At 61.5% G+C, this 55,457-nt stretch carries 59 protein-coding genes, 3 tRNA genes and 1 pseudogene (2 of these 63 only partly in view); 43 read left to right on the top strand and 20 right to left on the bottom strand.

What is annotated here, in order from left to right; translation table 11 throughout:
* Positions 1-1,607, top strand: the 3' portion of a protein-coding gene (locus H597_RS0120775) for a xanthine dehydrogenase family protein molybdopterin-binding subunit (protein WP_028103817.1). Its footprint begins 661 nt before the window's first position; 1,607 of the gene's 2,268 nt are visible here — the last part of the coding sequence; the start codon falls outside the window, past its left edge; its stop codon occupies positions 1,605-1,607.
* Here H597_RS0120775 and H597_RS0120770 read toward each other — a convergent pair.
* The gene (locus tag H597_RS0120770) at positions 1,593-2,015 is read right to left on the bottom strand and encodes a thioredoxin family protein (RefSeq protein ID WP_028103816.1); all 423 of its coding nucleotides are present in this window, start codon (positions 2,013-2,015) and stop codon (positions 1,593-1,595) included. The genes H597_RS0120775 and H597_RS0120770 overlap by 15 nt on opposite strands.
* Before the next feature lie 40 nt (positions 2,016-2,055).
* On the opposite strand from H597_RS0120770, the gene tsaB reads away from it, so the two are divergent.
* Genes tsaB through H597_RS0120750 form a run of 4 tightly spaced genes read left to right on the top strand, consistent with a single transcriptional unit; the run spans position 2,056 to position 5,315 of the window.
* Positions 2,056-2,754, top strand: a complete 699-nt coding sequence (tsaB, locus tag H597_RS0120765) for a tRNA (adenosine(37)-N6)-threonylcarbamoyltransferase complex dimerization subunit type 1 TsaB (RefSeq protein WP_028103815.1) — start codon at positions 2,056-2,058, stop codon at positions 2,752-2,754.
* Positions 2,754-3,224: a ribosomal protein S18-alanine N-acetyltransferase gene (rimI, locus tag H597_RS0120760; RefSeq protein WP_028103814.1), complete on the top strand. Its 471-nt coding sequence runs from the start codon at positions 2,754-2,756 to the stop codon at positions 3,222-3,224. Before tsaB ends, rimI begins: the two co-directional genes overlap by 1 nt.
* Positions 3,221-4,354 carry a uracil-DNA glycosylase family protein gene (locus H597_RS0120755; protein ID WP_028103813.1) on the top strand — a complete coding sequence of 378 codons (1,134 nt, stop codon included), beginning with the start codon at positions 3,221-3,223 and terminating at the stop codon, positions 4,352-4,354. The genes rimI and H597_RS0120755 overlap by 4 nt, the downstream gene beginning before the upstream one ends.
* Complete coding sequence (locus H597_RS0120750; RefSeq protein WP_028103812.1) at positions 4,338-5,315, top strand: DUF1853 family protein; 978 nt, start codon at positions 4,338-4,340, stop codon at positions 5,313-5,315. Before H597_RS0120755 ends, H597_RS0120750 begins: the two co-directional genes overlap by 17 nt.
* Here H597_RS0120750 and lplT (H597_RS0120745) read toward each other — a convergent pair.
* Both lplT (H597_RS0120745) and lplT (H597_RS0120740) read right to left on the bottom strand, forming a co-directional pair.
* A complete protein-coding gene (gene lplT, locus H597_RS0120745) occupies positions 5,312-6,574 on the bottom strand; it encodes a lysophospholipid transporter LplT (RefSeq protein ID WP_028103811.1) in 1,263 nt (420 codons plus the stop codon). The genes H597_RS0120750 and lplT (H597_RS0120745) overlap by 4 nt on opposite strands.
* A 4-nt stretch (positions 6,575-6,578) precedes the next feature.
* Positions 6,579-7,841, bottom strand: coding sequence for a lysophospholipid transporter LplT (gene lplT, locus H597_RS0120740; protein WP_028103810.1), 1,263 nt, complete (start codon positions 7,839-7,841; stop codon positions 6,579-6,581).
* A 127-nt stretch (positions 7,842-7,968) separates the two neighbouring features.
* Here lplT (H597_RS0120740) and alr point away from each other — a divergent pair, with 127 nt between their 5' ends.
* From alr to fliD, 4 genes are all read left to right on the top strand, one after another.
* Positions 7,969-9,057 (top strand): alanine racemase, encoded by a 1,089-nt coding sequence (gene alr, locus H597_RS0120735; RefSeq protein ID WP_028103809.1) that lies wholly within the window; start codon positions 7,969-7,971, stop codon positions 9,055-9,057.
* A gap of 2 nt (positions 9,058-9,059) precedes the next feature.
* Complete coding sequence (gene radA / locus H597_RS0120730) at positions 9,060-10,436, top strand: DNA repair protein RadA (RefSeq protein ID WP_028103808.1); 1,377 nt, start codon at positions 9,060-9,062, stop codon at positions 10,434-10,436.
* 65 nt (positions 10,437-10,501) lie between these two features.
* Positions 10,502-10,822 carry a PilZ domain-containing protein gene (locus H597_RS0120725; protein ID WP_051293967.1) on the top strand — a complete coding sequence of 107 codons (321 nt, stop codon included), beginning with the start codon at positions 10,502-10,504 and terminating at the stop codon, positions 10,820-10,822.
* Between the two features lie 9 nt (positions 10,823-10,831).
* Positions 10,832-12,142 (top strand): flagellar filament capping protein FliD, encoded by a 1,311-nt coding sequence (fliD, locus tag H597_RS0120720; RefSeq protein ID WP_051293966.1) that lies wholly within the window; start codon positions 10,832-10,834, stop codon positions 12,140-12,142.
* Positions 12,143-12,432: 290 nt separating this feature from the next.
* Here the strand turns inward: fliD and sixA are convergent, their stop codons facing one another.
* Both sixA and ppk1 read right to left on the bottom strand, forming a co-directional pair.
* Positions 12,433-12,900 (bottom strand): phosphohistidine phosphatase SixA, encoded by a 468-nt coding sequence (gene sixA / locus H597_RS0120710; protein WP_028103805.1) that lies wholly within the window; start codon positions 12,898-12,900, stop codon positions 12,433-12,435.
* Positions 12,901-12,921: 21 nt separating this feature from the next.
* Positions 12,922-15,006 (bottom strand): annotated as a pseudogene (gene ppk1, locus H597_RS0120705) (polyphosphate kinase 1); the annotation flags it as partial.
* A 155-nt stretch (positions 15,007-15,161) separates the two neighbouring features.
* Between ppk1 and pstS the strand changes: the two are divergent.
* The 9 genes from pstS to H597_RS0120660 all read left to right on the top strand — a co-directional run bounded on the left by pstS (position 15,162) and on the right by H597_RS0120660 (position 23,273).
* Positions 15,162-16,205 (top strand): phosphate ABC transporter substrate-binding protein PstS, encoded by a 1,044-nt coding sequence (pstS, locus tag H597_RS0120700; protein WP_028103803.1) that lies wholly within the window; start codon positions 15,162-15,164, stop codon positions 16,203-16,205.
* Between the two features lie 181 nt (positions 16,206-16,386).
* Entirely contained in the window at positions 16,387-17,352 is a 966-nt protein-coding gene (gene pstC, locus H597_RS0120695; protein WP_028103802.1) for a phosphate ABC transporter permease subunit PstC, read from the top strand.
* A complete protein-coding gene (gene pstA, locus H597_RS0120690) occupies positions 17,352-18,209 on the top strand; it encodes a phosphate ABC transporter permease PstA (RefSeq protein WP_035374830.1) in 858 nt (285 codons plus the stop codon). The genes pstC and pstA overlap by 1 nt, the downstream gene beginning before the upstream one ends.
* A gap of 12 nt (positions 18,210-18,221) precedes the next feature.
* Positions 18,222-18,986 carry a phosphate ABC transporter ATP-binding protein PstB gene (gene pstB, locus H597_RS0120685; RefSeq protein ID WP_051293965.1) on the top strand — a complete coding sequence of 255 codons (765 nt, stop codon included), beginning with the start codon at positions 18,222-18,224 and terminating at the stop codon, positions 18,984-18,986.
* A gap of 31 nt (positions 18,987-19,017) precedes the next feature.
* A complete protein-coding gene (gene phoU, locus H597_RS0120680) occupies positions 19,018-19,716 on the top strand; it encodes a phosphate signaling complex protein PhoU (protein ID WP_028103799.1) in 699 nt (232 codons plus the stop codon).
* Positions 19,717-19,719: 3 nt separating this feature from the next.
* Positions 19,720-20,412 (top strand): phosphate regulon transcriptional regulator PhoB, encoded by a 693-nt coding sequence (phoB, locus tag H597_RS0120675; protein ID WP_028103798.1) that lies wholly within the window; start codon positions 19,720-19,722, stop codon positions 20,410-20,412.
* The gene (gene phoR, locus H597_RS0120670) at positions 20,409-21,722 is read left to right on the top strand and encodes a phosphate regulon sensor histidine kinase PhoR (protein WP_028103797.1); all 1,314 of its coding nucleotides are present in this window, start codon (positions 20,409-20,411) and stop codon (positions 21,720-21,722) included. Before phoB ends, phoR begins: the two co-directional genes overlap by 4 nt.
* A 143-nt stretch (positions 21,723-21,865) precedes the next feature.
* Positions 21,866-22,849, top strand: coding sequence for a patatin-like phospholipase family protein (locus H597_RS0120665; RefSeq protein ID WP_028103796.1), 984 nt, complete (start codon positions 21,866-21,868; stop codon positions 22,847-22,849).
* 19 nt (positions 22,850-22,868) lie between these two features.
* Positions 22,869-23,273: a GlcG/HbpS family heme-binding protein gene (locus tag H597_RS0120660; protein ID WP_028103795.1), complete on the top strand. Its 405-nt coding sequence runs from the start codon at positions 22,869-22,871 to the stop codon at positions 23,271-23,273.
* A 31-nt stretch (positions 23,274-23,304) separates the two neighbouring features.
* Here the strand turns inward: H597_RS0120660 and H597_RS0120655 are convergent, their stop codons facing one another.
* Positions 23,305-26,955 (bottom strand): transglutaminase family protein, encoded by a 3,651-nt coding sequence (locus H597_RS0120655; RefSeq protein WP_028103794.1) that lies wholly within the window; start codon positions 26,953-26,955, stop codon positions 23,305-23,307.
* A gap of 121 nt (positions 26,956-27,076) precedes the next feature.
* On the opposite strand from H597_RS0120655, the gene H597_RS0120650 reads away from it, so the two are divergent.
* The 7 genes from H597_RS0120650 (at position 27,077) to H597_RS0120620 (ending at position 34,630) form a co-directional block, all read left to right on the top strand.
* Positions 27,077-27,748 carry a substrate-binding periplasmic protein gene (locus tag H597_RS0120650; protein WP_028103793.1) on the top strand — a complete coding sequence of 224 codons (672 nt, stop codon included), beginning with the start codon at positions 27,077-27,079 and terminating at the stop codon, positions 27,746-27,748.
* 4 nt (positions 27,749-27,752) lie between these two features.
* Positions 27,753-28,430 carry a substrate-binding periplasmic protein gene (locus tag H597_RS0120645; protein WP_028103792.1) on the top strand — a complete coding sequence of 226 codons (678 nt, stop codon included), beginning with the start codon at positions 27,753-27,755 and terminating at the stop codon, positions 28,428-28,430.
* Positions 28,427-29,080 (top strand): substrate-binding periplasmic protein, encoded by a 654-nt coding sequence (locus tag H597_RS0120640; RefSeq protein WP_028103791.1) that lies wholly within the window; start codon positions 28,427-28,429, stop codon positions 29,078-29,080. The genes H597_RS0120645 and H597_RS0120640 overlap by 4 nt, the downstream gene beginning before the upstream one ends.
* A gap of 180 nt (positions 29,081-29,260) precedes the next feature.
* Positions 29,261-30,424, top strand: coding sequence for a glutamine-hydrolyzing carbamoyl-phosphate synthase small subunit (carA, locus tag H597_RS0120635; protein ID WP_083941210.1), 1,164 nt, complete (start codon positions 29,261-29,263; stop codon positions 30,422-30,424).
* Entirely contained in the window at positions 30,425-33,643 is a 3,219-nt protein-coding gene (gene carB, locus H597_RS0120630; protein ID WP_028103789.1) for a carbamoyl-phosphate synthase large subunit, read from the top strand.
* Positions 33,644-33,740: 97 nt separating this feature from the next.
* Positions 33,741-34,217: a transcription elongation factor GreA gene (gene greA / locus H597_RS0120625; RefSeq protein WP_028103788.1), complete on the top strand. Its 477-nt coding sequence runs from the start codon at positions 33,741-33,743 to the stop codon at positions 34,215-34,217.
* Entirely contained in the window at positions 34,217-34,630 is a 414-nt protein-coding gene (locus H597_RS0120620) for a DUF4149 domain-containing protein (RefSeq protein ID WP_028103787.1), read from the top strand. Before greA ends, H597_RS0120620 begins: the two co-directional genes overlap by 1 nt.
* A gap of 100 nt (positions 34,631-34,730) precedes the next feature.
* On the opposite strand, the gene yhbY is transcribed toward H597_RS0120620, so the two are convergent.
* A complete protein-coding gene (gene yhbY, locus H597_RS0120615) occupies positions 34,731-35,192 on the bottom strand; it encodes a ribosome assembly RNA-binding protein YhbY (RefSeq protein WP_028103786.1) in 462 nt (153 codons plus the stop codon).
* Between the two features lie 44 nt (positions 35,193-35,236).
* Here yhbY and H597_RS0120610 point away from each other — a divergent pair, with 44 nt between their 5' ends.
* From H597_RS0120610 to H597_RS0120585, 6 genes are all read left to right on the top strand, one after another.
* On the top strand, positions 35,237-35,884 hold the full coding sequence (locus tag H597_RS0120610; protein ID WP_028103785.1) for an RlmE family RNA methyltransferase: 648 nt from the start codon (positions 35,237-35,239) through the stop codon (positions 35,882-35,884).
* A gap of 155 nt (positions 35,885-36,039) precedes the next feature.
* Positions 36,040-37,926, top strand: coding sequence for an ATP-dependent zinc metalloprotease FtsH (gene ftsH / locus H597_RS0120605; protein WP_028103784.1), 1,887 nt, complete (start codon positions 36,040-36,042; stop codon positions 37,924-37,926).
* Positions 37,927-38,118: 192 nt separating this feature from the next.
* On the top strand, positions 38,119-38,943 hold the full coding sequence (gene folP / locus H597_RS0120600; RefSeq protein WP_028103783.1) for a dihydropteroate synthase: 825 nt from the start codon (positions 38,119-38,121) through the stop codon (positions 38,941-38,943).
* A gap of 19 nt (positions 38,944-38,962) precedes the next feature.
* Positions 38,963-40,315 (top strand): phosphoglucosamine mutase, encoded by a 1,353-nt coding sequence (gene glmM / locus H597_RS0120595; protein ID WP_028103782.1) that lies wholly within the window; start codon positions 38,963-38,965, stop codon positions 40,313-40,315.
* A 54-nt stretch (positions 40,316-40,369) separates the two neighbouring features.
* Positions 40,370-40,446 (top strand) — tRNA-Pro (locus H597_RS0120590).
* A 77-nt stretch (positions 40,447-40,523) separates the two neighbouring features.
* Positions 40,524-40,600: transfer RNA gene (locus H597_RS0120585), tRNA-Arg, on the top strand.
* 50 nt (positions 40,601-40,650) lie between these two features.
* Here H597_RS0120585 and H597_RS31845 read toward each other — a convergent pair.
* The 6 genes from H597_RS31845 to H597_RS0120555 form a co-directional block, all read right to left on the bottom strand.
* Positions 40,651-40,902 carry a hypothetical protein gene (locus H597_RS31845; protein WP_051293964.1) on the bottom strand — a complete coding sequence of 84 codons (252 nt, stop codon included), beginning with the start codon at positions 40,900-40,902 and terminating at the stop codon, positions 40,651-40,653.
* A complete protein-coding gene (locus tag H597_RS31840) occupies positions 40,899-41,129 on the bottom strand; it encodes a hypothetical protein (protein ID WP_154668203.1) in 231 nt (76 codons plus the stop codon). The genes H597_RS31845 and H597_RS31840 overlap by 4 nt, the downstream gene beginning before the upstream one ends.
* Complete coding sequence (locus H597_RS0120575) at positions 41,126-41,362, bottom strand: hypothetical protein (RefSeq protein ID WP_028103781.1); 237 nt, start codon at positions 41,360-41,362, stop codon at positions 41,126-41,128. The genes H597_RS31840 and H597_RS0120575 overlap by 4 nt, the downstream gene beginning before the upstream one ends.
* Complete coding sequence (locus H597_RS35005; protein ID WP_154668202.1) at positions 41,359-41,742, bottom strand: hypothetical protein; 384 nt, start codon at positions 41,740-41,742, stop codon at positions 41,359-41,361. The genes H597_RS0120575 and H597_RS35005 overlap by 4 nt, the downstream gene beginning before the upstream one ends.
* 570 nt (positions 41,743-42,312) lie before the next feature.
* Positions 42,313-42,549, bottom strand: a complete 237-nt coding sequence (locus tag H597_RS0120560) for a hypothetical protein (protein ID WP_154668201.1) — start codon at positions 42,547-42,549, stop codon at positions 42,313-42,315.
* A gap of 60 nt (positions 42,550-42,609) precedes the next feature.
* On the bottom strand, positions 42,610-43,095 hold the full coding sequence (locus H597_RS0120555) for a hypothetical protein (RefSeq protein ID WP_028103777.1): 486 nt from the start codon (positions 43,093-43,095) through the stop codon (positions 42,610-42,612).
* Positions 43,096-43,312: 217 nt separating this feature from the next.
* Between H597_RS0120555 and H597_RS35000 the strand changes: the two genes are divergently transcribed.
* Positions 43,313-43,618 carry a hypothetical protein gene (locus tag H597_RS35000; RefSeq protein WP_154668200.1) on the top strand — a complete coding sequence of 102 codons (306 nt, stop codon included), beginning with the start codon at positions 43,313-43,315 and terminating at the stop codon, positions 43,616-43,618.
* Positions 43,619-43,643: 25 nt separating this feature from the next.
* On the opposite strand, the gene H597_RS0120545 is transcribed toward H597_RS35000, so the two are convergent.
* The 4 genes from H597_RS0120545 to H597_RS0120530 all read right to left on the bottom strand — a co-directional run bounded on the left by H597_RS0120545 (position 43,644) and on the right by H597_RS0120530 (position 45,134).
* Positions 43,644-43,735, bottom strand: a tRNA-Leu gene (locus tag H597_RS0120545).
* Positions 43,718-43,888, bottom strand: coding sequence for a hypothetical protein (locus H597_RS34995; RefSeq protein WP_154668199.1), 171 nt, complete (start codon positions 43,886-43,888; stop codon positions 43,718-43,720). Before H597_RS34995 ends, H597_RS0120545 begins: the two co-directional genes overlap by 18 nt.
* Positions 43,889-44,144: 256 nt before the next feature.
* Positions 44,145-44,675 (bottom strand): hypothetical protein, encoded by a 531-nt coding sequence (locus H597_RS0120535; protein WP_028103776.1) that lies wholly within the window; start codon positions 44,673-44,675, stop codon positions 44,145-44,147.
* A gap of 135 nt (positions 44,676-44,810) precedes the next feature.
* Positions 44,811-45,134 (bottom strand): hypothetical protein, encoded by a 324-nt coding sequence (locus H597_RS0120530; RefSeq protein ID WP_154668198.1) that lies wholly within the window; start codon positions 45,132-45,134, stop codon positions 44,811-44,813.
* Here H597_RS0120530 and H597_RS31830 point away from each other — a divergent pair.
* The 8 genes from H597_RS31830 (at position 45,133) to H597_RS0120490 (ending at position 51,440) form a co-directional block, all read left to right on the top strand.
* Positions 45,133-45,783 carry an ImmA/IrrE family metallo-endopeptidase gene (locus H597_RS31830; RefSeq protein ID WP_051293963.1) on the top strand — a complete coding sequence of 217 codons (651 nt, stop codon included), beginning with the start codon at positions 45,133-45,135 and terminating at the stop codon, positions 45,781-45,783. The two genes, H597_RS0120530 and H597_RS31830, sit on opposite strands and share 2 nt — an antisense overlap.
* A gap of 198 nt (positions 45,784-45,981) precedes the next feature.
* Entirely contained in the window at positions 45,982-46,404 is a 423-nt protein-coding gene (locus H597_RS34285) for a zinc-ribbon domain containing protein (protein WP_083941209.1), read from the top strand.
* Between the two features lie 539 nt (positions 46,405-46,943).
* The gene (locus H597_RS31825) at positions 46,944-47,261 is read left to right on the top strand and encodes a hypothetical protein (protein WP_035374818.1); all 318 of its coding nucleotides are present in this window, start codon (positions 46,944-46,946) and stop codon (positions 47,259-47,261) included.
* A gap of 639 nt (positions 47,262-47,900) precedes the next feature.
* Positions 47,901-48,248: a hypothetical protein gene (locus H597_RS34990; RefSeq protein WP_154668197.1), complete on the top strand. Its 348-nt coding sequence runs from the start codon at positions 47,901-47,903 to the stop codon at positions 48,246-48,248.
* Between the two features lie 26 nt (positions 48,249-48,274).
* A complete protein-coding gene (locus H597_RS0120510; protein ID WP_035374817.1) occupies positions 48,275-49,459 on the top strand; it encodes a DesA family fatty acid desaturase in 1,185 nt (394 codons plus the stop codon).
* Positions 49,460-49,464: 5 nt separating this feature from the next.
* Complete coding sequence (locus tag H597_RS0120505; RefSeq protein ID WP_028103770.1) at positions 49,465-49,722, top strand: hypothetical protein; 258 nt, start codon at positions 49,465-49,467, stop codon at positions 49,720-49,722.
* A gap of 109 nt (positions 49,723-49,831) precedes the next feature.
* Complete coding sequence (locus H597_RS35985; protein ID WP_229632222.1) at positions 49,832-50,359, top strand: hypothetical protein; 528 nt, start codon at positions 49,832-49,834, stop codon at positions 50,357-50,359.
* On the top strand, positions 50,352-51,440 hold the full coding sequence (locus H597_RS0120490; RefSeq protein WP_229632221.1) for a GGDEF domain-containing protein: 1,089 nt from the start codon (positions 50,352-50,354) through the stop codon (positions 51,438-51,440). The genes H597_RS35985 and H597_RS0120490 overlap by 8 nt, the downstream gene beginning before the upstream one ends.
* Positions 51,441-51,869: 429 nt before the next feature.
* On the opposite strand, the gene H597_RS0120480 is transcribed toward H597_RS0120490, so the two are convergent.
* Positions 51,870-52,601, bottom strand: coding sequence for a siderophore-interacting protein (locus H597_RS0120480; protein ID WP_028103766.1), 732 nt, complete (start codon positions 52,599-52,601; stop codon positions 51,870-51,872).
* Between the two features lie 50 nt (positions 52,602-52,651).
* Between H597_RS0120480 and H597_RS0120475 the strand changes: the two genes are divergently transcribed.
* The gene (locus H597_RS0120475; RefSeq protein ID WP_051293962.1) at positions 52,652-53,116 is read left to right on the top strand and encodes a MarR family winged helix-turn-helix transcriptional regulator; all 465 of its coding nucleotides are present in this window, start codon (positions 52,652-52,654) and stop codon (positions 53,114-53,116) included.
* Between the two features lie 146 nt (positions 53,117-53,262).
* On the opposite strand, the gene H597_RS0120470 is transcribed toward H597_RS0120475, so the two are convergent.
* Entirely contained in the window at positions 53,263-54,144 is an 882-nt protein-coding gene (locus H597_RS0120470; RefSeq protein ID WP_028103764.1) for a DUF7305 domain-containing protein, read from the bottom strand.
* A 139-nt stretch (positions 54,145-54,283) separates the two neighbouring features.
* On the bottom strand, positions 54,284-54,979 hold the full coding sequence (locus tag H597_RS0120465; RefSeq protein WP_028103763.1) for an SOS response-associated peptidase: 696 nt from the start codon (positions 54,977-54,979) through the stop codon (positions 54,284-54,286).
* 54 nt (positions 54,980-55,033) lie between these two features.
* On the opposite strand from H597_RS0120465, the gene H597_RS31815 reads away from it, so the two are divergent.
* Both H597_RS31815 and H597_RS0120455 read left to right on the top strand, forming a co-directional pair.
* Complete coding sequence (locus H597_RS31815; protein ID WP_035374813.1) at positions 55,034-55,273, top strand: hypothetical protein; 240 nt, start codon at positions 55,034-55,036, stop codon at positions 55,271-55,273.
* A gap of 12 nt (positions 55,274-55,285) precedes the next feature.
* Positions 55,286-55,457, top strand: partial view of an SGNH/GDSL hydrolase family protein gene (locus H597_RS0120455; RefSeq protein WP_028103762.1) — the beginning only. The gene runs 566 nt beyond the window's last position; 172 of the gene's 738 nt are visible here — the first part of the coding sequence; it begins with the start codon at positions 55,286-55,288; its stop codon lies off the right edge, out of view.

Below are 55,457 nucleotides of genomic sequence, written 5' to 3'. Positions count from 1 at the left end.
AGGATCCGCACAGTTTCCGCCTGATCGGCACCGCAGTGCCGCGCCGCGATTCGCGCATCAAGTCCGAAGGGGCGGCCATGTACGGCATCGACGCGCGCCCGGAGGGCATGGTGTATGCGGCGGTGCGCATGTCGCCCGTGGTGGGCGGCAAAATCGCCGGCATCATGCCGGCGCAGGTGGCGACGATGCCGGGCGTGCTGGCGGTGGTCGATTTTTCCAATGTCATTGAAGAGAATTACGGCGCAGGGGCCGGCGTTGCCGTGGTCGCGCGCAGCTACTGGCAAGCCAAGCAGGCCGCCGCCGCGCTGCCGGTCCGCTGGGACGAGGGCGCCAACGCCAAGCTGTCGAGCGAGGCGATCTACCAGTCGCTGTCCAGCGCCCTGGAGTCCACCGGCGGCGACAATTATCACCGGCGCGGCGACATGGCCCTGGCGGCCGGCGCGCTGCGCACCATCAAGTCGGTGTACCGGGTGCCCTACCTGGCGCATGCCTGCATGGAGCCGATCAATTGCACGGCCCAGGTCAAGGACGGCAAGGTGACGGTCTGGGTCGGCACGCAGGCGCCGACCTTCGCGCGCAACGCCGCGGCACGGGTGGCCGGGGTGGGCGAATCGGATGTGGTTCTGCACGAATGCCTGCTGGGCGGCGGTTTCGGCCGCCGCCTGGAGGCGGACATGGTGGCGCAGGCGGTGGCGATCGCCCGCGAAGCGAAGGGCTTGCCGGTGCAGGTGATCTGGACCCGCGAGGACGATACCACGCATGATGTGTATCGTCCGGCGGCGATGGCGCGCATGACGGCCGGCCTGGATGCGGCCGGGAATGTCGTCTCCTGGGATGCCAAGACGGCAGGGGGCGCGCTGACGCACCAGTTCACCAGGCGCAACCTGCGCATGCCCGGCGCCGGGCCGGACCGCTCCACCGCCGAAGGCGTGTACGACATGCAGTACGAGATTCCCAACCAGCAGATCAACCACGTGGTGGTGGACAGCGCCATCCCGCTGGGGAACTGGCGCTCGGTGGGGCACTCGCAGAACGCCTTCTTCAAGGAGAGCTTCGTCGACGAGATGGCCAATGCCGCGGGCAAGGATCCAGTGGAGTTCCGCCGCACCATGCTATTGAACCATCCGCGCCACCTGGCGGTGTTGAACGCCGCCGTCGCCAAGGCCGGCAAGGCGCCGGCAGGGCGTGCGCACGGGGTGGCGCTGCACCAGTCGTTCGGCACCATCGTTGCGCAAGTGGCGGAAGTGTCGCTGCAGGACAAGCAGATCCGCGTGCACCGCGTCGTATGCGCCATCGACTGCGGCATTGCCGTCAATCCGAACATCATCGCGCAGCAGGTGGAGTCGGGCGTGGTGTACGGCCTGTCGGCGGCCCTGGGCGGGGAGATCAGCATCAAGGATGGCAAGGTCGTGCAAAGCAATTTCGCCGACTATCCGGTGCTGCGCATGAATGAGGTACCGCAGGTGGAAACGGTGATCATGCTGAGTGCCGAGCCGCCGGAAGGCGTCGGGGAACCGGCCACCCCGGCGATCGCTCCGGCCGTGGCCAATGCGGTGTTTGCATTGACCGGCCAGCGCCTGCGCAGCTTGCCGCTACGCCTGGCCTAGCAGGGCGCGCAGGTTGCATTCCTGCTGCCATTGACGGCGCTCCTGGGTGGAAGCGGCCTGGCGCGCCAGTTCTTCATCGGAGAGTTCGGCCTGGGCCTCGACCAGGCGATGCGCCACGTTCGGATCGGGCAGCATGGTGCCGAAGAAGGCCACATGCGCGTGGCGCTGGATCAGCAGGGTGGGGAAGTTTTCGACATCGAGGTCGCCGACCAGGTCGGCGTGGTCTTCGATATCGACCCACAGGAAGTATTTGTCCGGATGGCGGCTCGCAAGTTCTTCGAAGACCGCCCGGTAGGATGCGCAAGTGCCGCACCAGGCGGCGCACAGGCAGGCCACGACCAGGTGATCCTGCGCCAGCGCGGCGGCCACTTCGGCGCGGTTGTCGGCATGTAGGGTAGTACTGTGCATGGGGTGCTATTGTACATGGCCACAGGTTAAAATACCGGCCATGGCTACTATTCTTGCAATCGAAACATCCTCCGAAATGGCTTCCTGCGCCCTGCTGCGCGGGGAGCGCGTGTATTTTCGCGAATCGTCCGGCGTGCGCACCCATTCCCAGGCCGTGCTGCCCATGATCCAGGAATTGCTCGCGGAGGCGGGCATTGTTCTGCGCGATTGCGACGCCATTGCCTATGGCGCGGGTCCCGGTTCCTTTACCGGTGTGCGCACCGCCTGCGGCATTGCGCAGGGTCTCGGTTTCGGCGCCGGCTTGCCGCTGCTGCCCGTGGTGACCCTCGATGCCATGGCCCTGGCCTGCCTTGCGCGCCACGGTTCCGATGAGGTCCTGGCGGTGCTCGACGCTCGCATGAACGAAGTTTACTGGGCCCAGTACCGCTTTGACGGCGGCCAGCCGGTCGCCGTGCTGCCGCCGGCGCTTGCCGCGCCGGGCGATGTGGCCCCCGCGGGCCCGGTGCGCGCCTGCGGCAACGGTATTGCCGCTTACGCCGAGGCTTTCGCCGGCAAGGAATTCGCGGATGGCGCCGACGGCGCGATCATGCCGCACGCGGTCCAGGTGGCGCAGCTGGGCCGGGCCGCTTTCGCTGCCGGCCATGCCGTGCCCGCCGCCCAGGCGCAGCCGCTCTACCTGCGCAACAAGGTCGCCTATACCAAGGCTGAACGGGAAGTGATGAAGGCGGCGCAGGCATGATGCATCAGTTATGGGATCTGGCTCGGCTGATTTACGAGCCGATGCAGGAAGCCGACCTCGACGAGGTGGTGGCGGTGGAGCAGCAGGTTTATCCCTACCCTTGGAGCCGCGTCAATTTTGCCGATTCTCTGTCGCAGGGCTATCACGCCTGGGTCCTGCGCGCGCAGGACCGCCAGCTGATGGGGTATTTCCTGGTGATGGGAATCGTCGACGAGGCGCATTTGCTGAATGTGGCCGTGGCGCGCAACTGGCAGGGCCGGGGCGTGGGACGCCTGCTGGTGAACCAGGCTGTCGCCTTGTCGCGCGGGCTTGGCATGGAGTCCATCCTGCTGGAAGTGCGGCCGTCCAATGTACGGGCGCTGGAAATCTACCAGCGCTTCGGCTTTTCCGAGATCGGCCGCCGCAAAGGCTACTATCCCGCCGCCGACTCTACCCGCGAGGACGCCATCGTGATGCGTTTTGGACTATGAGCGATCGCCGCTCCGCAGTTTTCCTTGAAGAGATGGGCGTAGGGCCGCAGTGGCGCCTGCGCAGCCGCGCCGTGGTTGCCGACGCTGCTGCGCTCGACCTTGCTGCGCTTGACGTTGCACCGGCCGCCGAGCCGGAGCCGGCGCCGCCGCTGCCCGTCGCTGCCGCCGCAGCGCACGCCCCTGCAGCCCTGCCGGAGGCGCCCGCATTAGCGCCGCAAGCGCCATCGCCTGTTGCGCCACGCCCCGCCTCGGCGCCTCAAGCCGGCGCGGAAGCTGCACGCGAAACGCTTCCCGAGGCGCCAGCCGCGCCGGCGCGCGTGCCCGGGACGCCGAGCATTGCGTCGACCGGCGAAGATATGTCCTGGTTTGACGACGCGCCGACGCCCGAATACAAGCCGCAGCGCAAGAAAGTGGCGCCAGCGCCGGAACCGGTACTGGCTGCGCCGCCAGGCCGAAGCGCAAACGTGCCGCCGCCAGCGATGGCCGACGACGCGCCGGCGGACGAGCCGCCAAGCTGGTTCGACGACGAGCAGCCCGCTGCTGCGCGCCGTGCGGAGCCGCGCGCAGGCCGCGCCACCGATGAAGAAATCGCCCACATGGATTGGCCTGCCCTGCAAGCGGCGGTAGCAAGCTGCACGCGTTGCGCGCGCTGCGCAACCCGCCAGCAGGCCGTTCCGGGCCGGGGCGATGAGCAAGCTACCTGGATCGCCCTCGACGCCGCGCCAGGATCGGAGGAAGACAGCGCGGGCTACCAATTCGCCGGCGATAGCGGCTACCTGCTCGACAATATGCTGAAAGCCGTCGGCCAGACGACGGACCAGGGCGCCTACCTCACCAGCCTGGTGAAGTGCCACAGCCCGAACGCAGCCAGTCCGGAAGAACTACAAGCCTGCCGGCCATACCTGCAGCGCGAGCTGGAACTGACGCAGGCCAAGGTGATCGTCGCGTTCGGCCACGCCGCGGGCAAAGGCTTGCTGGGCGGCGCGGCGCGCGGCCGCATCATGCTGCACGGCAGCGTGCCGGTGGTGGCCACCTACCATCCGTCCGACTTGCTGAAAAAGCCGGAAGAGAAGGTCAAGGCATGGCAGGACTTGTGCCTGGCCAAAGCCGCCCATGCCGGCCGACGCTAGTTCATTCCATCGAAAGTGGGGCCACCTCGCGCGGCCCCATGTCCGCGCGCTGGCCTGGCTGCTGGATTCGCCCGATCTGCTGGACCCGCACAGCCCGCACTGGCAGGGCAGGATCGCCACACTGGGCCCGGTATCGCCCGCTGTCGCCAACTGGCTGGCCGATCTTGATGCGGATCCGTCGCCGCTCGATGCGGCGCTCGGCAACCGCTTTTACTCGCGCCTTGGCCTGTACGCCGAAAAACTGATGGCCTTCTATTTCGCCGCGCATGGCACGCTCGCCGCGCACGGCCTGCAAGTCCGCGACGGCAGGAACGGCACCATCGGCGAATTCGACTTCCTGCTGCGCGAGGAGGGCCGCGAAGGCTTGCGCCATATCGAATTCGCGACCAAGTTCTACCTGTTGGACGGCGATCCGGATACCGGCAACTACAACCGTTTGGTCGGCCCGAACCTGGCCGACACCCTGGGACTGAAGATGCGCAAGATCTTCCAGTCCCAGTTGCAATTGTCCCGGCATCCGGCCGCGCAGCAGCTAGTGCCCGCGCCGGTGGTCTCGGCGCAGGCGCTGGTCAAGGGCTGGCTGTTCTACCACGCCGCCGAAGCCGCACCGCGCATCGAAGGCATTTCGCCCGATCACTGTCGCGGCCATTGGCGCACCGTGGGCGAGCAAGCCGGGGCGAGCGACGAGCAGTTCATCGTCATGCCGCGCCTGCAGTGGCTCGCGCCGCTGCGCACGCCGGTCGAACGCAAGGAGGATGCGCCGACGCCCGCGCCGCTCGCGCGCCAGGCCTTGCTGGACGTGCTGGCGGAAAAATTCGCCACCGATCCGAACCCGGTGATGGTGGCAACGGTGCGGGAGGAAGGCGGCTGGCTGGAAGAAGTGGAACGCGGCTTTGTCGTGCCGGATGACTGGCGCGCCCGGGCCCAGGCGCGCCGCCGTGACGGGGACTTGCCCGCCTAGTGCTTATGCTCGCCGATCAGCGCGAGTGAATCCTGGACGCGCTGGTTGGCCGCATGCAGCGCCATAATGGCCAGCATGGAGCCCGCCAGGAACAGGCCGAACAGCACGATGATGGTGTTCAGGCCCAGGCCCAGTTTCACCATGAGCGCATACACGGCCAACATGGTCAGGATGGACAGGTTCTCATTGAAGTTCTGCACCGCGATCGAATGGCCGGCACTCATCAGCACGTGGCCCCGGTGCTGCAGCAGTGCATTCATCGGCACCACGAAGAATCCCGACAGGCCGCCTACCACCAGCAGCAGCACGTAAGCGATGCGCAAGTCGTGCACGAAGATCATCGACATCACAATCACACCCATTGCAATGCCGAGCGGTATCACGGACAAGGCTTTGCGCAAGGTGATGAAGCGCGCGGACAGTACGGCGCCCAGCGCCACGCCCACCACCACGATGGCGACCGTGCTGGTGGCCTTGTTCAGCGGCATGCCCAGCGATTGCTTGGCCCATTCCAGCACGATGAACTGCAAGGTGGCGCCGGCGCCCCAGAACAGGGTGGTCACCGCCAGGGAAATCTGGCCGAGCTTGTCGCGCCACAGGACGGTGCAGCAGTCCGCGAAGTCGCGTACCAGCAGGAAGGGGTTGCGCTCCTGTTTTTCGTAGACATAGCCGGTGTCTGGGATGCGCAGGTTGAATACTGTCGCCAGCAGGTAGATCACGCCGACGCATGCCAGGGCGATCTCTGCGACCGAATTCAGGCCGGTGTCGATACCACGCAGGTCAAAGGCGAGCAGGGCGGCCGACACCGGGCCGCCAATCAGGGCGCCGCCCAGGGCGGTGCCCAGGATGATGGAACTGACGGTCAGGCCTTCGATCCAGCCGTTGGCGGCGACCAGTTTTTCAGGCGGCAGCAATTCGGTGAGGATGCCGTATTTGGCCGGCGAGTAGATCGCGGCGCCCAGCCCGGCGACAGCGTAGGCGGCCAGCGGGTGCACGTCATAGAAGAACAGGGCGCAGCCAAAGATCTTGATCATGTTCCCGATCAGCATGACCTTGCCCTTGGGCAGGGCGTCCGCAAAAGCGCCGACGAAGGCCGCCAGCAGCACGTAGAACAGAACGAAGGTCTCCTTCAGCATCGGCGTCATCCAGGCCGGCGACTTCATGATGCCCAGCATGTAGATCGCGACGATCAGCAGCGCGGAGTCCGCCAGCGACGAGAAGAACTGCGCCGCCATAATGGTGTAAAAGCCTCGTTTCATGCTCTCAGTGCTTATGCTCGCCGATCAGGCTAAGTGAGTCGTGCTGGCGCTGGTTGGCGGCATGCAGGCGCATGATGCCCAGCATGGAGCCCGCAACGAAGAGGCCAAACAGCACGATGATGGTGTTCAGGCCCAGGTGCAGCTTGACCATCAGCGAATACACCGCCAGCATGGTCAGGATCGACAGGTTTTCGTTGAAATTCTGGACTGCGATGGAGTGGCCGGCGCTCATGAGCACGTGGCCGCGGTGCTGCAGCAAGGCGTTCATCGGCACCACGAAGAAGCCCGATAGCAGGCCGACCACCAGCAGCAGCGGATAGGCCAGGCGCACATCGTGGACAAAGATCATGCCCGTGACGATCACGCCCATCGCCACGCCCAGCGGCACGACGGACAGCGATTTGCGCAGGGAGATGAAGCGCGCCGACATGCCGGCGCCGATTGCCACGCCCACCGCCACGATGGCGATGGTGCTGGTTGCCTTGTCCAGCGCCATGCCCAGCGATTGCTTGGCCCATTCCAGTACGATGAATTGCAAGGTGGCGCCGGCGCCCCAGAACAGGGTGGTGACGGCCAGCGAAATCTGGCCCAGTTTGTCGCGCCAGAGCGTGCTGCAGCAGCCGGCGAATTCGCTGATCAGGCGCAGCGGATTGCGCTCCTGGTGCTCGTACACATAACCGGTGTCGGGAATGCGCAGGTTGAACAGCGCCGCCAGCAGGTAGGTGACGCCGACCACGGCCAGGGCGATTTTGCCGGTGGTATCGAGCCCGGTTTCGATGCCGGGGATGTCCAATTTGAGCAATGCCGCTGCAACCGGGCCGCCGATCAGGGCGCCCCCCATGGCGATGCCGAAGATGATGGAGCTGACAGTCAAGCCTTCGATCCAGCCATTGGCCACCACCAGTTTTTCCGCCGGCAGCAGTTCGGTCAGGATGCCGTACTTGGCGGGCGAATACACGGCGGCGCCAAAGCCGACGACAGCATAGGCGGCCAGCGGGTGCACGTGGTAGAAAATCAGCGCGCAACCGAAGATCTTGATCAGGTTGGAAATAAACATGACCCGGCCCTTGGGCAAGGCGTCGGCAAAGGCGCCCACAAATGCTGCCAACAGCACGTAAAACAGCACAAAAGTCAGCTTTAGCAATGGGGTAACCCATGCCGGAGCTTGCATGGTCACCAGCAGGTCGATCGCCACGATAAGCAGAGCATTGTCTGCCAGCGACGAAAAGAACTGCGCAGCCATGATGGTATAGAAACCACGATTCATTCAAGGATGCCAGATTATTATCTCGGGATGCTTTATACCATGGAAAGTAAGGTTTCCCAAGGTTTGAGCCTGCACTCTGCCGTCACAAAAGGTAAAATGCCGCATTCTTTTTTTGCCGGTTTTTGACATGCCAAGGCCAATCATTGCCCATATCCATCTCGCTGCGATGCAGCATAACCTGGAACGTGCCAAAGCCTGCGCACCGGGTGCCCAAGCCTGGGCTGTGGTCAAGGCTAATGCCTACGGCCACGGTTTGGCGCGCGGCATGCGCGGCTTCGCGGCAGCCGACGGCCTGGCGCTGATCGAGCCGGACAACGCGGTGCGCCTGCGCGAGCTGGGCTGGACCAAGCCGATCCTGCTTTTAGAGGGATGGTTCGATTCCGCCGACCTGCTGGCAATGGCGCAACACGATATCGAAGGCGCCGTGCATTGCGTCGAACAGCTGGAAATGCTGGAACGTACGCCGCTGGCCCGTCCGGTCAATGTGCACCTGAAGATGAATACCGGCATGAACCGCCTCGGTTTCAAACCTGCCGACTACGCCGCCGCCCATGCCCGCCTGCGCGCCATCGCGCATGTCGGCACGATTACCTTGATGACCCACTTCGCCAACGCCGATGAACTGCACCATCCGTGCATGCCGCTGGCCGAGCAGGTGCGCCGCTTCAATGCCGCCGCGGCCGGCCTGCCGGGAGCGCGCAGCCTGTGCAACTCGGCCGGCGTGCTGCATATGCCGGAGCTGGGCGCTGCGCTGGCGACGGACTGGATCCGCCCCGGCATCATGCTGTATGGCGGCACCCCGGGCGGCAAGACGGCCGAGGAATTCGGCCTGAAGCCGACCATGACCTTGTCCAGCGAATTGATCGGTGTGCAGGAAATCGGCCCCGGCGATTATGTCGGCTACGGCAGCCGCTTCAAGGCCGAACAGGCCATGCGCATCGGCGTGGTGGCCTGCGGCTATGCCGATGGCTATCCGCGCCACGCGCCGCTCGACACCCCGGTCCTGGTGGACGGCGTGCGCACCCGCCTGGTGGGCCGTGTATCGATGGACATGCTGACCGTCGACCTTGGCAATGTGCCGAACGCCCGCGTCGGCAGCAAGGTCGTGCTGTGGGGCGAGGGCATGCCGATCGACGATGTGGCGGCGGCGGCCGGCACCATCGGCTATGAATTGATGTGCGCGGTGGCGCCGCGTGTGCGCATGGCCGAGGCTTGAGCATGGCCAAGGCGAAAACCAATTACACCTGCAGCGAATGCGGGGGCGTCAGCAGCAAGTGGACCGGCCAGTGCTCGTCCTGCCAGCAGTGGAACACCATGGTGGAAACCGTGATCGAAGCCGCCGGCGGCAACCGCTTCTCGCAAGCCCAGCACCAGTCGCTGGCGCAGACCGCGCCCGTGCTGTCGCTGCAGGACATCGAAGCGCTGGACGTGCCGCGCTTCGGCACCGGCATCGAGGAATTCGACCGCGTGCTGGGCGGTGGCCTGGTGGCGGGCGGCGTGGTGCTGATCGGCGGCGACCCCGGCATCGGCAAGTCGACCCTGTTGCTGCAGGCGCTGGCCAATATGTCCAAGGTCAAGAGCGTGTTGTATGTCAGCGGCGAGGAATCGGGCGCCCAGATCGCGCTGCGCGCCAAGCGCCTGGCGGTCGATGCCAAGGATCTCAAGCTGCAGGCGGAAATCCAGCTCGAAAAAATCCTCGGCACCCTGGCCGATCTGAAGCCGCAGGTGGCGGTGATCGATTCGATCCAGACCGTGTATTCGGATGCGCTGGCATCCGCCCCGGGGTCGGTGGCCCAGGTGCGCGAATGCGCGGCCCAGCTGACCCGCGTCGCCAAGACGAGCGGCACCACCATCATCCTGGTCGGCCACGTGACCAAGGAGGGCGCGCTGGCGGGCCCGCGCGTGCTGGAACACATCGTCGACTGCGTGCTGTATTTCGAAGGCGACAACCATTCCAGCTTCCGCCTGGTGCGCGCGATCAAGAACCGCTTCGGCGCGGTCAATGAACTGGGCGTGTTCGCCATGACGGAAAAGGGCTTGAAGGGCGTGTCGAATCCTTCGGCCTTATTCCTGTCTTCCCATGAAAACCAGGTGCCGGGTTCCTGCGTCATGGTGACCCAGGAGGGTACGCGCCCGCTGCTGGTCGAAGTGCAGGCCCTGGTCGACACCAGCCATCTGCCCAACGCCCGCCGCCTGTCCGTCGGCCTGGAACAGAATCGCCTTGCCATGCTGCTGGCGGTGCTGCACCGCCATGCCGGCATCGCGGCCTTCGACCAGGATGTGTTCATCAACGCCGTGGGTGGGGTGAAGATTACCGAGCCGGCGGCGGACCTTGCGGTTTTGATGGCGATCAACTCATCGATGCGTAACAAGGCCTTGCCGAACGGCTTTGTGGTATTTGGTGAAGTGGGGTTGGCGGGCGAAATCCGGCCGGCGCCGCGCGGCCAGGAACGCTTGCGCGAAGCGGCCAAGCTGGGCTTCTCGATCGCCATGATTCCGAAAGCGAATGCACCGAAGCAAGCCATCGAAGGCATGACAATTATCGCGGTGGAGCGCATCGATGATGCATTTAACCGCTTGCGCGAGCTTCAGTAATATAGATTTTTACGAAATATTAGCTACAATACCAGCCTTGATCTCACACCCTACCGGACAAGAAATTGTTATTAGATTCAAGGCAAGGAGCGCGCAAGATCCTGCGCGTGCGGGCAATGATTGTGTTGGATGGCGGCGCTCCGATGGCGGCGCGTACGTTCGACCTCGGCTTGGCGGGCATTTCCCTCACTTCCGAAAATAAAGTGGAGGTGGGCGCCACCGGCCAGGTCGTGTTTGAAATGCTGGTCGATGGCAAGCCGCAGATCGTCAACACGCGCGGCAAAGTCAACAATTGCATCTTCAGCGGCAATGAATTCAAGATCGGCTTCGTCTTCTTGCCGCTCGATAACGAAGCGGCCGCAGCAATTACCAGATTCATGCGCTAATATTAGTGTATGGACTATGTGAGCAGCCTGCTAAGCACGATGTACGGAAACTCGCTGGCATTGGGAAATGCCAGCGTGGTTGGCAGCCCGTCGACCGATGTGCTGGCGCGGGTGGAGCAGGCGCTGGCGCCGCAGCGCGGTGCCGCCGCCAAGCTCAATGCAAGTTTCACGGCCAGCCAGGCGCGCTTTTCCGGCCTGGGGCAATTGCAGTCGGCGCTGGCGGTTTTCCAGGATGTGGCGGAAAGCCTTGCGGGCAGCGGGCTCAGCACGAGCGCCAGCAGTTCCGCGAAAAACGTTCTGGGGGCGGTATCCGGTCCCAAAGCCGAAGTCGGCACGCACGACATCCGCGTCAGCCAACTGGCCCAGCAGCAAATTCTCATCAGCCCCGAGGCCGATAGCGCCAATACCCCGCTGGGCACCGGTTCGCCGACGGTAATTCGCATCGGCAGCGGCAATACCAGCAAGTCCATCACCATCGATAGCCGCAACAATAGCTTGCAGGGCATTGCCGACGCACTCAAGGACGCGGGCTTCGATGCCAGCCTGGTACGCTCGAGCACCGGCACCGCACTGCAATTGCGCAGTGCCAGCGGCGAGGCCAGCAAGCTCAACATCACAGTGGCGGGCGACGCCACCATCCGCAGCCTGGTCGGCGGCCTGGAGCAAACGCAGGCGGCACAGGACGCAATCCTGACCGTGGATGGCAAGTCCATCCGTAGCGCCGGCAATAAGCTGGAGTCGGCCATTCAAGGGGTGACGCTCAATCTGGCCGCCACCGGCAATACCACCGTCACCGTCGCGCGCGACAGCAGCCAGATTGCGAAGAACGTGGACGCCTTCGTCAAAGGCTTCAATGCCTTGCAGGACCGCTTCGACAGCCTGGGCAAGGGGGCGCTGAAAGGGAACACGGCGCTGAACCAGGTGCGCAGCCAGCTTGACCAACTGGTGCGTTCGGCCGGCGGCAGCAGCGAAGCGCTCGCCAGCGCGGGTCTGAGTGTCGATAGCAATGGCCGGCTCAAGCTCGACAGCGAGAAACTGAATGCGGCAATCAGCGCCGATCCTGCCGCGGTGACAAAGCTGTTCACCAACGAGGGCAGGGGACTGGCCGACTCGCTCGGCAGCCGCCTGGATAGCCTGGCCGGCCAGCGTAGCGTGGTGGCATCTGCGTTGAAGCAGGCCGACCGCGAAGTGGAAGGGCTGCAAAGCCGCCGCTCGTCGATGGCGCAAATGCTGACGGTGCAGGCGCAAGCCCTGGTGCGCCTCTATACGCAGGACGCGCAGTTGGGCGGCCCGACCTCCCTGCTTGACCTGCTGGCCTGATCCTTAAAAAATTGAAGGCTCCGTCGGCAGGTTCGATGCGAACCTGTCGCGGAGCCTCGCTTCTGCAGAAGCGCCTTGCTACTCGTGGTAGCGATCGACCAGCTTATGATGTCCGCCGCGATACTCGGCAATAATTTCATACACGATCAGCGCGATCATGCAGCCGAATATGCCCATGGTGAACAGTGCCCACATATCAAATCAGCCAGCGTTGCCGAAGGCTGCTCCCTAGAGTTGATACAATTAAACTCTAGCAGGCAGTGATGCAATTACAAGGCCAACCGGGCGATCTATTTCATAACGAGGTCAGGCTGCATCACTGCCTTCAAATACAGGCTGGACGGGTCGCCGGGCTCGCGCTGCACAAACCACCAGGCCGCGCCTTTTTTCATCTCCCAATCGCCATCGTCGCCCATCATCAGGAGGGCGGCCGCCTGGCCCAGCGTGGGCTGGTGGCCCACCACCAGCACGGCTTCTTTCGATGACGGCCAGTTGGCCGCTTTCAGGATATCGTTGGCATCGGCGCCCGGCGCCAGGTCCGGGTGCACCTTGTATTTGCGGCCCAGTCCCGCCACCGTCTGCACGGTGCGCGTGGCAGGGCTGACCAGGATGCGGCAATTCTCCGGCAGCACCGAGTCGAGCCATTGGCCCATGCGGCGCGCCTGTTTATGCCCTTTGGAGGTCAGGCTGCGTTCCATATCGTCCAGGCCGGGGTGGCCGGGTTCGGCTTCTGCGTGGCGCCACAAGATCAGGTCCATGATTCCTCCCGTGTCCAGGCTTCAATCCGCTGGCACGTCGGCCGGCGTGCCGAGCGACTCCATCAGGTGCTGCTGGGCGCTGAAGAGCTTTTGCTTGCCGCGCGGTTTGCGGCGGTGATAGTGCCCTTGCGTATCCAGCTCCCAGGCGTTGGAGTTGTCCTTCAGGTAAGGCGTCAAACCCTCTGCGACGACGCGCCGTTTGAGTGCCCGGTCCAGGATGGGGAAGGCGACTTCAATGCGGCGCAGCAGATTGCGGTTCATCCAGTCCGCGCTGGCGAGCATGACGTCATGCGCCAGGTCGTTGCGGAAGTAATAGATGCGGCTATGTTCCAGGAAGCGGCCAATGATCGAGCGCACGCGGATATTGTCGGACAAGCCTGGCACGCCCGGCTTCAGCATGCAGGCGCCCCGTACGATCAGGTCGATCTTGACCCCGTCTTTTGATGCCGCATACAGGGCGCGGATCACCGGTTCATCGGTCAGTGCATTGATTTTAGCGATAATCCGCCCCGGACGCCCGCTTTTCGCAATTTTTGCCTCGTTCTTAATGGCTTTGATGACCTGGTCCTGCAAGGCAAACGGCGCCAGCCACAGGTGCTGCATGTGCTGCGGCTTGGTCAGGCTGGTCAGGTGCATGAACACTTCATTGACATCGCGGCCGATTGCCGGCGCGCAGGTCAGCAAGCCGAAGTCGGTATAGAACTTGGTCGTGGCCGGATGATAGTTGCCGGTGCCCAGGTGGGCGTAGTAGCCCAGGCCGCCCTCATCGCGGCGGATCACCAGGGCGATCTTGGCATGGGTCTTCAGGCCGACCACGCCGTACACCACCTGGGCGCCGGCCTGTTCCAGCTTGTCGGCCCAGTTGATATTGGCTTCCTCGTCGAAACGCGCCATCAGCTCCACCACCACGGTGACTTCCTTGCCGCTGCGGGCCGCTGCAATCAGCGCTTCCATCAGGTCGGAGTTCATGCCGGTGCGGTACACGGTCTGCTTGATCGCCACCACGGCCGGGTCGAGCGCGGCGCTGCGGATGAAATCGATCACCGTCTGGAAGCTCTGGAAGGGATGGTGCAGCAGGATGTCATGCTTGCGCAGGGTGGCGAAGATGTCGTTGTTGACGGTCTTGGCCTGCACGCCGGCCACGAAGGGCGGGAAGCGCAGCTCGGGACGGCGTGCCTGCTCCACGATTTCGTTCAACCGCACCATGTTGACCGGCCCGTCCACGCGGTACAGGCGGCTTTGGTCCAGGTTGAACTGGTCCAGCAGAAATTGGGACAGCTCCGGCGGGCAATTCTTCGCCACTTCGAGCCGCACCGAGCGGCCGTAGGCGCGTCCCTGCAGCTCGCCCTTCAGGGCCTGGCGCAGGTTCTTCACTTCATCTTCATCCACCCACAGGTCAGAATCGCGGGTAACCCGGAACTGGGAATAAGCCATGACGTCGCGCCCGGCGAACAATTCGGAAATATGGGCGTGGATGACGGAAGACAGCAGTACAAAGGAAACACCGTCTTTGGACAGGCTGTCCGGCAGCCGGATCACGCGCGGCAGCACGCGCGGCGCCTTGACGATGGCGATTGCCGTGCCGCGGCCGAAGGCATCCTTGCCGCTCAGGGCCACGATGAAATTAAGGCTCTTGTTGACGACTTGGGGGAAGGGGTGGGCCGGGTCGAGGCCGATCGGCGTCAGCAGCGGCCGTACTTCGCGGTCGAAATATTCCTTCACCCAGGCGCGCTGCGCTTCGTTGCGCTCGCTGTGCCGCACGATGCGGATGCCCTGGGCTTGCAACTCAGGCAATACCATCCGGTTGAATATTTCATACTGGGTGCGCACCAGTTCATGACATTCATTGCTGACCCGTTCCAGCGTTGCCGCCAGCACAGGGTTGCTTTCCAGGTCGCCGTCCATGCTGGCGGCGGCCAGCAGGCTAGCGACTCTGACTTCAAAGAATTCATCGAGGTTGCTGCTGACGATGCACAGGTAGCGCAGCCTTTCGAGGACGGGGATTTGGGAATCTTCCGCCTGCGCCATGACGCGGCGGTTGAACGCCAGCTGGGACAGCTCGCGGTCGAGGAAGGAAACGTGGGACTTCGTCATGCTTGTCATCTTAGCATTATTTTTAGAGGCTTAATTTAGTGTAATTGGGAAATATGACAAGTTTGTGACCTTGTTTTAAACAAAATTTTGACGTGTCATAAAGCTGTCATATTGGCGTCATAGACTGCGCAGCATTCACACCCCAACCCCTGAAAAGGACCTTTGATATGCGTATGAAACAGTTGTTGACCTCCTTCGTCGTTGGCGCTTCGGCGGCGATGACCTTCTCGACCGCTTTCGCAGCGGACATGACCGGTGCAGGCGCAACTTTCCCTTATCCGATCTATGCCAAGTGGGCTGAAGCCTACAAAGCATCCACCGGCAACGGCCTGAACTACCAGTCGGTCGGTTCCGGCGCCGGCATCAAGCAGATCAAAGCCAAGACCGTGGACTTCGGCGCCTCCGACATGCCGCTGAAAGCGGAAGAACTGGATGCCGACGGCCTGATGCAGTTCCCGGCCATCATGGGCGGTGTGGTAACCGTGGTGAACGTCGACGGCGTCACCCCTGGCCAGCTGAAACTGACCGGTCCGGTCATCGCCGATATCTACCTGGGCAAAATCACCGAGTGGAACAACCCGGCGATCGCTGCCCTGAACCCAGGCGTGAAGCTGCCAGCGACCGAAATCACCGTGGTGCACCGCTCGGACGGCTCCGGCACGTCCTTCCTGTTCACCGACTACCTGTCGAAAGTGAACCCTGAGTTCAAGACCAAGATCGGTGCCGGCACCGCGGTCAAATGGGTCACCGGCGTGGGCGGCAAGGGCAACGACGGCGTCGCCGCCAATGTGCAGCGCATCAAGGGTTCGATCGGCTACGTGGAATGGGCTTACGCCAAGAAGAACAAGATCGCGCACACCCAGCTGAAGAACAAGGACGGCAACTTCATGCAGCCGGACGACGACAACTTCAAAGCGGCCGCCGCCAACGCCGAGTGGAGCAAGACCCCGGGCTTCGGCGTGGTGCTGACCGACCAGGCTGGCAAGACCTCCTGGCCGATCACCGGCGTGTCCTACATCCTGATGCACAAGCAGCAGGCGGACGGCGTCAAGGGCAAGGAAGTCATCAAGTTCTTCGACTGGGCGTTCAAGAATGGCGACGCCGCTGCCGCGGAACTGGACTACGTGCCGCTGCCTGATTCGGTTGTCAAGCTGGTGCAAACCTCCTGGAAGGCTAACCTGAAGGATGCTTCCGGCAAGGCGCTGTACTGATCTTCCGCAAACCGGTAAACCGGTGTCAGACCCGCAGGGTCTGACACCACCTCGCCGGTTTGTACGAGGAAGTTAAGCGGGGCGGCTTACGAGAGGCCTCCCCGGTTAGCTAACCATACAATAAATCATGAGTGCAGAAATCACCTCACCGTCCTCCCTCCAGTTACCGGAGCCAGCCACAATGAGTGCATCCGTAGCTGCCCTGCAATCCGTGGTGCGCAAGCAGCGCATCCAGGATTGGTTCTTCCACAAAATCACAATGGTGTTCGCCCTGTCCGTACTGCTGGTACTGGCGGGCATTATTGTTTACCTGGCGGTCGGTGCCTGGCCTGCGTTTGAGCATTTCGGCCCGGCCTTCTTCACCACCGTCGAGTGGGATCCCGTCAACGACAACTTCGGCGCGGCCATCGCCATTTACGGCACCCTGGTTACCTCCGGGCTGGCGCTGCTGATCGCTTTCCCGGTCAGCTTCGGCATTGCGCTGTTCCTGACGGAAGTCTGCCCGGTCTGGCTGCGCCGCCCGCTGGGCACGGCCATCGAGCTGCTGGCCGGCGTGCCGTCGATCATTTACGGCATGTGGGGCCTGTTCGTGTTCGCCCCCCTGTTCGGCGACTATGTCCAGCCCTTCCTCAAGTCGACCCTGGGCGCGCTGCCCTGGATCGGCATGCTGTTCAAGGGCCCGACCATGGGCATCGGCATCCTGACCGCTGCCGTGATCCTGGCTGTAATGATCATTCCCTTCATCTCCTCGGTGATGCGCGATGTGTTCGAAATCGTGCCGGCCGTGCTGAAGGAGTCGGCTTATGGCCTGGGCTGCACCCGCTGGGAAGTGGTGCGCAAGGTGGTCCTGCCTTACGCCAAGACCGGCGTGGTGGGCGGCGTCATGCTGGGCCTGGGCCGCGCCCTGGGCGAGACCATGGCGGTGACCTTCGTGATCGGCAACGCCAACGAGCTGAAGCCGTCCCTGTTCGCGGCTGGCGCCAGCATCACCTCGACCCTGGCCAATGAATTCGCCGAAGCGACCAGCAAGCTGCACGTGTCCTCGCTGTACGCCCTGGCCTTCATCCTGTTTGTGATTACGTTTGTCGTCCTGTCCGCCGCCAAGCTGATGTTGTTGAGTATGTCCCGCAAGGAGGGCGTGAAATAATGAATGCAGCAATGAATCCCGTCTACCGCAAACGCCTGTTCTGGCACCGCGTCGGCATGGCGCTGTCGGTGGGCGCCATGTCCGTCGGCCTGATTGCCTTGCTCTGGATCCTGGCGACCTTGCTGTCCAAAGGTTTCGCGGCGCTCAGCCTCGACATCTTCACCGGCGATACCCCGACCGCCGACGCAGTGGGCGGCGGCTTGCGCAACGCCATCGTCGGCAGCCTAATGATGGTCGGGGTTTCGACCCTGGTCGCAACGCCGGTCGGCATCCTGGCCGGCACTTACCTGGCCGAATACGGCGAGGACAGCAAGCTGGCGCAGATCACCCGTTTCGTGACCGATGTGATGCTGTCGGCGCCGTCGATCGTGATCGGCATGTTCATCTGGGCCATCTACGTCGACAAGGTCAAGCACTTCTCCGGCTATGCCGGTTCGCTGGCCCTGGCTTTAATCGCCATCCCGGTGGTGGTGCGCACGACCGACAATATGCTGAAGCTGGTGCCCAACTCCCTGCTGGAAGCGGCCTTCGCCCTGGGCGCGCCGCGCTGGAAGGTGGCCTTGCTGGTGCGCCTGCGCGCCGTCAAGGCGGGCGTCATGACCGGCGTACTGCTGGCGGTGGCCCGCATCACCGGCGAAACCGCGCCGCTGCTCTTCACTGCCTTCAACAACCAGTTCTACAGCGCCGACATGAACCAGTCCATGGCCAACCTGCCGGTGGTGATGAACCAGTTCGCCATGAGCGCCTTCGACAACTGGCGCACCCTGGCATGGGGCGGCGCATTGATCGTCACCTTTAGCGTCCTGGCACTGAATATCCTGTCGCGCACCGTGTTCGCGCAAAAAGCACCAAAATAACGAGTACAGATCATGACCCAAGCAAGCAAAATCATTGAAATCTCCGGCCTGAATTTCTACTACGGCAAGACCCGCAGCCTGCATAACGTGAACCTGGACATCCACGAAAAGAAGGTGACCGCCTTCATCGGCCCGTCCGGCTGCGGCAAATCCACCTTGCTGCGCACCCTGAACCGCATGTACGACCTGTACCCGGGCCAGCGTGCCGAAGGCGCCATCCGCTACCGTGGCCGCAACATCCTGGAAGCAGGCCTGGACGTGAACATGCTGCGCGCCAAAGTGGGTATGGTGTTCCAGAAGCCGACCCCGTTCCCGATGTCGATCTACGACAATATCGCCTTCGGCGTGCGCCTGTACGAAGACCTGTCGAAGGGCGAGATGGACGAGCGCGTCGAATGGGCGCTGAAAAAAGCGGCGTTGTGGGGCGAGGTGAAGGACAAGCTGGCCAAGAGCGGCCTGTCGCTGTCCGGCGGCCAGCAGCAGCGCCTGTGCATCGCGCGCGGCGTGGCGGTGAAGCCGGACGTCCTGCTGCTGGACGAGCCGACGTCCGCGCTGGACCCGATTTCCACCTCCAAGATCGAAGAACTGATCTCCGAGCTGAAAGAGGACTACACGATTGCCATCGTGACCCACAATATGCAGCAGGCGGCGCGCTGCTCCGACTACACCGCCTATATGTACCTGGGCGAGCTGGTGGAGTTCGGCGAAACCGACCAGATCTTCATGAATCCTGCGCGTAAAGAAACCCAGGACTACATCACCGGCCGCTTCGGCTAATTAAAACTACATATATCGGAGAGATACTGCCATGATGGGCGAACATTCTTCCAAAGCTTACGACACCGAACTCGAAGGCATCCGTTCCAAAGTGCTGCTGATGGGCGGCATGGTCGAGACCATGTTCCTGGACGCCATGACCTGCTTCCGCATCGGCAATGTGGAGCGCGCCGAGCGCGTGATCGCCGAAGACGGCAACGTCAACCAGCTGGAAGTACAGCTGGACGACCAGTGCAGCCACTTGATCGTAAAACGCCAGCCGACCGCCAACGACCTGCGCACCGTGATGGCGACGCTGAAGGTGATCACCGACCTGGAACGCATCGGCGACGAAGCGGCCAAGATCGCGCGCATCGCCAAGGCCCTGCACGCGCGCGGCGCCGTGACCCTGAACCACTACGAAATGGTGCGCACCATCGCCACCGCCACCAGCGACTTGCTGCACGACGCGCTGGACGCTTTCGCGCGCGGCGACCAGAAACAGGCGCTGGAACTGATCGCCCAGGACGCGGTGATCGACCATGAGTACCGCTCCATCATGCGCAACCTGATTACCTTCATGATGGAAGATCCGCGTACAATCTCGGCAGCGCTGGATACGATGTGGGTGGCCAAGGCCGTCGAACGCATCGGCGACCACGCCAAGAATATCGCCGAATACGTGATCTACGTGGTGGAGGGCAGGGATATCCGCCATACCCACGCAGCGACCCAGGAAGCAGCAAAATAAATAATGGCATCCGATAAAACGACAGTACTGATTGTTGAAGACGAACCGGCGATCGTCGAGCTGGTCAGGTTCTCGCTGCGGGAAGCGGGCTGGAACTGCGTGGTGGCGCAAAGCACGCAGGAAGCATGGGAAGCCATGCAGACCCGCACCCCGCAACTGGTGCTGCTGGACTGGATGCTGCCCGACCAGAGCGGCCTGCGCCTGCTGGCGCGCATCCGCGGCGACCGCCATTTCGCCGGCGTGCCGGTCATCATGCTGACCGCGAAAAGCATGGAAGAGGACAAGCTGGCCGGCTTGAACGGCGGCGCCGACGACTACATCACCAAGCCGTTCTCGCCGCGCGAGCTGCTGGCCCGATCGCGCGCGCTGCTGCGCCGCAAGAGCCCCGAGCTGGCGGAAACCCAGCTCAAGGCCGGCCCGGTGGTGCTGGACCCGGTCAGCTGCACCGTGTCGATGCACGAGAATAAGATCGATATCGGCCATGCCGAGTACAAGCTGCTGAAATTCTTCATGGCGCACCCGGAGCGGGTCTTCTCGCGCAGCCAGCTGCTGGACAAGGTGTGGGGCGACCATGTGGTGATTGAGGAGCGCACGGTGGACGTCCACGTGCTGCGCCTGCGCAAGGCGCTGAAGGAGGCCGAGCACCTGATCAAGACCGTGCGCAGCGTGGGGTATATGTTGACCGAGAAGTCATGAATCCAAAAGTCGTGTTCTGGGTGCCGGTCGCGCTGCGGCTGGCTTTTCTGTTGGGCGGCGCCGGCCTGGTGTGGTGGTGGTTCGGCCTGGCGGCCGGCGTGGCCACGGCCTTTGCCGGCGTGCTGGCGGCGGTCTTCATTCAACTCAAATACCTGTACCAGCTGAGCGAATGGCTGGAAAAGCCCGAATCGGGCCGCCTGCCGGACGGCTGGGGCGAGTGGACCAATATCTTTTCGCGCCTGTACCGCCTGCGCCGCGACGACGAGAAGAACCAGGCCGAATTGACCGAGTGGCTGGCGCGCTTCCGCCAGGCCATGCACCTGCTGCCGGATGGCGTGGTGATCATGGACGATGTGCTGTTCCTGGAATGGTGCAATCCGGCGGCCGAGCAGCACCTGGGCCTGCAGCAGGCGCGCGACAAGGGAATGCGGGTGACCAATCTGGTGCGCAGCCCCGACTTCATGGATTACCTGATCCTGGGCCGCTACGACCAGCCGCTGACCCTGAATTTCCGGGGCCGCAAGCTGGTGGCGCATATCATTCCGTTCGAAAACCGGCGCCAGATCCTGGTCACGCACGATATCACCGAGACCCAGCGTGCCGAGATGATGCGGCGCGACTTCATCGCCAACGCTTCGCACGAGCTGCGCACGCCGCTGACCGTGATCGCCGGCTTCCTGGAAATCGCCGCGTCGATGGAGCTCGATCCTGAGACCCGCGCCGCCCACCTGAAGCTGATGACCGAGCAAAGCCACCGCATGCAGCACCTGATCGAGGACATGCTGACGCTGTCGCGCCTGGAATCGGTCGACCATCCGATGCGGCCGGAACACGTCAATATTCCGGCGCTGCTGGAGCGTGTGCTGCACGAGGCGCGCGCGCTGTCGGGCGGCAAGCATGAGATTTCGCTGGAAGTGAATGGCGGCGATGTCATGGGCAATATGGACGAACTGCATAGCGCCTTCGGCAATCTGGCCTCGAATGCGGTGCGCTATACGCCGGCCGGCGGGACGATCCGCCTGCGCTGGGAGGATACGCCGAGCGGGGTGCAGTTCCAGGTGCAGGATACGGGGATCGGCATCAGCCCCGAGCATATTTCGCGCCTGACCGAACGCTTCTACCGGGTCGACAAGAGCCGTTCGCGCGAGACGCAGGGGACGGGCCTGGGCCTGGCCATTGTCAAGCATGTGCTGCTGCGCCATAGCGGCAAGCTGAATATCAGTTCCGAGCCGGGGCAGGGCAGTACGTTCACGGTCAGCCTGCCAAAATCCTCGGCGTCGACCACGATGGAACCGGCGCAAGCCGCCTGATTTTCCCCGCTGGCGAGGGCGAAAAGTGGACATTTCCTGCAAAAATGTCCACTTTTCTTCCTGACCCCAGGTGGGACAAACGCTGCCTTGAGGTAAAATCTGCTCGCCCTAATTCTCAAGCTCTCACGCAGACCAACCATTACATGCAGCTGAAACGTTTCGCTTTTGCTATCCTGGCCGCCGCGGCGCTTGCCGGGTGCCAGACCACTACGCCGACCACCGTATCCACCGACCTGCCGCCGCCTGTTAAAGCGACCGATGTGCCGCTGGTGTCCGTTGAGCCTCCTGTACAGCAGCCGGTGCAGCCGCCCGCGCCGCCTGTCCAGCGCAAGGTGAAGATCGGCCTCGCCCTCGGTGGCGGCGCCGCGCGCGGCTTCGCCCATATCGGCGTGATCAAGGCCCTGGAATCCCAGGGTATCGTGCCCGATATCGTGGTCGGCACCAGTGCCGGTTCCGTGGTCGGCGCGCTGTATGCGGCGGGCAACGATGCCAAGGCCCTGCAGAAGATGGCCGTTGAGCTGGACGAGTCGGCGATCTCGGACTGGGCGCTGCCCTTGTTCAGCAAGTCGTCCGGCGTGCTGAAAGGCGAGGCCCTGCAGACTTTCGTCAATAAGGCGGTCCATAATGTGACCTTGGAAAAGCTGAAGATCCCGTTCGGCGCGGTGGCGTCCGACCTGAAGACCGGCCAGCCGATCCTGTTCCAGCGCGGTAATACCGGCATGGCCGTGCGCGCCAGCTCGGCGGTGCCGGGCGTGTTCCAGCCGGTGAAGATCGGCGACCGTACCTATGTCGACGGCGGCCTGGTGGCGCCGGTGCCGGTGCGCTTCGCACGCGAAATGGGGGCGGAGTTCATCATCGCGGTGAATATCTCGACCCAGGCCGATACCCAGGCCACCACGTCTTCGCTGGAGGTCATCATGCAGACCTTCTCCATCATGGGCCAGCGCATCAACCAGCTGGAGTTGCGCGATGCCGATATCGTGATCCAGCCGCCGCTGGGCAAGATGGGCTCCGCTGAATTCACCAACCGCACCGGCGCCATGCAGGCCGGCGAGAAGGCAACCATGGCCGTGATGGCGCAACTGAAGCAGAAGCTGAAGGCGCGCCGCGAAACCCCGGCCCCATGATAAAGAGGAAATACCAAGAATGACCACCAAGCCAGTGCTGTCCCTGGACGACATCAAGAAAATCGCCGTTGGCGCCGAAGCGGAAGCGCTCAAGAACAATTGGGCAGTCACCATTGCCATCGTCGACGATGGCGGCCACCTGCTGTGGCTGCAGCGCCTGGACGGCGCGGCGCCGCTGTCTTCCCATATCGCGCCGGCCAAGGCGCGCGTGGCCGCCCTGGGCCGCCGCGAATCCAAGGTGTACGAAGACATGATCAATGGCGGCCGTACTTCCTTCGTCGGCGTGCCGATGGTTGAGGCGCCGCTGGAAGGCGGCGTCAACATCGTGGTCGACGGCCATACCATCGGCGCCATCGGCGTCTCGGGCGTGAAATCCAGCGAGGATGCCCAGATCGCCAAGGCCGGCATCGCCGCCCTGGGCTGATCTTCCGCCAGCCGCTGCGGCCGATGGCGCCTTAGCGGCTGAGCGGCGCCAGGATGGCCTGGGATGCCAGGTCGCGCCGCACCCGCTCGAGTTCCGGCCGCAGGGCCGCATACAGCTCGGGCGTACATTGACTTCTGTCGTAATGCGTTTCGAAGTGGCGCTGCACACGCACGCCGTCGCCCTGGCGCTGGTAGTGCGCCCGGTACTCCATTTGCCCGGTACGGATCGCCAGGTCCGCAGGCAGCGACTGGAACGTCATCCCGGCCGGCAGTTCGACGCCGATGTCTTCGTCGGCCACCTGGTTCAGGCAGACATAAGGTTGGGTGCGCACAGGTTCGCTTGCCAGGTTGCCGACCAGCGCGAGCAGCTTGCGCGTCGCACTGGCGAGCACCACCCCGGAGGCACTGCCGGTGTCGGCGAAATCGGCCGCCCTGCCGCGATAGGAGAGGTGCTCCTCGTCTTTGCTCCAGGCAAAGTGGACCCTGCCTTCCCCCTGCTGATCATCCCGCAGCAGGAGCTTGCGGAACAGCTGGCCGCGTTCCGTGGGCGTGATCGCCTCGGCTTCCTTGCGCACATTCTCGCTCCCCACGCCGCCGAATACGACTTCGCCATCCATCCTGGCTGCGCCATTTGCAGCGATGCGCACGCGCGTGTTTTCCCTCAGGGTGTCGAGCATCGTGGGCGGGGTGTGGCCGCGTTGGCCGGTCTTGGTCAGGAGGGTGTCCTTGTCGGTATCGCCTAGGGGCAACTGGCCTGCGCGCGTGTTGGCCGACGTGGAATCAAGGTACAGGTCCAGCGCTGGAATATACGTGATGACGTGGTTCAGGTTTTGCGGCGCGCTGGGGAGGCGGAAGGCGTTGCCGTAATTGATCAGGGCCGGCGTGCTGCCGATGCCGGCCGACGTCAGCAAGGCTTCCAGCAGGGCGACGTGATCCTTGCAGTCGCCGTAGCGGTGGGCCAGGACGTCGCGGGCCGCGCGCGGCACCACGCCGCCCGTGCCGATGTTCTGCGCCACATAGCGGATATTGGCGCGCACCCATTCGCTCAAGGCCAGCGCCTTGGCGCGCGGATCGCTCATGCCGGCGGAGAGTTTGCGTGCCAGCGCCGCGATTTCCGGCGTCGGTTGCGCTTTGTCGCTGGCGCGCGCCTGGTAGGCCGCCGCCAGTTCGCTGTAATCGCGGAAGGTTGACACGCTGAGGGAGTTGCCGAAGTCCCCGTAATCGACCGCATCCGATTCCATGCGCGGCATCGGGAATCGGTCCATGGTCCAGCGGTACAGCGTGCGTCCGGCCTGCTGTAGCGGCGCGTCGGCGCTGAAGCCGCGCGCCTCGGCTTGCAGGAAACGGCCTGCCGGAAGCTCGACTTCGACGGCGATGTCGCCCCGGCCGCCCAGGTTGGGCATGAGTTGAAACGCCAGATGTCCGGGGTGCTGCTGTTCGCGGCTGTGAATATGCGCGTGGTAGTGCACGCGGTCGCCCGCCTCGACTTCCGGGAAGCTGATGACCTTTTGGCGGGTGTCGGACAAGCCCTCGCCGGTGTAGCCACCTTCCTGGTCGGTGATGGCGGCGACTGGTACAGGAACGCGGCGGCCGTCGGCTTTCTCGGTCCAGGCGTCGCTGATTTCCACGCTGTCGAACGTGGCGCTGTAGGCGATGATGTGGCGCGCCAGGCCGGCGATCGCGCTGGATTCGGCAATGTAATACTGGGTGTCGATTTCCCGGTCGCTGCTGCCGTCATCTTTCAGGACCGTGCGCAGCAGGAGCTTTTCCTGCGAATACGCGGTGCTGGTCATGTCGTCCTCTGCCTTGGCACCGGGCGCCTGGCTGCGCGGCGCGGCGCTGCTTTCGACGATCAGTTGCTTGCGCAGGTCGGCGGCAATCGCGTCCAGGGCCGGCCGCGCCGAGGCGTGGTCTTGTGGCGTGCAAACGGGGGACGGCGGATGCCAGAGCAGGCGCCGTGCGACGCGGATCTTGCTGCCTTCGCGCGCGTAGCTGGAGCTGTATTCGAGCTGGCGGTTGTGCAGGACCAGATCCGGCGGCAGCGCGCCGGCTGCCACGCCTTCGCCCAGTTCGAGGGTGGTGGTCTCTTCGATTTCATCGCCGGTACAGACAAAAGGCTGGGTGCGCACCGGCTCCTTGCGCAGATAGGCAATGGATTCGCCGATCCTGCCCACAATACCGGCGTTGGTGGGGATGCCAGCCTTGCCCGGGAAGGCGGCGAATTCTCCGACATGCGCCTGGTAACTGGCGGTGTAGTCAGACGCGTTGCCATTGACATCGCCGGGCTCGATCGAACCGGTGCCGGACCAGCCGCGCCCGGCCAATTGCGCCTTCAGGCGCTGCGCCAGCTGCGCCGCCGGCACGCCGCGCAGGGCGCCGCGCTGCTGGTCCGCTTTCACCCCAAGGTGGCGCGCACGCGTGCTGAGGTCGGCCGCGCCGTCGCTGCCCAGGCGGATCGTGCTGTCATACAGGCTGACGCTGCGTTGCGAGGCGCGCGTGCGGGCGATTTTGCCGGTGGAGGCCAGCAGCACGGGTTTGTCCAGCAGGCTCTCGCTCAGGTAGCCGGTGCCGATGGCGTTCTCCATCGGGTCCACGTACAGGTCCAGGCTCGGCAGGTAAGCAATGGCACGGTACAGTACATCCGGCGACGGAGCCTGCGGCAAGCTGCCGACAGCGTCCTGGTTGACCAGGGCCGGCGTGCAGTCGATCTTTTGCGCGGCCAGCAGGGCGCGCAGCAGGACCAGGGTGTCGCGTTCGTCGGCGTAACGGTTGGCCAGCACTTCTTCGGCCGTGTGCGGCGCCAGGCGCTTGGCGTCGTTCAGGTCGATCGGCACATGGCGGATATTGCTGCGCACCCAGCCGATGATGGCGTCGGCCTTGCTGCGCGCGCTCCTGGCGTCGCCGACGATGGCGCTGGCTTTCTCTTCAATGTCGGGCGTGACGCGCGCCGCCGGCTCGATCACGTCGAAATAGGTTTTGGCCAATGCCGCGTAATTCGGGAAGGTGCTGACGTACAGGCGGTCGTACAGTTCCAGGCCGTTGATGGCGCCTGCCTCGTGGTGCGTTACCGGATGCGATGCATAGTCCCAATGGTAAAACAGGCGCCCGCCGCGCCGTACCGGCGGTGCGGCGCGGAAGCCCCGGTTGTCGCTCAGGAGGGGCATCGTCTCCGGGAGGTCGATGTCGATCGTCCGCTGGCGGTAGTCTGTGGTGCCGACCGGGAAGTAAAGAACGAAATGATTGGGAAAGAGGGCTTGGCGATACTGGCTGCGATAGCGGTAGACCAGGCGGTCGCCTGCCGCCACACCGGGGAAGAGCACCAGCTTCTGGCGCTGGTCCACATACTCGGGCGCGGCCAGCGAAACATTGGTTTGTATTTCGCGCACGGCGGCCAGGTCCACCGGCAGCTTGCGGCCGTCCTTTTTCAGGGTATATGCCTCGAGTATCTGCATGTTGCCGAAAGGCGGGTTGTAGGTGAAAGCGCGGGTTGCCGCGGCGGCGACAGCGTGCGGAGCATTCACGCGAAGGGTCGTCTCGATTTCCTCGACGAAGCTGCCGTCGGACTCGACGTGCCAGCGTTCCACGGTGCGCTCATAGGTCATGGTGGTGTCGCGGCTGTCTTCGCGGTTGGCGGCGCCGGCAAGGCAGGGGAGGAGCAGGAGGGCAAGGTACAGGTTTCGCATAGCCGGGCAGTGTAGGTGTTACGTGACTAATTTGGCAAGATTGCGAATGTGTAAAGATGCTCTGATGTTGCTAAAGCGCACATTGCTTGTAATTGTGGAAATATGTTACTAGTATTCAAGCATGAAGCTGTTCCTCGCCTTGCTGCTGCTCCTGCCGCTTCCGCTGTGGGCGGATGGGTTGCGCTTGTCGGTCATCGCGCACAACCCTACGCATGAGGAGGTCTGGCGGGTGGTGCAGGCGGCGGCGCAGCGGGCCGGCATTCCGGCGCAGGCGCGCGCCGTGCCGGCCGAGCGCGCGCTGGCCCTGGCCAATAGCGGCGCCACCGACGGCGATGTCGGCCGCATCGAAGGACTGGACCAGCAGTACCGCAACCTGGTCCGGGTGCCGGAGCCCGTCTACCACTACTCGGCGTTTGCCTTTGCCCTCACCAAGCTGGACGTGGGCGCTGGCTGGGACGACTTGCGCGGCCATACCGTCTGCATCCGGCGCGGCATCAAGCTGTTCGAATTGCGTACCGGGGGCATGCGCCGCCAGTTGCTGGACGACGAGGTGTCGGTCATGCGCATGCTGCGCAGCGGCGGCTGCGAATTGGCGCTGCTGGAGCCGAACAATCCTGCGGTGAAGGCGGAGATGGCGGCGCATCCGCCGCTGTACCAATTGCAGCCGCCATTGGAAGTCACGCCACTCTACCTCTACTTGCATAAACGCCACGCTGGGCTGGTGCCGCGCTTCGCGGAAGCTTTGAAGCAAATGCGGCAGGACGGTACACTGCAGAAAATCCTCAACGATTGAATCCATGAAGGTATTCATTGCGCTTTGCATTTGCCTGGCACTGCCGGCCCGGGCGGAGGAGTTGCAACTTTCGGTCATGTCGCGCAGCAATACGCATGCCGACCTGTGGCGGGCCGCCGAAGTGGCCTTCCAGCGCGTCGGCGTCAAGGCCGTGGTGCGGGAAGTCTCGCCCGAGCGTTCGGCCGTGCTGGCCAATGAAGGCGGGACCGACGGTGATGTCGGGCGCTCATCCGGCCTGGAGCAGCACTATCCCAGCCTGGTCCGGGTTCCTGAACCGATCTACCACTATGCGCCGACCGCTTTCGCCTACCGGCGCTTTGACGTTTCGGCCGGCTGGGAGTCCCTGCGCTCGCATACGGTATGCATCCGCCGCGGACTGCGCCAGACCGAGCTGCATACCCGGGAAGTGCAGCGCCAGATGCTGCCCGATGAGGCAGCCATGCTGCGCATGCTGGCGGCGGGCGGTTGCGATGTCGCCATCATTGAGCGCAACAACAACCTGGCGCGCGCGGCGATGGAGGCCGACCCGCGGCTGCAGCGGCTTTTGCCCCCCATGGAAGTGATGCCGCTGTATATTTACCTTAACAAGCGCCATGCGGCGCTGGTTCCGAAGCTTGCCGCGGCACTCCGGCAGATGCGCGCCGACGGCAGCATGCACAGATTGCTTGGCGAAGGAGAATGAGCGTGAAACGCCTGGCCACCTTGCTGTGCGCACTGATTGCGGCGCCTGTGCAGGGGCAGGACTTGCAGCTCTTCCTCATCCCCGACACGCCGGCCCATCTCGAAGCCTGGCAGACCATCGAGGCGGCCGCGAAACGCGCCGGGATTGGCGTGCAGATGCGGCCCGTGTCGGCGGAGCGCGGCATGCTGATGGCGAACGAGGGCAAACTGGACGGCGCCATCGGCCGCACCATGCTCGCGGCGCGCGAATACCCCCGGCTGCTGGCGGTGCCGGAGCCGGTATTCCAGTACGCGCCGACCGCCTATTCCTATAAGACGATCGATGTCGCCAGAGGCTGGGCTTCCTTGCGCGGGCATACGCTGTGCGTGCGGCGCGGCTATAACTTCACGGATGAGCGCACGCGCGGCCTGCCGCGCCAGCGCCTGGACAATGACGCGTCCTTGCTGCGGATGCTGAAGGCGGGCGGCTGCGACGTCGCCTTGATGGACCGGCGCAACAAGGAAGCGGAGGCGGAGATGGCGCGCGATCCGGACCTGCAGCGCCTATTGCCGCCGCTGGAAGAGGTGCCGCTTTACCTGTTCCTGAACAAGCGCCACGCAGCCCTGGCGCCGCGCTTGGCGGAGGCCCTGAAGCAGCTGAAACGCGATTAGGGCGGTCTTGCCGGCAAGTGAGGTTTGGGTTATAATTCAAAGGTTTAGCCAATTACCATTCGACCGTAGCGCCTACCTCACACATCCATCATCATCTGACCTGCGAGCCCGGCATTGCGCCCGGTTGTCCCGTGGGTTGTCTGAGTGGCGTCGCTACGGTAACTTAATCAGGAGTTGCCCTTGCCGCCATTTTTTTCTGGCCCTGCCGTTCCAGCCATCCTGGCACTAGCCGACGGAACAATCTTTAAAGGTATTTCCATTGGCGCTGCCGGTCATACGACGGGCGAAGTCGTTTTCAATACCTCCATGACGGGTTATCAGGAAATCCTGACCGATCCAAGTTATTCCCGCCAGATCGTCACCCTGACTTACCCTCACATCGGCAACTACGGTATCAATACCGAAGACGTCGAAGCCGCCAAAGTCCACGCCGCAGGCCTGATCATCCGTGACCTGCCGCTGGTAGCATCGAATTTCCGTTCCCACCAATCGCTGTCCGAATACCTGAAGGCCGAGAACATCGTCGCCATCGCCGGTATCGACACCCGCAAGCTGACCCGCATCCTGCGCGAGAAGGGCGCCCAAGCCGGCGCCATCGTGACCGGCATGCAGGGCGCGGAACCATCGGCGCAGCAGGCGGTGGAACTGGCGCGCAGCTTCCCCGGCTTGGCCGGCATGGACCTGGCGAAAGTCGTCACCGCACCGGAAGTCTACGAGTGGACCGAGACCGAGTGGGAACTGGGCAAAGGCTATGGCAAGGTAGCCGATCCGAAGTTCCACGTGGTGGCCTACGACTTCGGCGTCAAGCGCAACATCCTGCGCATGCTGGCTGCGCGCGGCTGCAAGGTGACCGTGGTGCCGGCGCAGACTTCCGCCGCCTACGTGCTGTCCTTGAACCCGGACGGCGTGTTCCTGTCCAACGGTCCTGGCGACCCTGAACCATGCGACTACGCGATCGAAGCGACTAAAGTCTTCATGGAAAAGAAGATCCCGGTATTCGGCATCTGCCTGGGCCACCAGATCATGGCGCTGGCCTCCGGTGCCAAGACCCTGAAGATGAAGTTCGGCCACCACGGCGCCAACCACCCGGTGCAGGACCTGGACAGCAAGAAGGTGATGATCACCTCGCAGAACCACGGTTTCGCCGTGGATGCGGCTACGCTGCCGGCCAACTGCCGCGTGACCCACGTGTCGCTGTTCGACGGCTCGCTGCAAGGCTTCGCCCGCACCGACGTGCCGGCCTTCTGCTTCCAGGGCCACCCTGAAGCATCGCCCGGCCCGACCGACGTCGCCTACCTGTTTGACCGCTTCATCAACATGATGAATGCCGCGGAGAAGAAATAAATGCCAAAACGTTCTGACATTAAAAGCATCCTGATTATTGGCGCCGGCCCGATCATCATCGGCCAGGCCTGCGAATTCGACTACTCCGGCGCGCAAGCCTGCAAGGCCCTGCGCGAAGAGGGCTACAAGGTCATCCTGGTGAACTCCAACCCGGCGACCATCATGACCGACCCGGAAATGGCCGACGTGACCTACATCGAGCCGATCACCTGGCAAGTCGTGGAGCGCATCATCGCCAAGGAAAAGCCGGATGCGATCCTGCCGACCATGGGCGGCCAGACCGCGCTGAACTGCGCGCTGGACCTGCACCGCAACGGCGTGCTGGACAAGTACAAGGTGGAACTGATCGGCGCGACGCCGGAAGCCATCGACAAGGCCGAAGACCGCTCCAAGTTCAAGGACGCGATGACCAAGATCGGCCTGGGTTCGGCGCGTTCCGGCGTGGCGCACTCGATGGAGGAATCGTGGGCGGTGCAGAAGGAAGTGGGCTTCCCGACCATCATCCGTCCATCCTTCACCATGGGCGGCAGCGGCGGCGGTATCGCTTACAACGAAGAAGAATTCGAGGCGATCTGCAAACGCGGCCTGGAAGCTTCGCCAACCAATGAGCTGCTGATCGAAGAATCGCTGCTGGGCTGGAAAGAGTACGAGATGGAAGTGGTGCGCGACAAGGCGGACAACTGCATCATCGTGTGCTCGATCGAAAACCTGGACCCGATGGGCGTGCACACCGGCGACTCCATCACCGTGGCGCCGGCGCAGACCCTGACCGACAAGGAATACCAGATCATGCGCAATGCCTCGCTGGCAGTGCTGCGCGAGATCGGCGTGGACACCGGCGGCTCCAACGTGCAGTTCTCCATCAACCCGAAAGACGGCCGCATGATCGTCATCGAGATGAACCCGCGCGTGTCCCGTTCCTCGGCACTGGCGTCGAAAGCCACCGGCTTCCCGATCGCCAAGGTCGCCGCGAAACTGGCGGTGGGCTTCACCCTGGATGAACTGCGCAACGAAATCACCGGCGGCGCGACCCCGGCTTCGTTCGAGCCGTCGATCGACTACGTCGTGACCAAGGTGCCGCGCTTCACCTTCGAAAAATTCCCGACCGCCGACCACCACCTGACCACCCAGATGAAATCCGTGGGCGAAGTGATGGCGATGGGCCGCACCTTCCAGGAATCGTTCCAGAAAGCCCTGCGCGGCCTGGAAGTGGGCGTGGACGGCATGAACCAGAAGACCACCGACCGCGAGAAGCTGGAAGAGGAACTGGGCGAGCCGGGTCCGGACCGCATCTGGTACGTGGGCGATGCCTTCGCCCAGGGCTTCACCCTGGAAGAGGTGTACAACCTGACCAAGATCGATATGTGGTTCCTGGTGCAGATCAAGGAAATCATCGACCTGGAACTGTGGCTCGACACCCAGAAGCTGGAAAACCTGGACAAGAACACCCTGTACAAGCTGAAACAGAAGGGCTTCTCGGACCGCCGCCTGGGCTACCTGCTGCAATGCGGCGACACGGCCGTGCGCAACAAGCGCCATGAACTGGGCATCCGTCCCGTGTACAAGCGCGTCGATACTTGCGCCGCCGAGTTCTCGACCGACACCGCCTACATGTACTCGACCTACGATGAAGAGTGCGAGTCCAAGCCGACCGACAAGAAGAAGATCATGGTGCTGGGCGGTGGCCCGAACCGTATCGGCCAGGGTATCGAATTTGACTACTGCTGCGTGCACGCCGCGCTGGCCATGCGCGAAGACGGCTACGAGACCATCATGGTCAACTGCAACCCGGAAACCGTGTCGACCGACTATGACACCTCCGACCGCCTGTACTTCGAATCGCTGACGCTGGAAGACGTGCTGGAAATCGTCGACCTGGAAAAACCGGTCGGCGTGATCGTGCAGTACGGCGGCCAGACCCCGCTGAAGCTGGCGCTGGATCTGGAAGCGAACGGCGTGCCGATCATCGGCACTTCGCCCGACATGATCGACGCCGCAGAAGACCGCGAGCGCTTCCAGAAGCTGCTGCAGGACCTGGGCCTGCGCCAGCCGCCGAACCGCACCGCGCGCACCGAAGAGGAAGCGCTGGCGCTGGCACAGGAAATCGGCTACCCGCTGGTGGTGCGTCCTTCCTACGTGCTGGGCGGCCGTGCGATGGAAATCGTGCACGAGCAGCGCGACCTGGAGCGCTATATGCGCGAAGCGGTCAAGGTGTCGAACGACTCCCCGGTGCTGCTGGACCGCTTCCTGAACGACGCCATCGAGTGCGACGTCGACTGCATCTCCGACGGCGACACCACCTTCATCGGCGGCGTGATGGAACACATCGAACAGGCCGGCGTGCACTCGGGCGATTCGGCCTGCTCGCTGCCGCCTTACTCGCTGTCGCAGGAAACCATCGATGAACTGAAGCGCCAGACTTCGCTGATGGCCAAGGGCCTGAACGTGATCGGCCTGATGAATGTGCAGTTCGCGATCCAGAAGCAGGACGGCAAAGATGTCGTCTACGTGCTGGAAGTGAACCCGCGCGCTTCGCGTACCGTGCCTTACGTGTCCAAGGCGACCGGCCTGCAGCTGGCCAAGATCGCGGCGCGCTGCATGGTGGGCCAGAAGCTGGCCGACCAGGGCGTCACCAAGGAAGTCGTGCCGCCTTACTACAGCGTCAAGGAAGCCGTGTTCCCGTTCGTGAAATTCCCTGGCGTGGACACCATCCTCGGCCCGGAAATGAAATCGACCGGCGAAGTGATGGGCGTCGGCGCGACCTTCGCGGAAGCGTTCGTCAAATCGCAGCTGGGCGCCGGCGTCAAGCTGCCGAAGTCGGGCAAGGTCTTCCTGTCGGTGAAGGCGTCGGACAAGCCGCGCGCAGTGAAGGTGGCGCGCGATCTGGTCGAAGCCGGCTTCACGCTGTGCGCCACCAAGGGCACGGCAGCCGTGATCTCCGCCGCCGGCATCCCGGTCACCGCGGTGAACAAGATGTCCGAAGGCCGTCCGCACGTGGTCGACATGATCAAGAACCACGAAATCGTCCTGGTGATCAACACCGTGGAAGAGAAGCGTACCGCGATCAACGACTCGCGCAACATCCGTACCTCGTCGCTGGCGGCCCGTGTGACCACCTATACGACGATCGCCGGTGCCGAGGCGGCCGTGGCCGGCATCCGCCACCTGGACGAATTGCGCGTCTACGATTTACAAGGTCTGCATAAGTCTTTAAACTAAGACCCGTAAAGTAGTACGCTTGACAATATAACCACAGAGCCCGCGCTGCAGCATGGCGCGGGCTCTGTGCTTTTTAGCAATTTAACCAGAGACAGACATGAATACCGTTCCACTGACTAAATTCGGCGCCGAACTCCTGAAAGAAGAGCTGCACCAGCTCAAGACCAAGGAACGCCGCATTGTCATCGATGCCATCGCCGAAGCGCGTTCGCACGGCGACTTGTCCGAGAATGCCGAATACGATGCCGCCAAGGAGCGCCAAGCCTTCGTCGAAGGCCGTATCGCGGAACTGGAAGGCAAGCTGAGCTCGGCGCAAATCGTCGATCCGACCACCCTGGACGCGGAAGGCCGCGTGGTGTTCGCTTCCACCGTGGACCTGGAAGACCTGGAATCGGGCCAGAAGGTGAGCTACCAGATCGTCGGCACCGATGAAGCCGACCTGAAAATGAGCAAGGTATCGGTGACCTCGCCGATCGCCCGCGCCCTGATCGGCAAGTACGCCGGCGACGTGGTCGAAGTGCAGGCCCCGTCCGGCCCGCGCGAATACGAAATCCTCGAAGTCCGCTACGTTTAATGATCCTGGCTAAAGTCCGCCTCCTGGTGGCCGCCCTGTGGGCCGGCAGCCTGTGGGCGGTCGGCTACCTGGTGGCGCCGACGCTGTTCATGGCGCTGGACCGGGTGCTGGCCGGCTCGATCGCCGGCATGCTGTTCCATGCGGAAGCGATGCTGTCGCTGGGCTGCGGCGGCGCCATGGGCGTGCTGCTGTTTGTCGGCACGCGCGACTGGACGCCGCAGCGGCGCCGCTCGGTGCTGCTGATCGTGGTGGCGATGGTGATGTGCACCGTGGTGTCGCACTTTGGACTGCAGCCGCTGATGGCGGCGGCGAAAGCCTCCGGCGACGGCAGCTTCGGCAAGCTGCATGGGATGTCGAGCGGGATTTATTTGGTGCAGAGTTTGCTGGCGGGCTGGCTGCTCTGGAGGCAGTAAACCGGTGGTTCAGTGTCAGACCCGCGGGGTCTGACACTTTGGCCTGCGGCGGCCGCGTATAAGTGTCAGTCCCTGCGGGTCTGACACTGGTTTACCGGTTTCAGCCAGTCGACTTCTTGGTGCCGACTTTCTTCTTGACGCGCTTGATGGTGCCGCCGGCCGTAACGCGCTCGTTACCCTTCAGCAGTACCTTGCTCACGGATGGCTTCTTGGTGCCGGATGCGCTTGGTTTGACGATGGTCACCATGCGCATGCCCTTGCCAGCCTTGCCGGAGGACGCTTTCTCGGCATCGACTTTCGGGCGGTACAGCACCAGCAGCTTGCCGATGTGCTGGACCGGCGCCGCACCGGTCTTCTCGCAGATGGTTTCGTACATTTCGATGCGGGCTTCGCGGTCATCGCCGAAAACGCGCACCTTGATCAAGCCGTGGGAATCCAGGCCCAGCTCGATCTCCTTCATGACGGAAGGGGTCAGGCCGGCTTCGCCAACGAGGACGATAGGCTTCAAGCCATGGGCTTCGGCGCGCAGGACGCTGCGTTCGGCAGGGGTAAGGTTCAGCATAGTTATTTTTGGATAGGTTCTCTTAAAGGCAGTATTCTACGCTAATGGCTAAGAACAAATTAAACAAAAACTGGTTGCACGACCATATTAACGATCCATATGTGAAGGCCGCCCAGAAAGACGGCTTCCGCGCCAGGGCCGCCTACAAGCTGAAAGAGATCGATGAGGATGCCAAGCTGATCAAGCCTGGCCAGGTCATCGTCGACCTCGGTTGCACCCCAGGTTCCTGGGGGCAGTACGTGCGCCGCAAGCTGGCGGGCAAGGAGGGTGGGGGCATCAACGGCACCATAATCGGCTTGGACATCCTGCCGATGGAGCCGATCGCCGACATGCACTTTATCCAGGGCGATTTCCGCGAGCAGGAAGTGCTGGACCAATTGGCCGAGGTACTGCATGGCCGCAAGGCGGACCTTGTATTGTCCGATATGGCGCCCAATTTATCCGGTATCTCGGTGGCCGATGCGGCCCGCATGGAAGACTTGATCGATATCGCTCTCGAGTTTAGCCAGCACCATATGAAACCGGGCGGCGCTTTATTGGTGAAGTGTTTCAAGGACCTGGGATTCAGTCAGATCCTCGAGAAATTCCGCAGCGAATTCAAGACCGTGGTCCAGAAAAAACCCAAGGCCAGCCGCGATAAATCGTCGGAAATTTTCTTATTGGGCCGCGGACTCAAAAATCCCGTGGAATAATGGCATTTTGACTCTTGAATTGGCCGGAAAAACCCACATATCCGGCGCAGGAGTGTGCACCATAGGGCTGGTTTGTAGCACGGCCCGGGTTTAACGAGTAAAATCTGATTTCTGCTACAGGTAACTGGTGCGCTTTGCGCATCCAAGGAGTTTTCGTGAATAACATGTTTTCTAAATCGGCTATATGGGTCGTTGTGGCCTTGCTGCTATTTATGCTGTTCAAGCAATTCGACAGCCACAGCATCGCCGGCGGCGCGAAGCCTATCGCTTATTCCGATCTGCTGGATGAGGTCATAGCGAAGCGTATTAAAGAGGTCGTGATTGAAGGGCAGACGATTACCGCCACCCGGGTCGACGATTCCAAAGTTCGTACCACGTCCACTTTCCTGGACAAGGGCCTGATCCGCGACCTGCGCGACAATGGCGTGCGCTTCGACGTGAAGCCGCCGGAAGAGCCGGGCATTCTGCAGCAGGTATTCGTGTCGTGGTTCCCGATGCTGCTGCTGATCGGTGTATGGATCTTCTTCATGCGCCAGATGCAGGGTGGTGGCAAGGGCGGCGCCTTCTCCTTCGGCAAATCGAAGGCGCGCATGCTGGACGAGACCAATAACACCGTAACCTTCTCCGATGTGGCAGGTTGCGATGAAGCCAAAGAGGAAGTGACCGAGATTGTCGACTTCCTGAAAGACCCGACCAAGTTCCAGAAACTGGGCGGCCGTATTCCGCGCGGCGTGCTGATGGTTGGCCCTCCAGGTACTGGTAAAACCCTGCTGGCGCGCGCCATTGCCGGCGAAGCCAAGGTGCCGTTCTTCTCGATTTCCGGTTCGGACTTCGTTGAAATGTTCGTCGGCGTGGGCGCGTCCCGTGTGCGCGACATGTTCGAGAACGCCAAGAAGCATTCGCCTTGCATCATCTTCATCGACGAGATCGACGCTGTCGGCCGCCATCGCGGCGCCGGCATGGGCGGCGGCAACGACGAGCGCGAACAGACCCTGAACCAGTTGCTGGTTGAGATGGACGGCTTCGAAGCCTCGTCCGGCGTGATCGTGATCGCCGCCACCAACCGCGCCGACGTGCTGGACAAGGCGCTGCTGCGTCCAGGCCGTTTCGACCGCCAGGTTTCGGTGGGCCTGCCGGACATCCGCGGCCGCGAACAGATCCTGAACGTGCATATGCGCAAGGTGCCGATCAGCACCGACGTGAAGGCCGACATCCTGGCCCGCGGTACCCCGGGCTTCTCCGGCGCCGACCTGGCCAACCTGGTCAACGAAGCCGCGCTGTTCGCCGCGCGCCGCAATAAGCGCCTGGTCGACATGATCGACTTCGAAGACGCGAAGGACAAGATCTTCATGGGCCCGGAACGCAAGTCCATGGTGATCCGCGAAGAAGAGCGCCGCAATACCGCTTACCACGAGTCCGGCCACGCTGTGGTGGCCAAGCTGCTGCCGAAGGCGGACCCGGTCCACAAAGTGACCATCATGCCGCGCGGCTGGGCCCTGGGCCTGACCTGGCAGCTGCCTGAGCACGACAATATTTCGGGCTACAAGGACAAGATGCTGGAAGAGATTTCCATCCTGTTCGGCGGCCGCATCGCGGAAGAGATCTTCGTTGGCCAGATGTCGACCGGCGCCTCCAACGACTTCGCCCGCGCCACCAAGCTGGCCCGCGCCATGGTCACGAAGTACGGCATGTCCGATGCGATGGGCGTGATGGTGTACGAAGACAGCCAGAATGACGGCTGGCTGGGCGGCGCCAACAAGACCATCTCGGAAGCGACCCAGCAGAAGGTGGATGCGGAAATCCGCACCATCCTGGATAGCCAGTACGCACTGGCGCGCAAGCTGCTGGAAGAGAACCGCGAGAAGGTCGAAGTGATGACCAAGGCCCTGCTGGAATGGGAAACCATCGATGCGGACCAGGTGAACGACATCATGGCCGGCCAGGAGCCGCGCGCACCGAAGGCGGGCACCACGATTCGCAAGCAGCCAGGCAGCGACGGCCCGGGTTCCAGCCCGAATCCGAACGCCACGGCACCGGCTTGATCGTTTGATTTGTCAGGAAAGGGTGAGGATGCGTCCTCGCCCTTTTTATTTCTAAACCGGTAAACCGGGGTCGGACCCGCAGGGTCAGACCCCGTCTGTGCGGCGGCCAGTGGTTTATAATCAGACCCTTGAGCTGCGGCAGGCGAGTAGATCGGGTCCCCCGCCTTACCGGGTCAAAAGCCCAAAGCACCAATGCCTCAACACAAATTCGGCCGTTTCAACTTCCCCACCAGCCGCGCGCTGGTGATGGGCATTCTCAACGCCACCCCCGACTCCTTCAGTGACGGCGGCCAATTCGCCAGCCTCGACTACGCCATCACGCACGCCGAGCAGATGATACGCGACGGTGTCGACATCATCGACATTGGCGGCGAGAGCAGCCGGCCCGGCGCCCCGGCCGTTGGGCTGGACGAAGAATTGCGCCGCGTCATGCCCCTGATCTTCGCCCTGCGCGACTGCGGCAAGGCCATCAGCGTCGACACCTATAAACCGGAAGTCATGCGTGAAGCCGCACTGGCGGGCGTCGACATGATCAACGATATAAACGGTTTCCGCGCCCTGGGGGCAATCGACGCCGTAAAAGACAGTGATTGCGCGTTGTGCGTAATGCACATGCTTAACAATCCAACAACAATGCAGGCCAACCCCGAGTACAATAATGTCGTGCGCGAGGTGACTGCTTTCCTGGCCGAGCGCATTGCCGTCCTGACGGCGGCAGGCATCGATAAGGAGCGCATCTGGATCGATCCCGGCTTTGGTTTCGGCAAAACGGTCGAGCACAATTACGCGCTGCTGAAGGCGGGCAAACAGATGGTGGACGAGCTCGGCGTACCGCTGCTGGCTGGCTTGTCGCGCAAGTCCATGATCGGCGCTGTCACCGGCAAACCGGTTGAGCAGCGCCTGGCCGGCAGTATCGGCGGCGCTTTGGCCGCAGTGGCGCACGGCGCCCAGATCATCAGGGTGCATGATGTAGCAGAGACCGTCGACGCACTGCGCGTGTGGCAGGCGGCTCATTAAGAAAGGAAGAGAACACAATATGGCACGTAAATATTTCGGTACGGATGGTGTGCGCGGCCTGGTAGGCCAGGCTCCAATTACCCCGGATTTCGTCATGCGCCTGGGCTATGCCGCAGGCAAGGTGCTGGCCAAGGCCGCCACCACGGGCACAGCCCGCCCGGAAGTCCTGATTGGCAAGGACACCCGTATTTCCGGCTACATGCTGGAAGCCGCACTGGAAGCGGGCTTCTCGGCCGCCGGCGTGGATGTCAAACTGGCCGGCCCGATGCCGACCCCGGCCATCGCCTACCTGACCCGCGCGCTGCGCCTGCAGGCCGGCGTCGTGATCTCGGCATCGCACAATCCCTTCCAGGACAACGGCATCAAGTTCTTCTCGGACCAGGGCACCAAGCTGCCCGACGCGGTCGAACTCGACATCGAAGCAATGCTCGACCAGCCGATGGAATGCGTCGCGCCGGAAAAGCTGGGCCGCGCCCGCCGCCTGGATGACGCGCAAGGCCGCTATATCGAATTCTGCAAGAGCACCTTCCCGTACGAGCTGGACCTGCGCGGCCTGAAAGTCGTGGTCGACTGCGCCCACGGCGCCGCCTACAACATCGCCCCGCACGTCTTCCATGAACTGGGCGCGGAAGTCATCGCCATCGGCAACAAGCCGGACGGCCTGAACATCAACGACGGCTTTGGCGCCACCGCGCCGAAAGCCATGGCCGCCGCCGTGCTGGAGCACAAAGCCGATCTCGGCATTGCGCTCGATGGCGATGCCGACCGCCTGATCATGTGCGATGCCTCCGGCCGCCTGTATAACGGCGACGAGCTGCTGTATGTGATGGTGATGGACCGCCTGGCCAATGGTGGCGTGGCCGGCGCCGTCGGCACCCTGATGACCAATATGGCGGTCGAAGTCGCGTTGAAACAGAAGGGCATCGGCTTCGCACGCGCCAAAGTCGGCGACCGCTATGTGCTGGAAGTGATGCAGGAAAAAGGCTGGATCCTGGGCGGGGAGGGCAGCGGCCACCTGCTGGCCTTGGACAAGCACAGCACCGGTGACGGCATCATTTCGGCGCTGCAGGTGCTGTCCGCGCTCAAGCGCAGCGGCAAGTCGCTGGCGCAGATCGCCGGCGAAGTCACGCTGTTCCCGCAAACCCTGATCAATGTGCGCGTGCCGGCCGGTTTCGACTGGCAGAAGAATGCCGCCATGGTCGCGGAAAAGGAAAAAGTGGAAGCCGAGCTGGGCGACACCGGCCGCGTACTCATCCGCGCGTCGGGCACCGAGCCGCTGATCCGTGTGATGGTCGAAGCGCGCGATGCGGACAAGGCCCAGAGCATGGCCCGCCGCATTGCCGATAAGGTTGAAACGGCCCTGGCCGCATAAAGTTGCCCCAGCGACATTGACGGATGATGCCTCGCCGGGGTATTATTCGTTTATCGGAGTGTAGCGCAGCCCGGTAGCGCACCTGCTTTGGGAGCAGGGGGTCCAAGGTTCGAATCCTTGTACTCCGACCAGGAAATTCCTTGAGCGGGTTGTCTTCGGACAACCCGCTTTTCATTTGCGGCAAAGCTTTTCTGCTTTGCCCGCGTCTCTGCCCTTAGCTCAGTTGGATAGAGCATCGGCCTTCTAAGCCGAGGGTCACAGGTTCGATTCCTGTAGGGCAGGCCAATAAAATCAATAACTTACAATTTTTACGGCTGAGCAGAAATTCTGCTGGGTTACGCCTGGGTTACAAACCCAGGATACAGAACGTTGCCAACGATCGCTTGGCGCCAGATAGCATGTCCTTCGGCTTGCCCAGCATAGAAAGCATCGTCCTCGGCAGTCGCAGGACGGTACAGGCGCGGAATTCGCACCCCGTCGATACGGAAGGTCAGGGCGGCCCGCACGCCAGCCTTGTAAGGCTCGCTGCGTGGGTCGCGTGGCACCTCGAATGCGGTGCGGAACAGTGTGTCGACCTGCGTACTCATTCCGCACATCCCCGTACTACCAAGAGCAAAGGTCCCTTGCGGCGGCGCTTGGTCGGTTTCTGAGCATCCCCCTCCACAACCTGAAGCTTAAGGCGAGGTGGTGGAGCTGGATGAGTGCGCTCCATCAAAAGCACGAATGTCATGGTGTCCAGACGGGCGAGATCATCCATAGACCGATAGGCCTGAATGATCCTCGCTTCTTGTGGCGTCTTGAGGTCGGTCATCATGATTGAACCTCGTCGGCTTCGTCCTCGCGCGGGTAGATCATCTCTTCACCATCCGGGCCAATAATTGGGGACCAGTGAGTGACGTTTATGGGTTCGGCCCCGTCTGCGCTAAGCCAACCGCCATCTTCGAACCATGCAATATCCGCCATGCCGCGATCGGCATCCCAGGCCAGAACAAACTGAATGGCGTTGATCGGCAATAGGCCGCTCGATACTGCAGTCCAGGTGATCATGATTGCACCTTATCTTTTACGTTGCGCTGCTTGCTGTTAGCGGCAGCGATGATTTCTGCGGTATATGCCACCGTGTCGACTTCGCCAAGGAATTGAAGTTCGCAGGCAATATGCGAGATAAGATCGCCGATACACATCACGTAGCGGGACCCAAGGTCACCAGCCTGTTCATTCGTGCCGGCATACATCATCAGATGGCCGATTGCCTCCAGACCTCGCAGGAGTGTTCCGCTGGCATTAGAAGCATGGTCTTCGGCAGCGTCCGTCAGTTGCTTCAGACTCTCGTTCGGGTCCCCTCGGCCGATTTTGACGAGAAGGTGACTGAGTTCGTATGGGGCACGGTCGAGATTTCGGAATTGCGGGTTTTCAACATTAGACATGGCAACCTCCCAATGTGTTGGCAGGCCGCTCCAGTAATGGCGGGGGGAGCGGCAAGTGGCAAGGTGGGAAGTCCCGGCGACAAAGTAACCGGTAGGCCGTAAGACCTCCTTGCCTGCCGCTCCATAGGAGTTGCAAGGCATAGACGAAAAAACCGCCTAAAAGGCGGTCCAAACGCCTTTGTCGTTTCGGGCTTCCCAACCCGGTCGCGTCTTTGTCCGCGACAAGTTCAGCATAGGCCGCGTGTGCGGGTTTACAAGGATTTTTCGTCTGGACTAATGGTAACAGGCCAGTACGATTCGCCCGACTGGAATCGAACAGGAGCTTTAGACCCCTTGCACCCCATGAAGGAATGCTGAAAGTAGGATCTGCACTCGCCACGCGCTGCGGAAAGGGAACGTCGACCTCGGGCCGTCGAATGCCCAGGCGGGCGCGCTGGTCGACGTGCAAGCCGACGAGAAGCCGAAGCATTACATGATTGCTGATTCTGAGAAGTCCTGATTAGGACGCGCGGATTACTCGCCCGTAATGCGCGCATGAAAAAGCCCGCACTAGGCGGGCTCCTTTTATGATCACGGTGCTCTATCGATCGCTACGTGCTTTGCAACGCGGCGTAGGGTAGCAATACCGTCATCGATCTCAAAAGTAATTTGGTACGAATGGTTGCTGAAAACGTCGATTACGAATACCTTTGGATTCTTGTAACCTGTCAGGCTATGCAATCGGCGCGTCGTTGGGATTGGATCCTTCTTTAAGTCCCTGATCGCATCCTTGGCCGCCCCTAATACATCAGGCGGCAAGCGTTTCATATCACTCTCGAATTTTTCGTTGTACCTAACCTCGCGAATCGCAGGGCGGCAGCTCTGCATTCACACGCCCATCGCTTCGAATAGCTCTTCGACGTCAGCAAAACTACCTGGCATGACGGTATCTCGATCAGCTTCGATTTCGCGGACCAGCCAGGCCATGGTATTGACCTTGTTGTGCAGATCTGAGACCTCGGCCAGGAGGCGCGCATACGCTTCTACAATTCCATCATCATCCGTGAGATCGTGGTCGCTAACAGCGCAAAGGTGCTTTTCCTCTAACAGCTTATAAAGACGCCCCAGTGCATCGCGAGCCTCGTCGAAGAGATTGGGCAGGTCAGTCCCATTTTTCTCCTCCAGCAGTTCACCGCGACGTAGATGTTCGATGTATCGGTCAGCGCCCAGATTCAGAAGCGAGAATCGCTCAATATCCTCATAGAGCGCGCCCAGCGTCTCATCGATGGCGCGAATTAATTGTAGATTGCGATCAGCATTCCCGTGCACGAGCTTGCTGAATGCTTTCAGGCCGTGTACAGCGATCGTTGACATTCGTTTCTCCAGTGATCCCCACTTGACAGCTTCGTCAAGTGGTAATGAAGCGAGTTTAGCCTAATAGGTAAGCATTTGCACATGCAAATGCAACTGAATGTTGCTATGCAAGATTACTAGCAATATTGCGTAAGTGATTGTCCTACAAGGATATTCCCTGCATGCCTCGCTCCACAGATTGGTGCAGTAGGACAACCAACTCAGATGTGCTGGATGTATGTACAGTAATATCAAACAACTACGAAAGAACGGTGTCCGCTTCAAGCGCGATGGCGATGCCGGCCTCGGCGTGTTCGGCGAGCTGGTGCTGATCCACCATAACGGCCAGCCCTGTCTAACCGCCAGGCGATGGGGTGACGCCTCCCAATCCAATCGCCTACTGCCCGATCTTCATCGGGCGCAGTGCATGAATTTCCATGGCGATGGAATGCGATGGGAGGGATACCAGGTGGAGTGCGAAGGCGGGCCAGCCTACGTTCAAGAATGGCTGGTGACGCTTATTTCGGAGCGGCCGCCAGCCTAGAAGTCTCGACACCCGCATGAAACCTTGGTGCCCAGAGCCGGAATCGAACCGGCACGGCCTTGTGGCCAACGGATTTTAAGTCCGGCTGGCGCGGAGAATTTATACCAACACGCCCACAAGGACGCATATCAGGCCAAGGGCGAACCCGGCGATCTCCAGCATTGCGATGGACGCATGCTCAAAGACCCATTCCTTCGGGCGCGCCTGGAACAGGGCGCCGTAACCAAACGGGAGCGTCAAGAGCATGCCGATGATGGTTGTGGTATTCATGAGATACCCACTTCCAATTGCGTATCCAGTCATCATATGCCACTTCGACGAGCGTTGCGTTAGCGCTGGAGCTGAATCGAATCCACCCGCCGTTGCGCGTCGAAGCAGCATCGTCAATCGCGGGCGACACGCCCCCGGCAATCGGCGTAGCGTGGAACACATGACCAGACGAATTGATTATGTTGCGGCAGAAAAGCTATCGCTTGCGCTTCTGACCCGTGCGGCGTTCGGAGAGTTGGCCGGTGAACGTGCCGCGCTACTCGCTGGTGTGGCAGCGCCGCTGATCGAGACAGTCTTCTCGCGCTATGCTGCGATGACCCGCTTCGAAATTCAGGGAGCGGTCGTTCATTCCGATCGACGAAGCAAGCGCCGCTAGATGCTTTTCGCTGTCCGGAATCTGCACCACTAGCAACCAGGCGCGTGCCCAGCGCAGTGACGCCGTTCGGCTCATCGCATGTAGCGACGAAACAAAGCGCTCAAGCGCCATGCTCGAACGGACGCGGGCGTAAGTTCGCCTGCTGTAGGACGACGCGTCGAAGAAGATCATAAGGGCCAGCATATCGCGGCCAAATTCAAACGGTTTGATAAAGGAAAACTTCGACTTTGACACCTCGCGCAGCATGAATGCCGTGGTGACTTGACCTGCTGTGTCTTTAGCGGTGGCGACAGCGGTTTCGAAGTGGTCTTCCGACATACTGGCGAGGGATTGCCAGCGGGAGGATTGATCCTTCGTGATGCCAATATCGGATAAGGTTGGCTTCTGTGGAGTCGAATCCTGCGACTCCACGCGGCTATCATTGCGACCAGAATGGCGCTCACCATTTTAATAAGATTGCGCCAGCATCTCGCCCGCCTTGCGCTCGGCGCGCACCTTGATCTCGGTGGCCCATTGGATCATGTCAGTATGTTTGTCTAAGATGTTCTAGGTGGCTGCAATGGTATCTGCACGTTCTGTCGCCACCTCAAGTTCAGACTGTATGCGCGATTCCTGGACCAGCAGTTCATTGACGCGGCCTTGAGCAGTTGCCGCTGCTCGCATGAGATCCAGCTTCTGCTTGGCCTCATCAATCTGCGCGACTGTATCCGTGTCCCCAGCATCGACGGAAATCTGTCTTTGGCGAGAGAGCCGGTTTTCAACGACGGTGTGTTCGGTGTCGAAGCGGATTGCCGCCGCCTTTTCAAAGCTGCCTTGAAGCTCAAGGAGTTGCGCGTTGACGTTTGTGAGTTGTTGCGCGAAATCCTTCATGGACTCGTCGCGGTCGATCACCGCCCGCGTGGTCTCGGTGTTGAAGGCTGCTTGGCTGAGGCTCGGAGAAAGGTTCGCGGAACGGCTAGAATGTCCTCGCTATAACGAAGCACTGTTTCGTCAAGCCATTGATGAAATCTTAGCTCTTACCATTAAGCCTCCGGCTCAGTTTCACACACGCCTAACAGATTTGTTGCATGACGCTGGCGTTGCCTTTGTGCTCGTTCCTGCGTTGCCTCGCGTTCATGTATCTGGCGTCGCTCGTTGGCTTAATCCACATAAGCCTTTGATTCAGCTTTCACTCTACGGGAAAAGCAATGACAAATTCTGGTTTAGCTTTTTCCACGAGGCCGCACATATCTTATTGCACGGCAAGCAGAAGGCCGCAGTTTTCCTCGATGATCCGGCGAAAGGCGGCGCCAACTCAGCAGAAGAGGTCGAGGCGAATGCTTGGGCGCGCGACAAATTGATTCTGCCTGAAGCAGCCAAGAAACTAGCGATGCTACCTCGTACTCGTGTGGCCGTTGAAGACTTTGCTGCGTCTATTGGGGTTCATCCTGGCATCGTCGTTGGACGGATGCAGCATGATGGGTTGCTTGACGTCACCTGGCTTAATGCCCTGAAGGATCGCTTTAATTTGGTAAAATAAGAGACCAGTTCGCAGTCTGCGTCGTTGTCCACGCGCTATTGCGGCCGCCGGTCTCAGTAGTTTTCCAAAACCTGCGTCTGAAAGTGAAGGCCTGTTCATACCCTATGGGAAGGCCTTGATGCCGACGGCCTCGAAGCGCTTGCGCAGATAAGCGCCACTATGTTTTCACGCAAACCATCGAGAGAATAGAAATTTAGGATGATCAAAAGCTTGAGGCCCACCTCCGTTCCTGCAAATCCTGAACAATGGTCGGAGAAGAGTAAACAATCGGTTGCCTTCGGTTTTCGCCTTGAATACAAGGACAAACCTTATAATTGTTGGCATTGTCACGCTGATAGTGTTTTCACAGCGCAGGACCAAAAGTATACTTTTGAAATCCTGAGGGCGAGCATCACTCAAAATCGAATTCTTTGCCAACCTTGTTGGACGGAGTCGAATCGTATTCGTGCTTCGCTGCGCGACTGTGAAGAACAATGGAGTTTATCTAAACGCCAGTTGCAGGCCGATGAAACTTTTCTTGGGCGTTGGTTGGATTTGCTAGTGGCGCTTGAGAAATATGTTCCGTACAAGCCAGACACGGCAAAGAAGAACATGCTTTCCAGATTGCTTTCAAAAGTCTAAATCCGACAGATTTCGACAGCCCAAAGCGGCCTGATACGCTTGGGCCATATCCATGAGCACTCCGTGACGACACCGATGGGGCGGAGGTGGCTCATCAAGTTCAGTAGAAGGCACCACACCTGCGTCGGCGCCGGGGCGCGTCAAGGCTACTTCAAGCGATTCCTCGTCGGTCGTTCCGCGTTCTGAAGACCAGCCATTTTCGCCGGTGGCCGACAGCGGAGGGACGGACGAACAATCGCATGACGAGCAGTTCTTACTCAAGGAGGATGATGGTGTGATCTGACCTGGTTTGGTTCTGCCGGCACGAACTCCCGTGCCAACAGATTCTGTGCGAAGGGCAAGCCGTGCCGCGAATCCGTCGTCACTTTGTCGCGCCGATCATGGCGTGCGCGAATCACGTTCCCACGCATCAGCCGTTCAGCACGCTCCTTGCCCGCCGAGGGATGTGGGAAGGCCGCCTCGACGAACATCTCCAGCAGGCCGATGCGTGCACAGATTTGGGAATATACTCTTATGGGTCAACAACCGGGAGAACCGTCATGAAAGAAAACGGACCGGAATTCTCCTTCCGCGGCCTGCCTCTGAGTGCCGAACAGGAATCTGAAATTCAACACTATATTCTCCTTCGGAAAAGGCATGGTCTGCCGCCCGACGTTGAAGAACTGCGTGCCATGGTGCACGACATGCTGGAGCCTCCCGCTACCGAAAGTCCTAGCGGGAGCGATGAAGCCGATGGCGCGCACGGCGATGCAGAACGCGCTGCCGGGCAGGTCGACAACAGCGGCGATCCGACCGCCGCGCGCGAAGAGCGCACTGCCGCCCGCGAGGCGGAAGCCATGAAGCACTCAGCGTCATGACGCGTGCGTTCACCAGATGCCGAGGTGTGAAGCTGGATGGGCACGCCACGCGACACCCGACGGCATGGTAATCAACGTGCGATAGCGCGTGGGGCCGACGGCGAATTCATTAGGGGAACCTCGCTTTAGGGCGTATAGTGGGTAGCAGGTACCTTGCCAATATCAGAGTTTGTGCCGGCCTTCCTCAGCATTGCAGCGTGACAGCGCAATCGCGTCAAAGTCCATAATCGCCGTGAAATGGTATTGCCTTGCGTCTGGCTCGCCATTGTCGCGCAGCGTCGGGAAGGAAGGCTCGCTCGTTGCCACGCCTTTCCGAGTTTTCCCTGAACGCGAGCGAAGGAGTGCGCCATGCGCCAACAATCATCAACGTGGTTCCATGGGTGGAATATCTTGCTCAGGTGTGCTGAGTTCCGGTGCCATGACGTCGCACTGAAGTACGCCTCGACAGCCATACTCAAACATATGCCACCATCATCGGATTACGCGAGCCTTCCAGGGCCGGACACGATGAGGCGTTCGATTGTTTTTCCGGAAGACGCATTCGAGTCCCGAGCGGACGCCAACGCTGATGCGATGTCAAAAGCCCGGCATTGGATCCTCGTATTAAATGAGGGTAGGAATAGGATAGGGAGGAAGATTATGGAAAGCACGCGCGCTACAAGTGCGAAGCAGGAATCGGATGAAAGCCTGGCGGCACAGTATGAGATATCGTTCGATGGGAGACGGTACGAATTCCGGCAGCACCATTACGATGTATTCAGAGATGCCTTGCATTATTCTGTCGCAGAACACGCCAAATCTGGCTTCTTGGGCGATGATGCGTTCCAACCGAGCTGGGCCGCTGCTTATCAGCCAACAGACGAAGACGAAAGCATGATGAAACTGCATGGTATCGCCTTTACCGACGGGCACTTCTTCTATGGAGGTTATCGGTATGACCAACTGCGTGACGCGATCGCGTTTGCCGCCGACCATCCGAACTTGTAGGCCAAGAATCGTGAGGGAGCGCCAGCATGGAGATGTATTTGCAGTGGGTGAGTGATGGCCTTCTCGGGTTACGCTGGTGGCAGCTATTGCTAATCGGACTGATAACCACGCATATGACGATCGTTGCGGTGACGGTCTACTTGCATCGGTGCCAGGCGCATCGTTCGCTGAAGCTGCACCCGGTCGTGGCACATTGCTTCCGCTTCTGGCTGTGGTTGACGACGGGGATGGTGACGCGGGAATGGGTGGCGGTGCATCGCTGCCATCACGCCCATTGCGAAACGGCGAAGGATCCGCACAGTCCAATCGTACGCGGTATCAATCAGGTTTTGTGGCGCGGGGCTGAACTTTACCGCGATGCGGCAGCCGACCTTGCGATGTTGGATCGCTACGGTCATGGCGGTCCGGCAGACTGGTTGGAGCGACGGATTTATGGCCGCTACACATGGCAAGGCGTGGGCTTGCTGCTGTTGATCGAACTGGGATTGTTTGGGGCGCCGGGCCTGACGCTGTGGTCCTGCCAGATGATGTGGATTCCGTTCTTGGCCGCCGGTGTTGTCAACGGCTTGGGGCACTATGCCGGCTACCGCAATTACGACTCCCAAGAAGCTGCAACCAATATCGTTCCGTTTGGCCTGCTGATCGGTGGGGAAGAGCTGCACAACAACCATCACACTTTTCCGACTTCGGCAAAGTTTTCGGTTCGCTGGTTCGAGCTGGATATCGGCTGGACTTACATCAGCATATTGTGCTCGTTGCGGCTGGCATCGCTCCGCCGCCCGCCGCAGCGCTTGATGCGATGTGCGGGGCAGTTGGTGCCGACCTTGGCGACTTTGAAGGTGGTCTTGGGCAAACGTGCGGTATTGACGCGCGAGCTGACACTGGCGACGCTGGCCGTGTTTCAGGCAGAACGTACAGGCCTGGCCAAGCTGGTCCCGCATGAGACTTTGGCCCGGGCGAAACGTCTGTTACGCCATGCACCCTGGCGGCTTACAGAAACGCAACGGGCAGACCTGGAACAGGTGACAGAACAAAGTGCTGGACTCTGTGCCATGCATGTGGCGCGCCAGGCGCTGGAGAAGTTGTGGGAGCGTTCGCCGGCAACGCAGGAGGAGCTCCTGGCTGGCCTGCAGGCCTGGTGCGTGAATGCAGAGCGCTCCGGCCCGCGTCCGCTTCAATGCTTTGCCAGGCAATTGGCGAGTTATGGATAGAGAACATGAACCTTGCACTGATTCATTCGACCGCGTGCCGGGATTTGCTCAACGACGGCGAGCTGGAGGACGCAGTACGCTATTGCATTTCCCAAGGAATTAAGCCGCCGGTCCCGCCATGCGCCAAGGACTCTCCCGACTACCTGCGATGCGTGGAGGTGGCGAAAGAAACCATGTCAGACTATGGCTGGTGGGAAAAACGGTTGAAGGTCCAGCACGCGCGCGGCCGAAAGCAAGCGGCAGATCGGGAACGCTTGTGGTGAATAGCCAGCGATTTCGAGAGAACGCTTGTCAGCTCAGCCGGACGATGACTTGGTTGGCCGAAAAGCGATGGTGTTGCCACTTGCCAAAAAGCACTCGCTGGAGTGTGAATTGGGCGATCCGCTGGTTGCGCAGCAGGTCGAGTGCATGTTGCAGATGGCGATACCGGAGCTGATCAAGCCGACGGGCGGCGTCGGCGGTATCCATGAGTTCGTCGCATGGCATCAGATTTCTAACTGCGGCGTTAGCATGTCCGGCATGCCGGGATCAGCGGGATTTCATATCGGGCCGGCACACACAGAAGACCGACGTATGGGCGGGAATAGGCATACACTCTGTGCAGGCGGCAAATCAGGAGAAGCGTTGTGGCAATGCTGGATTGGAACTTTGATGAACGAACGCCAAAGACGCTCTGACACGGTTACCGCGAAAGCGGTGGCGCGCGGCGTCAACATCCAGTCCGTGCGCAACCGGGCGCTGGCGCAGAAGTATATGGAATACAGGCGCGTTCCCTCGGGCGTGATTGCGCGAGTGCTCGACAAGCCTTTGTTGCGCCGCGCGCCCAGTAACGATCAGTTGGTCTCGGAGGCGATCACGCCGTCCTCCCCGCCGCCGACGCAAGACAGGGCGGATGAATAGTGAAGGGGGACGCACCATGAGAAAACATCGGCTGGAAACGCGGCAGCTCGGACCGGCCCAGTTGGGCATACTGTTAACCCTGGCGCGCGACCTGCTCCAGACCGACGAGGCGCAAGGTTCGCTGGCATTGATCGGCCGCGCGCTGGCGGAAATGGTCCGGTTCGACTCGGCCTTGCTTCTCCTGCGCGGCGATCGGATCGATCTTGTCGAGTTCGACAGTTACGGTATTGCGCATTCGGCCGGCACGGGCCATCCGCTATACCGCGCCGCCGTGCGCATGACTGCCGACGTGGCCGCCGCTGCGGACGCCCAGCCCAACGGCGATGAGTGCGGAGGACCACGCCGGCTGGTGCTGGCCGTGCCGGCGCACGCCGCAGCGGTGGTCCTCGCAGTCAGCTGGATTCATGACGTGGATACCGCGACGCAGGATGCATACAAACGCACGCTCACATACATTCTGCAGTTGGCCGGGGCAGCGCTGGGCAAAATCGAGTCGCAGACTTCACTCGAGCGGCTTCTGCGCGAACAGCGCCAGGAAATCGCCGACACGTCAGTGACCCATGCCGAAGAATTGAAGCAAAGGGACGAGGCGGTGAGCGAAATGCGGATGCTGTCGCTGACCGACGTCCTGACGGGGCTGTACAATCGGCGCGGCTTCTTCCTGCAGGCCGAACAAATCTACAAGCTTGCTCGCCGCAAGCGCACAAAGAGCGCCGTGATCTTTGCGGACATCGATGGCCTGAAGCGTGTGAACGACGAACTGGGGCACGAGGCCGGAGACGCCATGATCCGGGACGCCGCGCTTGTGTTCCGCCAGTCGTTCCGCCATGCCGATGTCGTGGCACGCCTCGGGGGCGACGAATTTGTCGCGTATACCCTTGACGACGAGCAGCCAGAAGTCATCCTGTCGCGTATTGACGCCAATCTGCGCGCCTTCAATTTGATGCAGGAGCGGCCATATTGCGTTTCGATCAGTGCGGGCGTCGTGCTGGTCGATTCCAGCGCGGACCAGACGCTGTCGCATTACGTCCTCTTGGCGGACGAACAAATGTATGCGCAAAAGCGGAGCCGCTTGCATTGAACCAAGCGCTGTGGTGATCGAAGCCACAAAGTGCCGATATTGCGGAGCTGAATTGGCGTCCTAGCTGGATGAAGTTTGCCTTTGCGCCAGCCGACGTGGCCATCGAGCGCGCTAATCACGAGGCGGCTGTTGGGGCAATGGGTACCGAGAATGGTCAACCAGGTGGATGCCATTTCAGCATTTCTCTCGTACTTTTGTTTGAAAGTGAGAGCCTATTCCTCGCCGGAGGGAAAGGCCTTGATGCCGGCGCTCTCGAAGTGCTTGCGCAGGTAGGGCTGCACTTTCTGTAGAGCCAGTTCGGCCTTATCTGTATTTGCTGCCAGATGCCGCGCGATGTTGGCGCGCGGCGCCGGAGTGCTCGTTCAGACCGACTGCTGTTAAGGATCGGAGGATGGGTAAGGGGGACAGTCCAAGCTTGAACCGTGCAGCTTACTCCAGGTTTTCGTGGTGGTTGACAACGCCATTCTTCCAATATGCGGCAACCCGCATTGCGCCCTTCGGATGATTTTTTTCGTTTGCGAGCAGCTCACGCAGCTGTTTCATTGCGGCCGCTTCACCGGCGCACCAGCAGAACCCTTGACCGGCGGGGAACTCCAGGTCACTTACCGCCTGAATCATTTCCATATCGTCGGCCACGCGCTTGATTTGCCAACTGGTGCCAGCCGCATTCAACAGCGTTCCATCGTTGTCGTCAGCGGCAATGACGGTCACCTTGGCGCTGGCTGGCAGTTCCGCAAGCCGGCGACGAATGGCCGGGAGGGCAGCGGCGTCACCGACAAAAAGGTGCCAATCGTAGTCCGTCGGAATCAGCATTGAACCGCGCGGACCGGCAATCGTGATGGCAGTGCCAACGGCTGCTGCTTTGGCCCAGTCCGAGGCCGCTCCAACGGGGTGCATCGCGAATTCCAATGCCAGCTCCTGCTTGACCGGGTCGAAGCTTTGCGGCGTGAAGTCGCGCCAGACGCGGGCCTCTTCGTCATCGGCCAAGATCAATTTGATATGGTCGTCGAACGACATGGAAGTGAAGCCTTCCAGGTCGGGGCCGGACAATGTGACGCGCAGGTATTCGGGCGTCAGCTGTTCGACCTGGCTGACCACCAGATTGCGCTTCCTGACTTCGTGGCGAACGCGCTGCACTCCGGTTTTCGCCGAAAGTTCCATAATTGCTCCAGATGGTTGATAATGTCATCCAATACTATTGATGTTAGTTGATGATGTCAACCAAAATTCGAATTGTGTCGGAAAGCGATGTCTTTGAAGCCATCCACCAGATCACGCATCTGTATCGCGGGCAGCAGTACAAGGCCTTGCGCGGCAGCCCGCAGGCGCTGGGGCCAATCGAGTTCCGCGTGCTGCACTTCATCGGATTTCATCCCGGCTGCACGCTCACCGATCTGGTGGCGCATTCCGGCCGGGACAAGGGGCAAATGGCGAGGCTGCTGCGTGGCTTGAGGGATGCGGAGCTTGTGTCGGCGGAGGAGGATCCAGCGGATCGCCGAAGCACCCTGCTGTCGCTGATGCCCGCCGGACGCGCACTGTTCGACGAAGTGCATGCGGAAGGGGAGCGGCTTTCCAGGCAAGCCTTCGCGGGGTTCACGCAAGGCGATAAGGCGTTGCTGCAGTCGTTGCTGGCACGCGTGCAGGAAAACCTTTCGTCGAACACCGGCGAGCGGTGACAAGTGATGGCTCTCCATCCCGTTTTACGCTAGCCGCTCTCTGCGCTGGTGGTGCGGATTGACCACGACCGGCTTAAGCCTTCGGATGCGTTGCCGCCGCCTTTAGTCCAGGGACAGATGCCCTGGTCCTGGCGTCATAAGCCTGTTCAGGCTTGCTCGCGGCGGAAGAGTGCGAGTGCCATCAAGCCGACAGCCAGTAGTGGCAACGAGCCTGGTACTGGAATTTTGGCGGCTTCCTTCGGCATGGCGCTGACAACGCTGCCGGTGTCCAACTGAATATTCTTGCGCGCCATGAAAGTGCCGCCCAGGACCGAGCCCTGGTTGAAGTGCAGGCTGCTGTCCGCGCCCGATGCAAACAGGGTGCCGAACCATTCGCCCCATGCGCCTTGCTCCCAGTTGCCTTTGGTTTCGGTATAGATCTTGGTCGCGTCGCCGTTCAGCATTTCGAAATCGAAGTTCGAGCCGATGTTCACATTGCCCTTGATGAACAGGTTGATGGCGCCGCCGGACAGGTCGAAGATGAACTTGCTTTCCGAGTTCACTACCAGGGAATCGAAATAATACGTGCCAGCGGTCAGGGTCAGAGTCGAATCGTAGCCGATGTTGACCTTGCCGTACTTGCCCTGGCCCATGCTGCCAGTCGCGTAAGCGTTGAGACCGAATGCTTTGCTGCCGGCATCGAAGACGGTGCCAGCGGGCAGGCTGTCCAGTGTCGGCGATGAAGTTTTGCCCGCTACGTTTCCATTCACCTGGGCGCCGTATTTCACGTCGACTTTGCCGCCTGCGGTGGCGTTACCGCTGACTTTGGATTTCTGTTCAAGGGTGACGTTGCCGCCACCGAGTACATTGCCCGTTACCTGGCTGTCGTATTTCGCGTGGATATTGCCCTTGGCACCGACATCGCCGGTCACCTTGCTGCCTTGCTCAAGGTTGACGTTCTGGCCTGCAAAAAGGGTGATTGGAGCAGCGTGGGCGAACACTGGTGCTGCGAGCAGGCTGGCCGCAGCGGCGGATTTGAATTTCATCATCTGCGTCTAGGATTTGCTTTAGGTAATTGGGAATGCTGATAAGCAAAAACCAGACCATGCATTAATAAATCATTGATTTATAAAGAATGCGCTGCACCAAGCCATCGCAATGAACGGCTGGGTGTAAAGTTTTTCGACATCAAAAATCCAACAACGATTGCTGTTTTTCTATCGTCGGCTGCTTTTTGGCGGACGGGCGGGGGTCTTCCCACGCTCGCATCATCTGGTGAGGGTAGGGCGTGAGGAAGGAGCGGGCGAATTCCGGGTCGCGGCAGGTGAGCCAGTCCCGGTAAGCATCCGGCGGCACGACGACCAGCGTGCGCTTTTCTTCATCGGGCCTGTGAAATCGCATCAGGAGGGGATGCGCATCGGCATTGATGGTGAGCTGGGTGAAGGAATGGCTTGTGCTTCCGTCCGCTTCCGCCCAGCTGCGCCACATGCCAGCCACAGCGAAGGGACGCTCGTTGGCCATGGCGATCTGCCAGCGTACCGCCTTGCCCGATTCGTAGTTCGGTTCATAGAATCCGGTCATCGGAACCAGGCAGAGCTGACTGGCTTTCCAATGCTTGCTGTAGGAACGCAGCTGGCCCACCGTTTCGCTGCGGGCATTCATGGTGGTCAGCGACGGCATTGCGGCTGGAACGTGGCGGCGCGGCACAAAGCCGAAGGACGCGACCACGCATTCCGGCTGGCCATCCAGGCCGAGGCGAATAATGGGGGCGTTGTAATCCTTCCAGGTTTCGTCCGGCCATTCCAGGCCTTCCAGGTTGGAAAGGTCAATGTCCATCATTTCCTGCAGCAGGTCACGGGACGTGGGGCGGTAATTGGTGCACATGGGGGCTATGCTAACCGGAACGGGCTTGCTAAACTACTGTATATGCATACAGTTTTGCAAAAGCCCCTGACGGCGCAGGAATTACGGGAAATCTGGCTTCGCAACCAGAATGACGACATGCTGGCTGTGCTGTGGGAAGTGAAGCGGCTGCGGGCTCTGGTGGTCCGGGCAAGCCAATTGCATTGGACTTTTCGTGAAGAATTGAAGGGCGAACCCTGCCTGGAGGAGGATCGTCCGTTTGCCACTGAACGGGAGTTGCGGCGGCGGGCGAATGCGATCAGGAATGCCGACTGATATGATCGCGGCATGAGAAATTCGCTGCCCGAATTGATTGCCCTGCCGTTGCTGCCTTTGTTGCTGGTGCAGGGACGCCGCACGCGCGCAAAAACACCTCGTATGCCGGAGGCGGACGGTGAGCGCGCTGGCATCGCAATGGCTGATTCGGCCGGTGCGCCGCTGAGGCTGATTGCCATTGGGG

The sequence above is a fragment of the Pseudoduganella violaceinigra DSM 15887 genome, assembly GCF_000425385.1.
In the GTDB taxonomy this organism is placed as follows: domain Bacteria; phylum Pseudomonadota; class Gammaproteobacteria; order Burkholderiales; family Burkholderiaceae_D; genus Rugamonas; species Rugamonas violaceinigra.
This window is presented reverse-complemented; position numbering and strand designations above follow the sequence as displayed.

Coding starts and splice junctions, on each gene's coding strand:
- H597_RS0120770 (WP_028103816.1), bottom strand. CDS start 2,015: ATGCACAGTACTACCCTACATGCCGACAACCGCGCCGAAGTGGCCGCC.
- tsaB (WP_028103815.1), top strand. CDS start 2,056: ATGGCTACTATTCTTGCAATCGAAACATCCTCCGAAATGGCTTCCTGC.
- rimI (WP_028103814.1), top strand. CDS start 2,754: ATGCATCAGTTATGGGATCTGGCTCGGCTGATTTACGAGCCGATGCAG.
- H597_RS0120755 (WP_028103813.1), top strand. CDS start 3,221: ATGAGCGATCGCCGCTCCGCAGTTTTCCTTGAAGAGATGGGCGTAGGG.
- H597_RS0120750 (WP_028103812.1), top strand. CDS start 4,338: ATGCCGGCCGACGCTAGTTCATTCCATCGAAAGTGGGGCCACCTCGCG.
- lplT (WP_028103811.1), bottom strand. CDS start 6,574: ATGAAACGAGGCTTTTACACCATTATGGCGGCGCAGTTCTTCTCGTCG.
- lplT (WP_028103810.1), bottom strand. CDS start 7,841: ATGAATCGTGGTTTCTATACCATCATGGCTGCGCAGTTCTTTTCGTCG.
- alr (WP_028103809.1), top strand. CDS start 7,969: ATGCCAAGGCCAATCATTGCCCATATCCATCTCGCTGCGATGCAGCAT.
- radA (WP_028103808.1), top strand. CDS start 9,060: ATGGCCAAGGCGAAAACCAATTACACCTGCAGCGAATGCGGGGGCGTC.
- fliD (WP_051293966.1), top strand. CDS start 10,832: ATGGACTATGTGAGCAGCCTGCTAAGCACGATGTACGGAAACTCGCTG.
- sixA (WP_028103805.1), bottom strand. CDS start 12,900: ATGGACCTGATCTTGTGGCGCCACGCAGAAGCCGAACCCGGCCACCCC.
- pstS (WP_028103803.1), top strand. CDS start 15,162: ATGCGTATGAAACAGTTGTTGACCTCCTTCGTCGTTGGCGCTTCGGCG.
- pstC (WP_028103802.1), top strand. CDS start 16,387: ATGAGTGCATCCGTAGCTGCCCTGCAATCCGTGGTGCGCAAGCAGCGC.
- pstA (WP_035374830.1), top strand. CDS start 17,352: ATGAATGCAGCAATGAATCCCGTCTACCGCAAACGCCTGTTCTGGCAC.
- pstB (WP_051293965.1), top strand. CDS start 18,222: ATGACCCAAGCAAGCAAAATCATTGAAATCTCCGGCCTGAATTTCTAC.
- phoU (WP_028103799.1), top strand. CDS start 19,018: ATGATGGGCGAACATTCTTCCAAAGCTTACGACACCGAACTCGAAGGC.
- phoB (WP_028103798.1), top strand. CDS start 19,720: ATGGCATCCGATAAAACGACAGTACTGATTGTTGAAGACGAACCGGCG.
- phoR (WP_028103797.1), top strand. CDS start 20,409: ATGAATCCAAAAGTCGTGTTCTGGGTGCCGGTCGCGCTGCGGCTGGCT.
- H597_RS0120665 (WP_028103796.1), top strand. CDS start 21,866: ATGCAGCTGAAACGTTTCGCTTTTGCTATCCTGGCCGCCGCGGCGCTT.
- H597_RS0120660 (WP_028103795.1), top strand. CDS start 22,869: ATGACCACCAAGCCAGTGCTGTCCCTGGACGACATCAAGAAAATCGCC.
- H597_RS0120655 (WP_028103794.1), bottom strand. CDS start 26,955: ATGCGAAACCTGTACCTTGCCCTCCTGCTCCTCCCCTGCCTTGCCGGC.
- H597_RS0120650 (WP_028103793.1), top strand. CDS start 27,077: ATGAAGCTGTTCCTCGCCTTGCTGCTGCTCCTGCCGCTTCCGCTGTGG.
- H597_RS0120645 (WP_028103792.1), top strand. CDS start 27,753: ATGAAGGTATTCATTGCGCTTTGCATTTGCCTGGCACTGCCGGCCCGG.
- H597_RS0120640 (WP_028103791.1), top strand. CDS start 28,427: ATGAGCGTGAAACGCCTGGCCACCTTGCTGTGCGCACTGATTGCGGCG.
- carB (WP_028103789.1), top strand. CDS start 30,425: ATGCCAAAACGTTCTGACATTAAAAGCATCCTGATTATTGGCGCCGGC.
- greA (WP_028103788.1), top strand. CDS start 33,741: ATGAATACCGTTCCACTGACTAAATTCGGCGCCGAACTCCTGAAAGAA.
- H597_RS0120620 (WP_028103787.1), top strand. CDS start 34,217: ATGATCCTGGCTAAAGTCCGCCTCCTGGTGGCCGCCCTGTGGGCCGGC.
- yhbY (WP_028103786.1), bottom strand. CDS start 35,192: ATGCTGAACCTTACCCCTGCCGAACGCAGCGTCCTGCGCGCCGAAGCC.
- H597_RS0120610 (WP_028103785.1), top strand. CDS start 35,237: ATGGCTAAGAACAAATTAAACAAAAACTGGTTGCACGACCATATTAAC.
- folP (WP_028103783.1), top strand. CDS start 38,119: ATGCCTCAACACAAATTCGGCCGTTTCAACTTCCCCACCAGCCGCGCG.
- glmM (WP_028103782.1), top strand. CDS start 38,963: ATGGCACGTAAATATTTCGGTACGGATGGTGTGCGCGGCCTGGTAGGC.
- H597_RS31845 (WP_051293964.1), bottom strand. CDS start 40,902: ATGAGTACGCAGGTCGACACACTGTTCCGCACCGCATTCGAGGTGCCA.
- H597_RS31840 (WP_154668203.1), bottom strand. CDS start 41,129: ATGATGACCGACCTCAAGACGCCACAAGAAGCGAGGATCATTCAGGCC.
- H597_RS0120575 (WP_028103781.1), bottom strand. CDS start 41,362: ATGATCACCTGGACTGCAGTATCGAGCGGCCTATTGCCGATCAACGCC.
- H597_RS35005 (WP_154668202.1), bottom strand. CDS start 41,742: ATGTCTAATGTTGAAAACCCGCAATTCCGAAATCTCGACCGTGCCCCA.
- H597_RS0120560 (WP_154668201.1), bottom strand. CDS start 42,549: ATGAAACGCTTGCCGCCTGATGTATTAGGGGCGGCCAAGGATGCGATC.
- H597_RS0120555 (WP_028103777.1), bottom strand. CDS start 43,095: ATGTCAACGATCGCTGTACACGGCCTGAAAGCATTCAGCAAGCTCGTG.
- H597_RS35000 (WP_154668200.1), top strand. CDS start 43,313: ATGTACAGTAATATCAAACAACTACGAAAGAACGGTGTCCGCTTCAAG.
- H597_RS34995 (WP_154668199.1), bottom strand. CDS start 43,888: ATGAATACCACAACCATCATCGGCATGCTCTTGACGCTCCCGTTTGGT.
- H597_RS31830 (WP_051293963.1), top strand. CDS start 45,133: ATGGACTCGTCGCGGTCGATCACCGCCCGCGTGGTCTCGGTGTTGAAG.
- H597_RS0120530 (WP_154668198.1), bottom strand. CDS start 45,134: ATGAAGGATTTCGCGCAACAACTCACAAACGTCAACGCGCAACTCCTT.
- H597_RS34285 (WP_083941209.1), top strand. CDS start 45,982: ATGATCAAAAGCTTGAGGCCCACCTCCGTTCCTGCAAATCCTGAACAA.
- H597_RS31825 (WP_035374818.1), top strand. CDS start 46,944: ATGAAAGAAAACGGACCGGAATTCTCCTTCCGCGGCCTGCCTCTGAGT.
- H597_RS34990 (WP_154668197.1), top strand. CDS start 47,901: ATGGAAAGCACGCGCGCTACAAGTGCGAAGCAGGAATCGGATGAAAGC.
- H597_RS0120510 (WP_035374817.1), top strand. CDS start 48,275: ATGGAGATGTATTTGCAGTGGGTGAGTGATGGCCTTCTCGGGTTACGC.
- H597_RS0120505 (WP_028103770.1), top strand. CDS start 49,465: ATGAACCTTGCACTGATTCATTCGACCGCGTGCCGGGATTTGCTCAAC.
- H597_RS0120490 (WP_229632221.1), top strand. CDS start 50,352: ATGAATAGTGAAGGGGGACGCACCATGAGAAAACATCGGCTGGAAACG.
- H597_RS0120480 (WP_028103766.1), bottom strand. CDS start 52,601: ATGGAACTTTCGGCGAAAACCGGAGTGCAGCGCGTTCGCCACGAAGTC.
- H597_RS0120475 (WP_051293962.1), top strand. CDS start 52,652: ATGATGTCAACCAAAATTCGAATTGTGTCGGAAAGCGATGTCTTTGAA.
- H597_RS0120470 (WP_028103764.1), bottom strand. CDS start 54,144: ATGATGAAATTCAAATCCGCCGCTGCGGCCAGCCTGCTCGCAGCACCA.
- H597_RS0120465 (WP_028103763.1), bottom strand. CDS start 54,979: ATGTGCACCAATTACCGCCCCACGTCCCGTGACCTGCTGCAGGAAATG.